Annotated in this window: 45 protein-coding genes (1 of these 45 running past the window's edge); 25 read left to right on the top strand and 20 right to left on the bottom strand. The window is 70.7% G+C overall.

Translation table 11 applies throughout. The features are described 5' to 3' along the window. Together CAP_RS22320 and CAP_RS22315 are read left to right on the top strand one after the other, a co-directional pair. On the top strand, positions 1 to 330 hold the end of the coding sequence (locus CAP_RS22320) for an MDR/zinc-dependent alcohol dehydrogenase-like family protein (protein WP_044244399.1). The gene continues 618 nt to the left of window position 1, outside the view; only the last 330 of its 948 coding nucleotides appear in the window; its start codon lies off the left edge, out of view; its stop codon occupies positions 328 to 330. Positions 331 to 410: 80 nt separating this feature from the next. Then, on the top strand, positions 411 to 1991 hold the full coding sequence (locus CAP_RS22315) for a carotenoid oxygenase family protein (protein WP_052375654.1): 1581 nt from the start codon (positions 411 to 413) through the stop codon (positions 1989 to 1991). Positions 1992 to 2034: 43 nt separating this feature from the next. Here the strand turns inward: CAP_RS22315 and CAP_RS22310 are convergent, their stop codons facing one another. Continuing rightward, the gene (locus CAP_RS22310) at positions 2035 to 3063 is read right to left on the bottom strand and encodes a hypothetical protein (RefSeq protein WP_156041042.1); all 1029 of its coding nucleotides are present in this window, start codon (positions 3061 to 3063) and stop codon (positions 2035 to 2037) included. Between the two features lie 181 nt (positions 3064 to 3244). Here CAP_RS22310 and CAP_RS22305 point away from each other — a divergent pair, with 181 nt between their 5' ends. Both CAP_RS22305 and thpR read left to right on the top strand, forming a co-directional pair. After that, positions 3245 to 5140, top strand: coding sequence for a M2 family metallopeptidase (locus tag CAP_RS22305; protein WP_044244446.1), 1896 nt, complete (start codon positions 3245 to 3247; stop codon positions 5138 to 5140). A gap of 18 nt (positions 5141 to 5158) precedes the next feature. Then, positions 5159 to 5734: an RNA 2',3'-cyclic phosphodiesterase gene (gene thpR, locus CAP_RS22300; RefSeq protein WP_044244393.1), complete on the top strand. Its 576-nt coding sequence runs from the start codon at positions 5159 to 5161 to the stop codon at positions 5732 to 5734. A gap of 90 nt (positions 5735 to 5824) precedes the next feature. On the opposite strand, the gene CAP_RS22295 is transcribed toward thpR, so the two are convergent. Both CAP_RS22295 and CAP_RS55815 read right to left on the bottom strand, forming a co-directional pair. Then, the gene (locus CAP_RS22295; protein ID WP_044244392.1) at positions 5825 to 7771 is read right to left on the bottom strand and encodes a TolB-like translocation protein; all 1947 of its coding nucleotides are present in this window, start codon (positions 7769 to 7771) and stop codon (positions 5825 to 5827) included. Between the two features lie 72 nt (positions 7772 to 7843). Continuing rightward, positions 7844 to 8410: an endonuclease dU gene (locus CAP_RS55815; RefSeq protein WP_044244391.1), complete on the bottom strand. Its 567-nt coding sequence runs from the start codon at positions 8408 to 8410 to the stop codon at positions 7844 to 7846. A gap of 448 nt (positions 8411 to 8858) precedes the next feature. On the opposite strand from CAP_RS55815, the gene CAP_RS22285 reads away from it, so the two are divergent. Continuing rightward, a complete protein-coding gene (locus tag CAP_RS22285; protein WP_156041041.1) occupies positions 8859 to 9254 on the top strand; it encodes a hypothetical protein in 396 nt (131 codons plus the stop codon). A 42-nt stretch (positions 9255 to 9296) separates the two neighbouring features. Here CAP_RS22285 and CAP_RS22280 read toward each other — a convergent pair whose 3' ends face one another. Further along, entirely contained in the window at positions 9297 to 10262 is a 966-nt protein-coding gene (locus CAP_RS22280; protein ID WP_044244386.1) for a COX15/CtaA family protein, read from the bottom strand. A 64-nt stretch (positions 10263 to 10326) separates the two neighbouring features. On the opposite strand from CAP_RS22280, the gene CAP_RS22275 reads away from it, so the two are divergent. From CAP_RS22275 to CAP_RS22265, 3 genes are all read left to right on the top strand, one after another. Beyond that, on the top strand, positions 10327 to 11496 hold the full coding sequence (locus CAP_RS22275; protein ID WP_231511620.1) for a GGDEF domain-containing protein: 1170 nt from the start codon (positions 10327 to 10329) through the stop codon (positions 11494 to 11496). Between the two features lie 7 nt (positions 11497 to 11503). Next, positions 11504 to 13111 carry a sigma-54-dependent transcriptional regulator gene (locus tag CAP_RS22270; protein ID WP_044244382.1) on the top strand — a complete coding sequence of 536 codons (1608 nt, stop codon included), beginning with the start codon at positions 11504 to 11506 and terminating at the stop codon, positions 13109 to 13111. Between the two features lie 137 nt (positions 13112 to 13248). Continuing rightward, a complete protein-coding gene (locus CAP_RS22265; protein WP_044244381.1) occupies positions 13249 to 14706 on the top strand; it encodes a TolC family protein in 1458 nt (485 codons plus the stop codon). A 51-nt stretch (positions 14707 to 14757) separates the two neighbouring features. Here the strand turns inward: CAP_RS22265 and CAP_RS45250 are convergent, their stop codons facing one another. Next, a complete protein-coding gene (locus CAP_RS45250; RefSeq protein ID WP_052375653.1) occupies positions 14758 to 16467 on the bottom strand; it encodes a serine/threonine-protein kinase in 1710 nt (569 codons plus the stop codon). A 179-nt stretch (positions 16468 to 16646) separates the two neighbouring features. Between CAP_RS45250 and ccsA the strand changes: the two genes are divergently transcribed. From ccsA to CAP_RS22245, 4 genes are read left to right on the top strand one after another with little or no spacing between them, the layout of a single operon-like run. Beyond that, positions 16647 to 17348 carry a cytochrome c biogenesis protein gene (gene ccsA, locus CAP_RS22255; RefSeq protein WP_044244379.1) on the top strand — a complete coding sequence of 234 codons (702 nt, stop codon included), beginning with the start codon at positions 16647 to 16649 and terminating at the stop codon, positions 17346 to 17348. A 4-nt stretch (positions 17349 to 17352) separates the two neighbouring features. Continuing rightward, positions 17353 to 17643 carry a CcmD family protein gene (locus tag CAP_RS22250; RefSeq protein ID WP_231511619.1) on the top strand — a complete coding sequence of 97 codons (291 nt, stop codon included), beginning with the start codon at positions 17353 to 17355 and terminating at the stop codon, positions 17641 to 17643. Beyond that, a complete protein-coding gene (locus CAP_RS52485) occupies positions 17643 to 17786 on the top strand; it encodes a hypothetical protein (protein WP_197041305.1) in 144 nt (47 codons plus the stop codon). Before CAP_RS22250 ends, CAP_RS52485 begins: the two co-directional genes overlap by 1 nt. Before the next feature lie 47 nt (positions 17787 to 17833). Continuing rightward, positions 17834 to 18973, top strand: a complete 1140-nt coding sequence (locus tag CAP_RS22245; RefSeq protein ID WP_044244378.1) for an acyl-CoA dehydrogenase family protein — start codon at positions 17834 to 17836, stop codon at positions 18971 to 18973. Positions 18974 to 19063: 90 nt separating this feature from the next. On the opposite strand, the gene CAP_RS22240 is transcribed toward CAP_RS22245, so the two are convergent. Together CAP_RS22240 and CAP_RS50785 are read right to left on the bottom strand one after the other, a co-directional pair. Then, positions 19064 to 20050 (bottom strand): FHA domain-containing protein, encoded by a 987-nt coding sequence (locus tag CAP_RS22240; protein WP_044244375.1) that lies wholly within the window; start codon positions 20048 to 20050, stop codon positions 19064 to 19066. A gap of 509 nt (positions 20051 to 20559) precedes the next feature. Beyond that, the gene (locus CAP_RS50785) at positions 20560 to 20709 is read right to left on the bottom strand and encodes a hypothetical protein (protein ID WP_156041040.1); all 150 of its coding nucleotides are present in this window, start codon (positions 20707 to 20709) and stop codon (positions 20560 to 20562) included. Between the two features lie 164 nt (positions 20710 to 20873). On the opposite strand from CAP_RS50785, the gene CAP_RS22235 reads away from it, so the two are divergent. Continuing rightward, a complete protein-coding gene (locus CAP_RS22235) occupies positions 20874 to 22076 on the top strand; it encodes a protein phosphatase 2C domain-containing protein (protein WP_044244438.1) in 1203 nt (400 codons plus the stop codon). A gap of 45 nt (positions 22077 to 22121) precedes the next feature. Here the strand turns inward: CAP_RS22235 and CAP_RS22230 are convergent, their stop codons facing one another. Both CAP_RS22230 and CAP_RS22225 read right to left on the bottom strand, forming a co-directional pair. Continuing rightward, on the bottom strand, positions 22122 to 23207 hold the full coding sequence (locus CAP_RS22230; RefSeq protein ID WP_044244371.1) for a dipeptide epimerase: 1086 nt from the start codon (positions 23205 to 23207) through the stop codon (positions 22122 to 22124). A 110-nt stretch (positions 23208 to 23317) separates the two neighbouring features. Then, the gene (locus CAP_RS22225) at positions 23318 to 23893 is read right to left on the bottom strand and encodes a TlpA family protein disulfide reductase (protein ID WP_044244368.1); all 576 of its coding nucleotides are present in this window, start codon (positions 23891 to 23893) and stop codon (positions 23318 to 23320) included. Between the two features lie 213 nt (positions 23894 to 24106). On the opposite strand from CAP_RS22225, the gene CAP_RS22220 reads away from it, so the two are divergent. From CAP_RS22220 to CAP_RS22205, 4 genes are all read left to right on the top strand, one after another. Further along, positions 24107 to 24820 carry a hypothetical protein gene (locus tag CAP_RS22220; RefSeq protein ID WP_156041039.1) on the top strand — a complete coding sequence of 238 codons (714 nt, stop codon included), beginning with the start codon at positions 24107 to 24109 and terminating at the stop codon, positions 24818 to 24820. Positions 24821 to 24888: 68 nt separating this feature from the next. Then, positions 24889 to 27078, top strand: a complete 2190-nt coding sequence (locus CAP_RS22215; RefSeq protein ID WP_044244362.1) for a DUF3570 domain-containing protein — start codon at positions 24889 to 24891, stop codon at positions 27076 to 27078. 5 nt (positions 27079 to 27083) lie between these two features. Beyond that, on the top strand, positions 27084 to 27716 hold the full coding sequence (locus CAP_RS22210) for a hypothetical protein (protein ID WP_156041038.1): 633 nt from the start codon (positions 27084 to 27086) through the stop codon (positions 27714 to 27716). A 44-nt stretch (positions 27717 to 27760) separates the two neighbouring features. Continuing rightward, entirely contained in the window at positions 27761 to 28327 is a 567-nt protein-coding gene (locus CAP_RS22205) for a hypothetical protein (RefSeq protein WP_044244358.1), read from the top strand. Positions 28328 to 28380: 53 nt separating this feature from the next. Here CAP_RS22205 and fabZ read toward each other — a convergent pair whose 3' ends face one another. The 4 genes from fabZ to CAP_RS22185 form a co-directional block, all read right to left on the bottom strand. Continuing rightward, positions 28381 to 28848, bottom strand: a complete 468-nt coding sequence (gene fabZ / locus CAP_RS22200; RefSeq protein WP_081865147.1) for a 3-hydroxyacyl-ACP dehydratase FabZ — start codon at positions 28846 to 28848, stop codon at positions 28381 to 28383. A 41-nt stretch (positions 28849 to 28889) separates the two neighbouring features. After that, positions 28890 to 29519, bottom strand: coding sequence for an OmpH/Skp family outer membrane protein (locus CAP_RS22195; RefSeq protein ID WP_052375651.1), 630 nt, complete (start codon positions 29517 to 29519; stop codon positions 28890 to 28892). 44 nt (positions 29520 to 29563) lie between these two features. Further along, entirely contained in the window at positions 29564 to 30445 is an 882-nt protein-coding gene (locus CAP_RS50780) for a hypothetical protein (RefSeq protein ID WP_231511618.1), read from the bottom strand. Positions 30446 to 30814: 369 nt separating this feature from the next. Next, positions 30815 to 32551: an aminotransferase class I/II-fold pyridoxal phosphate-dependent enzyme gene (locus CAP_RS22185; protein WP_231511617.1), complete on the bottom strand. Its 1737-nt coding sequence runs from the start codon at positions 32549 to 32551 to the stop codon at positions 30815 to 30817. 323 nt (positions 32552 to 32874) lie between these two features. On the opposite strand from CAP_RS22185, the gene CAP_RS22180 reads away from it, so the two are divergent. The 7 genes from CAP_RS22180 to CAP_RS22150 all read left to right on the top strand — a co-directional run bounded on the left by CAP_RS22180 (position 32875) and on the right by CAP_RS22150 (position 40824). Next, positions 32875 to 34236, top strand: a complete 1362-nt coding sequence (locus CAP_RS22180) for a sigma-54-dependent transcriptional regulator (protein WP_044244356.1) — start codon at positions 32875 to 32877, stop codon at positions 34234 to 34236. Further along, positions 34226 to 34732: a GNAT family N-acetyltransferase gene (locus CAP_RS22175; RefSeq protein WP_044244355.1), complete on the top strand. Its 507-nt coding sequence runs from the start codon at positions 34226 to 34228 to the stop codon at positions 34730 to 34732. Before CAP_RS22180 ends, CAP_RS22175 begins: the two co-directional genes overlap by 11 nt. A 148-nt stretch (positions 34733 to 34880) precedes the next feature. After that, positions 34881 to 36188: a M29 family metallopeptidase gene (locus CAP_RS22170; RefSeq protein WP_156041036.1), complete on the top strand. Its 1308-nt coding sequence runs from the start codon at positions 34881 to 34883 to the stop codon at positions 36186 to 36188. A gap of 70 nt (positions 36189 to 36258) precedes the next feature. Then, positions 36259 to 37584, top strand: coding sequence for a PhoH family protein (locus CAP_RS22165; RefSeq protein ID WP_044244352.1), 1326 nt, complete (start codon positions 36259 to 36261; stop codon positions 37582 to 37584). Beyond that, complete coding sequence (locus CAP_RS52480) at positions 37581 to 38762, top strand: tyrosine/phenylalanine carboxypeptidase domain-containing protein (protein WP_044244350.1); 1182 nt, start codon at positions 37581 to 37583, stop codon at positions 38760 to 38762. The genes CAP_RS22165 and CAP_RS52480 overlap by 4 nt, the downstream gene beginning before the upstream one ends. Positions 38763 to 39123: 361 nt before the next feature. Further along, complete coding sequence (locus tag CAP_RS22155; RefSeq protein WP_044244348.1) at positions 39124 to 39351, top strand: hypothetical protein; 228 nt, start codon at positions 39124 to 39126, stop codon at positions 39349 to 39351. Between the two features lie 237 nt (positions 39352 to 39588). Continuing rightward, a complete protein-coding gene (locus tag CAP_RS22150) occupies positions 39589 to 40824 on the top strand; it encodes a PAS domain-containing sensor histidine kinase (RefSeq protein WP_052375650.1) in 1236 nt (411 codons plus the stop codon). Between the two features lie 4 nt (positions 40825 to 40828). Here CAP_RS22150 and CAP_RS22145 read toward each other — a convergent pair whose 3' ends face one another. After that, positions 40829 to 43240 (bottom strand): RecQ family ATP-dependent DNA helicase, encoded by a 2412-nt coding sequence (locus CAP_RS22145; protein WP_231511616.1) that lies wholly within the window; start codon positions 43238 to 43240, stop codon positions 40829 to 40831. Between the two features lie 262 nt (positions 43241 to 43502). On the opposite strand from CAP_RS22145, the gene ligA reads away from it, so the two are divergent. Continuing rightward, positions 43503 to 45620 (top strand): NAD-dependent DNA ligase LigA, encoded by a 2118-nt coding sequence (gene ligA / locus CAP_RS22140; protein WP_044244347.1) that lies wholly within the window; start codon positions 43503 to 43505, stop codon positions 45618 to 45620. Between the two features lie 274 nt (positions 45621 to 45894). Here the strand turns inward: ligA and CAP_RS22135 are convergent, their stop codons facing one another. The 6 genes from CAP_RS22135 to CAP_RS22110 form a co-directional block, all read right to left on the bottom strand. Then, the gene (locus tag CAP_RS22135; RefSeq protein WP_197041304.1) at positions 45895 to 47064 is read right to left on the bottom strand and encodes a hypothetical protein; all 1170 of its coding nucleotides are present in this window, start codon (positions 47062 to 47064) and stop codon (positions 45895 to 45897) included. 2 nt (positions 47065 to 47066) lie between these two features. Next, complete coding sequence (locus tag CAP_RS22130) at positions 47067 to 49853, bottom strand: TonB-dependent receptor domain-containing protein (RefSeq protein WP_231511615.1); 2787 nt, start codon at positions 49851 to 49853, stop codon at positions 47067 to 47069. 5 nt (positions 49854 to 49858) lie between these two features. Next, the gene (locus tag CAP_RS22125; protein ID WP_044244345.1) at positions 49859 to 52903 is read right to left on the bottom strand and encodes an FHA domain-containing protein; all 3045 of its coding nucleotides are present in this window, start codon (positions 52901 to 52903) and stop codon (positions 49859 to 49861) included. 141 nt (positions 52904 to 53044) lie between these two features. Continuing rightward, positions 53045 to 54478 carry a protein phosphatase 2C domain-containing protein gene (locus CAP_RS45245; protein WP_052375649.1) on the bottom strand — a complete coding sequence of 478 codons (1434 nt, stop codon included), beginning with the start codon at positions 54476 to 54478 and terminating at the stop codon, positions 53045 to 53047. Between the two features lie 45 nt (positions 54479 to 54523). After that, entirely contained in the window at positions 54524 to 56701 is a 2178-nt protein-coding gene (locus CAP_RS22115) for an FHA domain-containing protein (protein ID WP_081865143.1), read from the bottom strand. 102 nt (positions 56702 to 56803) lie between these two features. After that, the coding region (locus tag CAP_RS22110; RefSeq protein WP_044244418.1) for an FHA domain-containing protein at positions 56804 to 57671 on the bottom strand (868 nt) is incomplete at its 5' end.

Below are 57671 nucleotides of genomic sequence, written 5' to 3'. Positions count from 1 at the left end.
TCCGGCGAGCCCGCCGAGGTGGTGGTCGAGGCGACGGGCTCCCCGCAGGGGTTCCTCGCCGCGGTGCGCGCCACGCTCCCGCGCGGGACCCTGGTCCTCAAGAGCACCTTCGCGGCGCGCCCCGAGGTCGATCTCGCCCCGCTCGTGGTGAACGAGATCACCCTGGTCGGCTCGCGCTGTGGCTCCTTCCCTCCCGCACTCCGCGCCCTCGCCGCGGGCAGCGTCGACGTGCTCCCCTTGATTTCGGCGCGGGTCCCCCTCGCCAGGGCCGACGAGGCGCTCCGCCTCGCGCAGCAACCCGGAGTGCTCAAGGTGCTCGTGACGCAGTAGCGTGCGCAGTCCTCGTCACGCGGTCACGCGCGATCTCGAAGTTTCACGAGCGATCTCGAAGCGGTCACGGAAGGAAAAACATGCTCCTCGATCGTCTGCTCTCGGCCGCACCCCCGGCCCTCCGCGGTCTCCTCGGCCGTCCTCCGCCCACGGCGCCGCATCCCCCGCCGCCGAACCCCTACCTGCAGGGAAACTACGCTCCCTACCGGGCCGAGACCGAGACCTCCGCGCTCGAGCTCGCGTCCGGCGAGGTGCCGCGTGCGCTCTCCGGCGCGCTCTACCGCATGGGACCTGCGCCGCGCTACGAGCCGCTGGATCCGGTGCGCTACCACTGGTTCGACGGCGACGGGATGGTCGACGCCTTCCACTTCGAGGACGGCCGGGTGTCCCACCGGCGGCGCTGGGTCCGCACCGACAAGTTTCAGCAAGAGGAGCGCGCCGGGCGCGCCCTGTTCGGGGGCATCCGCGACCTCGCCAGCGCGACACTCCCCGAAGGCTGGCTCGCGCTCGGGTTCACCCCGCTGGAGCTTCTGGAACTGCGGGCACGCTCGGTGCTCGGTCTGCCCCTGAAGGAGGACCAGATCCGCCGCATCGTGCGCTCCCAGGACCGGAGCAACACCAACGTGCTCCCCATGGCAGGGCGCCTCCTCACCCTGGAAGAGAGCGCAGCCGCACACGAGCTGGACCCGCGCACGCTGGAGACGCGCGGGAGGTACACCTTCGGCGGTCTCCTCGACTTCGCGCCGATGGTCGCCCACCCGAAGATCGATCCAGCCACGGGCGTGATCTACACCTTCGGCTACGGCAGCAAGGCGCCCTACATCACCTACTACGTCTTCGGCGCCGACGGATCACTGCGGCTGCGCAGGGAGATCGATGCGCCCTACGCGTCGATGATGCACGATTTCAGCGTCACCGAGACGCGCGCCATCTTCTACCACCTGCCCGCGACGCTCTGGATGGGCGCCAAGATGCAGGGCCGCGACGCCGTGCGGTGGGAGCCCTCGCTCGGCGCGCGCCTCGGGGTGACCTCCCGCGACGACGCAGCCGCGCCCGTGCAGTGGATCGACATCCCACCCTGCTACCTCTTCCACCCCATGAACGCGTACGACGACGGCGACGCCGTGGTCCTCGACATCGCGCGCTACCCCCGTCTCCCCTTCTTCGACATGGGCGGCGAGTCGCCAAACCCGCGCTTCACCGACAACCCCGACGCCCGTCTCACCCGTCTGCGCGTGGACCTCCGGAGCGGCACCGTCACCGAGACCCTGGTGGACGACGCGCCCATGGAATTCCCCGTGGTCGATCCGCGCTACGCGATGCGCCCCTACCGCTACGGCTGGGGCGCGAGCCGGCGCGGTCCAGCAGGCGCCGAGGGCCAGCTCAACGCCCTCGCACTCTACGATCACACCCAAGGTCACTCCCGGCGCCGCGAGCTGGGCCCGAAGAGCTTCACCTCGGAGCCCGTCATCGTGCCCCGACACCCCGACGCCCCTGAGGGCGACGCCTGGCTCCTCGCCGTCGTCTACCACGCCGACGAAGACCGCAGCGAACTGCTCATCCTCGACGCCTTGGAGCTGGATCGCACCCCCATCGCCGTGCTGCGCTGCCCCCACCGCATCCCCTACGGCTTCCACGGCAACTGGTACTGCGTACCCTAAATCAGGGGGTACTGCGTACCCTGGCTCAGGGGGTACGCAGTAATCAGGAGTCGGAGACGCAGACGCGGGGGGTGGGGGGGGGGATGCAGATGTCCATTTCGCAGCGGAGGTCGCCGAGGCAGTAGGGGCCGTTGCCGGTGCAGGCTTCGGTTTCTTTGGGGCGGGCGAGGCAGGTGCCCTCGGCGCAGTAGGCGTGACCGATGCAGCGGCCGTTCGGGGTGCAGGCCTGACCTGGGCTGGGCAGCTTCACGCAGGTGTTCGCGGCGGGGTCGCACCAGTTGTCGGAGGCGAGACAGGCGACGTCGAGGGTCGCGTTGCACTGCTCTCCCTCGGGGGAGAGGATGTAGCAACGGCCCTGGCCGGTGCTCAGATCGCAGCGCTGCCCGTCCTTGCAGGCGTTGGAGGCGGAGCAGTTCTCGCCGTTGTCGCGGCGCGCCTCGCAGGTTCCCACGGGAGGGACGCCCTCCTCGACTTCCCCGGTGATCTCGCAGTAGGCCTCGTCGACGCACGGCAGCTCCCCGCAGGCGCCGCCGATCGCCACGGCTGCAGGGGCCGCTGCGCACTTCCCGAGGCAGCAGGGATCGCCGTTGCCCTCGCACCCGCTGCGATCGCAGACGCTGTCGCCTGCGCACTCGCCTGCGACCAGACAGGGCTCGTCCACGGCGGCGGCGCCTGTGAGCACGCCCGCGCACGCGGACTCCACCGAGCGCTGCGCTGCCAGCAGCGTGTCGCAGCTCTGGTTGCGCAGCGCGTCCACGCAGGCGCGTGCGGCGTCGGCGTCGTAGGTCACGTCACCGAAGACTGCCGAGGCCATGAGCTGGAGCAGCTCTCCGCTCGCGTGATCGAGGCGCAGGCACGTGTCCAGGTCGGGCATCTGACCGCAGCGTGCGGCGAGCTCGCACGAAGCGCTCGTGTACTCCGCCGCGAACGCTTCGAGCGGAATTGCCGCGGGGCCGGCGGGCGCTGGATCGTCTCCGCCGCAGGACGGGGTGGCGACCAACGTCGTGAACGCGAGCGCCAGGGCGGCGCTGCCGAAGAAAGGTGCCTTGGGCAAAGCGGGGGCTCTGTTCATGCTGAGCACGGAGTGTACCCGGTTCCCTTGGCCGGGTCCGGCGTGTATGAAGGGCGCACCACTGCTCCGGGAGATCCTCGTGCCCCGAAACGTGAAGCAACCAACGACCTCTGGTCGCCGCGGGTTTTGCGGCTCCATCGTGCGCTCAGGCCTCGTGGCGCTGGCGCTCTCCGCCGTGGGCATGACGACCGCGTGTGGGGGTAGCGCCCAGCCGGGGCCGGAGGGGCCCGCTGCGGCAGCCGCCGCGCCGCCCCCTGCGGCAGCCGCTGGAGCGAACGCCGCAGCCGCCCCCGGAGCGCCTACCGTCGAAGAAGCGCGCCAGTTTTTCGCGGACATCGACCGCGAGCTGCGCCGGCTCTGGACGGCGTCGAGCCGCGCTTCCTGGATCAACCAGACCTACATCATCGAGGACACTGACGCGCTCTCGGCGGCCACCGAGGAGGCGTCCATGGAGTACCTGAACCGGGTGACCAAGGCGGCCACCCGCTTCGACGGCATGAAGCTCCCGCCGGAGCTGGAGCGCCAGCGCGTGCTCCTCAAGGTGGCGACCACCCAGCCCGCGCCGAGTGACCCGAAGAAGCGCGCCGAGCTTGCCGAGCTGCTGGTGAGCATGGGCAGCGACTACGGCAAGGGAAAGTACTGCCCGCCCGAGGGCAAGACGGTGCTCGGCAAGTACCTGACCGCGCCGAAGGGCGGCGAGAAGAAGAAGTGCCTGACCGTCGCCGAGCTGAGCGAGGTGCTGCGCGACAGCCGCGACTGGAACGAGCAGCTCGAAGCCTGGACGGGCTGGCACGCGATCGCGCCGCCGCTGAAGAAGAAGTACGAGCGTTACGTCGAGCTGGGCAACGAGGGGGCGAAAGAGGTCGGCTTCCCGGATGTCGGCGCGCTCTGGCGGGCGGGCTACGACATGACCCCAGAGCAGTTCGAGGCGGAGACCGACCGGCTCTGGGGGCAGGTGAAGCCGCTCTACGACGACCTCCACTGCTACGTGCGTTCGCAGCTCCGCAAGCGCCACGGCAAGGACAAGATCGGCGACAAGGCGGCGCTGCCGGCCCACCTGCTCGGCAACATGTGGGCGCAGGACTGGCAGGGCGTCTACGACCTGATGGTGCCCTTCCCGGGGCAGCCCTCGCTCGACGTCACGAAGACGATCAAGGCGAAGAAGATCGAGGCGAAGGAGATGGTGCGGATGGGGGAGAAGTTCTTCACCTCCCTCGGCATCGATCCGCTCCCCGCGAGCTTCTGGGAGCGGTCGCTCTTCAAGAAGCCCACCGATCGCGAGGTGGTGTGCCACGCGAGCGCGTGGGACGTGGGCTACCGCGACGACCTGCGCATCAAGATGTGCATCGAGCCGACCGAGGAGGATCTCATCACGATCCACCACGAACTCGGGCACAACTACTACTACCACTACTATTACAAGCTCCCGATGCTGTTCCAGTCGGGGGCCAACGACGGGTTCCACGAGGGCATCGGCGACACGCTGGCCCTGTCGGTGACGCCCGATTACCTGAAGGCGCTGGGGCTCCTCGACAAGGTGCCCACGGACGACAAGGGGCAGGTGAACTTCCTCTTCAAGCAGGCGCTGAGCAAGGTGGCGTTCCTGCCCTTCGGCAAGCTCATCGACCAGTGGCGCTGGGACGTGTTCGCCGGCAAGACGAAGCCCGCCGACTACAACAAGGCGTGGTGGGCGCTGCGGCAGAAGTTCCAGGGGGTCGCGGCGCCGGTCGCGCGCAGCGAGGCCGACTTCGATGCCGGCGCGAAGTACCACGTGCCCGCGGGCGTGCCGTACACGCGCTACTTCCTCGCGCACATCTACCAGTTCCAGTTCCACCGCGCGCTCTGCGCGGCGGCTGGGCACAAGGGGCCCCTGCACACCTGCTCCATCTCCGGGAGCAAGGCGGCGGGCGACAAGCTGAAGGCAATGCTGGCGATGGGGGCGAGCCGCCCGTGGCAGGAGGCCATGCAGGCCATCACCGGGCAACCGGCGGCCGACCCTGGCGCGCTGCTCGCGTACTTCGAGCCGCTCCAGAAGTGGCTGCGCGAGCAGAACAAAGGCGAGACGTGTGGCTGGTAGCTCTTCGTAGGTGATTCCGTGCGGGTGTTCGTCGCCGTCGAGCCGGGAGCCGAGCAGCTCCAAGAGATCCTGCCCCTCATGCAGAGGCTGAACGCGAAGGCGCCTTCAGCGAAGTGGGTGGACCCTGCGGGTCTGCACATCTCGCTGGCGTTCCTCGGCGACATCGCCGAGGAGCGGGTGCCGCTCGTGATCGCCGCTGCCGAGAGCGCGTCGGCGCTCCACCGCCCGGTGACGCTGCGCCTCGGCAAGGGCGGGGTGTTCGGCGCCGGGCGACGGCCGCGGGTCCTGTGGCTCAAGGTCACCGGCGACGTGGAGGAGCTCGGCGCCGTGCGGCGGGATCTGGAGCAGGCGCTGGCGATGTCGACGGGCTACGTGCCCGAGATGGAGCGCTTCGAGCCGCACCTGACCCTGGCGCGCTCGCGCGATCCGCGCGGCGATCCGGGGCTGGAGGCCTGCGCGCAGGAGCTTGCCGACGCAGACTTCGGCGAGGTGCGGGTGACGGAGATCGTGGTGTACCGGAGCGAGCTGACCCCGAAGGGGGCCGTGTACACGGTGATGGCCCGGGCGCCGCTCACGTCGCTCCTGCAGATGTAGCGGCGAGGCGCGACGCGAGAGGCGAGCGGCGAAGCGTCGCGAGCTGCGAGCTGCGAGGCGTCGCGAGCAGCCGCCTCGCCGAGCTGCGTGTCACTGGGGCGCCGGCAGCACCGCCTTGGTCCACTGGGGGCTGACGTACTGGGCCGACAGGGTCTGGCCGGGGATCCAGAAGGGGGCGGCGCTGGGGTCGATGTCGCCGGTCGCGAGCTTGTCGCGATCGATGGCGGTGATCCAGAGCTGCTTGCACTGCTGCTGCCCTTGCACCCTGGCGCAGAGGCTGTTCTCGTAGCTGGCGGGGGTGAGCCGGTGGCCGTAGGGGCGCTCCGAGGCGTAGGCGAGCCAGGCGTACCGCTGCCCGAGCGAGGGGGCCCACTGGGGCCAGGTGCTGCTCCAGACCTGGCCAGGGCCGCTGCTGCCGCCGGAGAGCTCGAAGGCGCGGCCGTCGCTGCGCCGGACCACCATGACCTGGCCGCTCAGGTTGAGCAGGGACTGCTGCGTCTTCAGCGACCAGTAGCCGGCGGAGCGGGTGAAGGCAACGGCGCTCCCGTCGGGGGAGATGGTGGGGAGGAAGTGGTTGTGGCCCGCGTCCGCGCCCGCGGCAGGATCGGCGGCGACGAGCACCTTGGGCGCGCCGAACTGGAAGGTGTCGGTCGAGGCGTTGTAGGCGACGGAAGCCTCGACGATGGAGCCGAGCGCCACGTCGTCGCCCACCTCGCGCACGTAGGTCGCGTCGCTGTTGTAGGCGACGAACACCACGAAGTCGCCCTTGGGGGACCAGTCGGGCATCAGCGTCCCGTGGCCGATGGCGGGATCGATCTGCAGGGTGGTCTCGGCGATGTTGCTGGCGATCGGGGCGTTGGTGTCGGGATCCACCATCATCAGGCGCACGGTGCCTGCCGAGTTCTGTGCGACATCGTCGGGCACGCTGAGCAGCATGGCGGGCCGGGTGCTCTCCTCCAGGGGGTTGAAGCTGGCGTAGGTGCCGCGCACCCCGGGGGTCGGCGCGATCTTGGCGGCGAAGATCTGGGTGGCCTCGTCGTAGGCGAGGGTGCCGATCTGGAAGTTCGCGCCGTCGTAGCTGTAGGCGAAGCGCTTGCCGTCGCGGGAGATGCGGTGGCACCCGGAGCAGGGCTGACCGGCGCCGAGCTGGGGGCTGTTGCTGGGCAGGGCGATGTCGGTCCCCTGGATGACGTCGAGCACGCGGAAGGTGCCGGTGGAGGACTGCCAGACGTAGATGGCGCTCTCGTCGATGGTGTCCGCGGTGATGGTGAGGGTGTGCGGGCCGCTCGAACGCAGGAGATGTGTCGCGCCGAGGCCCTCGACCGTGAGGGTGAGCGGGGCGTCGGGCACGCTTTGGCGGATGACGGACCAGGCCTCGGGCGGGAAGAGCAGCTCGCGGCTGGTGGTGAAGAAGGCGACGTCGAGCAGCTCGGGGCTCTCGAGATGGACCCGGTAGACGTTGCTGTCGGAGGCCTGGGACCACTGGGCCTCGATGGGCGGCAGGTTGCCAGGGAGCACCACGCCGTCCTGCGGGTACTCGAGCAGGGGCGCGTTCGCGGCGTCGGGATCCTGGCCGGCAACGTCGAAGGCGTCGCTGATCTCGGGGCCGAGGCCGCCCAGGAAGACCTCGCCGGTGAGCTGCACGGTGAGGTTTCCGCTGCCGCTCGTGCCCTGGAAGCTGGCGACGATCTGGGTCTTGCCGCCGATCCCGAGGGGCTGCGCCGAGCCAGCCGTGACGGAGGCGATCGTGGAGGTCTGCGCGCCCCATGTGGCCTGATCGGTGACGTCGATCTCCTCCTCGCCTTCGGCGCGGTAGTAGGCGCGGAACGTGACGGGGGGGGCAGCGGCCCCGCCGATGTCGACGGTGGCGGTGGCGCCTGCGGGCTCGACGCGGATCTCGGCGCCCGCGGGCTCGGCGTCGGTGCCCGCGTCCTGGCCCGGGCCTCCCGGGCCCGAGGCGGAGGTGTCGTCGCCGGAGCAGGCAGCGAGCGGGACGGCGAGGAGGGCGAGGGCAAAGAAGACAAGGGAGCGGCGCATTCCCTCAGTGTAGGGGAGCGCCCACGCGGCTGGAACGACGGCTTGATGACGGGGTGATGACGGCGCGAGGTGTCAGGCTCTCCCGCGGCTCTCGCCGCGCGTCACGCCGCCCGCGATGAGGTGCGCCACGCGCAGGGGCTCGGGAAGCTTGCCGCTCAGCGCGAACCGCCGCAGGAGCGCCTCGGCGTCGGGGAGGCTCACGCCGGCCCGCTGCACGAACACCCCTGCCAGGGGCTCCATGGGGCCTGCCTGTTCGATGAGCGCCCACTTCCGGCGACCCCCGCGCACGCGGGTGAGCAGCGCCTCGCGGATGGCGTCGAGGTTCGGTGCGCGCCGCGCCACCACCACCACCGGCAGGCCCAGCGCGGCGTGCAGCCCGTGCAGGTCGACGACGTTGAAGCCGGCGAGGGCGATGCCCTGCAGCATCACCGCCTGGGCGTGCGTGGCGAAGCGCGAGCGGGCGATCATCGCCGCGATCGCGGTCGTCGCGTTTCGCCCGTCGCGCCGTACCCGCGCGCTCAGCACGCCCTCCAGCCGTGAGCCGGCGAAGACCGCGCCGACGATGGCCACGTCCCCCCGGTGCTCGCGAAGGAACGGCGCGTCATCGACCCCGATCACGTGGGAGAGCCCTGCGCCCATGTCCTGACCCCAGAGTACGCGAGGCGCTGGCTTTTCCGATCCCGCGCCGGCGTGCTGTACTTCGAGCATGTGGTCCCACCGGTCGATCCCTGTCGCCCTGGCGCTCTTGCTCACCTCTCCCGCCCTGGCGCAGACGCCGCCGGCTGCGTCCCCGCCAGCCCAGCCAGCCGCGGGAGGCGCGGGAGGCTCGCCACCGGCAGCGGCGCCCGCGACGCCGGAGACGCCCGCACCTGCGGCAGCAGGGGGGGCTTCCACGCCAGCCGGAGCGCCAGCCACCGGGATGGCGCAGGCGGGAGGCTCGACGGCGGCGGGGGCGGCGGCGTCCCTCCGTCCCGTGGCCGCCGCGCAGCCCCCGTCGCCGACACGGCCCACGGGGAAGCGCAAGAAAGCGACGAAGGCGGCGCCGCTCGTGGCTGGTGGGCCCATCGCCACGTACCCCGGGTTCCGCATGATCCCCGGAGGTGGCTCGCGCGTCTTCGTGCAGGTCAGCCGCAAGGTGGAGGTGACCGAGTCGCGCGCGGCAGGGCGGCTCACGTACCGGATGAAGGGCACGCAGGCGATCCAGACCAACCAGTATCCCCTGGTCACTGGCTTCTTTCCGACGCCGGTCGGCCGCGTTTTGCTGCAGCAGCAAGGGTCTGACCTGGATCTGGTCATCGAGCTGCGGGTCCCCAGCGAGGGGCAGCACCGGGTCATGGACACGGATCAGGGGATCGTCGTCCAGGTCGACTTCCCTGCCGTCGCGCCGGGAGCGCTCCCGGCGCCTCCACCGACGCCGCGGCCGCCCTCTGCCTCACGGAGCAAGAAGGGCGCACAGGTCGAGGTGGAGGACGAGTCGTACTGATCGACGTCAGCGCGCCGTCAGCGCGCCGTCGTCAGCGCGCCGTCAGCCCGTCCTGCCCACAGCCGCGAGCGGGTCACCCGCGGGGGTGTGTCCTGCCGCCTCGGGAGCACCGAGCGCGGCTGCCGCGAGGAGGATCAGGCTGATCCACAGGGCGTCGGCGAGGAGCAGGTGCACGAGCTGCAACCACACCGGCGCGAGCAGGAGCAGGTTCAGGAGGCCGGCGCCGATCTGCATCACCACCACAGCGCCCGTGGCATTCGCGAGGCGCCGGACGGTGGGGGTCGGGCGACGCGCCGGGATCGCCGTCCTCAGGAACAGGAGGTAGGCGGCCGTGAGCGCGGCGTTGATGGGGTGGAACACCCGTAGCTGTACCAGGAAGTGCGCCGTGGGAGACAGGTCCTGCGCAAGGCCCTCGGACAGGGTGCGCGCGGTGAAGAGGGTATCCCCGAGCGCGGCGATGGCTCCGGTCACGCCGACGAGCAGGGTCGCGGCGAGGGCCGCCGCGAGCAGGGCCGCCGTCGCTCCCTGACCACGGAGGCGCACCGGCGCGCCTCCGCGCGCCCACCAGAGGGTGCAGGCCATCGCGCCGACCAGCAGGAACGTATTGACCAGGTGGACGGCCATCCACACCGCCCGCCCCACGGAGGCGTTGTCGGCGACGTACTCGAAGAGCACGAGGAGGGCGCCGACGCCCGCCTCGGTGACCATGAAGAACATCGAGGCGGCGGCGCCCGCGCGTGCAGGGTGGCCGGAAGGGAATGCCTTGCGGGCCCAGAAGAACTGCAGGGCCACGAGGAGGAAGGCGATCCCGGAGGTGATGCGGTGCGTGAACTCGATGAGCGTGGCGGTCGCCGCGGCGCGGGGGATGATCTCGCCGTTGCAGGTCGGCCAGTGGCTGCCGCAACCGGCTCCCGAGCCGGTCGCCCGCACGAACGCCCCCCAGAGGATGACGGCCAGCGTGGCCGCGAGGGTGGCCATCGCCAGCTTCCGGAACCGCTCTTGGGTCATGCCAGCGTCTTACCACCCCTCAAGGCCGTTGCGCCCTGTGGCTGCAGAAGGGAGGATGCACACCGTGACGCCCAGCGACAGCAACCGTGGACCGCTCGGCGCCTCGGAGTCGACCCGGGGGGCGCCCGCGTCTGGTTGGGCGGTGCAGGAGAGCCCGCGTCCACACCGGATCGTGGTGGCCGACGACGACAAGGTGACGCGCGACATGCTGGCGGACATCCTCCGCCGCGCGGGGCACCTGGTCGAGCTGGTCGAGGACGGGCAAGAGGCCGTCGAGCGGGTGGCGCGGGGCGGGATCGACCTGGTGCTGCTCGACGTGGGAATGCCGCGGCTCTCGGGGCTTGAAGCGTGCCGGCTGCTCAAGGGGATGAGCCCCGACAGCTTCATCCCCGTGGTGCTGATCACGGTCAAGACCGACACGCACAGCCGCGTCGAGGGGCTGAAGATCGGCGCTGACGAGTACGTGTGCAAGCCGCTCGAGGAGCAAGAGCTGCTCGCCCGGGTGAACGCGATGCTGCGCATCAAGGCGCTGCACGATCAGGTCGCGGCGCAGCGGGCACACCTCGATCGGCTGAGCTCTCACGACGAGCGGACTGGCCTCTACAACTACCGTTACCTGCACACCCGGCTCACCGACGAGTTCAAGCGCGCGGAGCGCTACCACGAGCCGTTCGCGTGCATCCTCGCGGACATCGATCAGCTCCAGGCGCTCAACGAGGCCGGCGGGCGCGGGCTCGGGGACGCGGCCATCCAGCGGGTGGCGGAGGGGCTCCGGCGCTCGGTGCGCGAGGTGGACGTGGTGGCGCGCTACGGCGGGGACGAGTTCCTGGTGGTGCTGCCGAGCACGCACTTCGCGGGCGCGGTGATCGTGGCGGAGCGCATCTGGCGCGAGGTCAGCGAGCGCACGGTGGAGCACGAGGGGCAGTACCACCGGTTCTCGGTGTCGATCGGCGTGGCGCTGTATCCGTCGCGCGAGGTGCGCACCAAGGACGCGCTGCTCAGGGCCGTGGAGACCGCACTGAACGAGGCGAAGCGCGACGGGGGCAACCGGCTCTGCGTGTACCAGCAGTCCGGCGCCTGGGCGACGCCGTCACTCCCGCCGCCCTCCAGCACCGGCACGCTGCGCCGCGCCTACGATGCGCGCCTGGTGGTGACCGACGAGGAGCCCGGGCCTCCGCCGTCGACGCGCCGGGGCGATCCCTGGCCGGCGTTCACGGGTCGCAAGGCGACGTGAGCGGGAGGTGAGCGCTGCCCCTCGCGCGCGCGTGCTCGTCGTCGACGATGAGCCTGCCTTGCGCCGCAGCCTGGCCCGGGCGCTCCTGCGCAGCTTCGATGTCCTCACCGCGGAGGATGGAAGCTCGGCGCTGGGGCTCCTGGCGACGACGCGGATCGACGCGGTCCTGCTCGATCTCGGGATGACCGTCGTCACGCCTGCCGCGGGCGCCGCGCCAGCACCCGCCGCTCCGCCGCTGCGCCGGAGCGAGCCGCCCGCGACGGGGGCCCCGGCGATGGCAGGCCCGTCACTGCGCCGGAGCGAGCCGCCGCCCGCGCTCGGTGGCGTCGAGGTGCTCTCCCGCATCCGCGCCGAGCACCCGGAGGTGGAGGTGGTGGTGATGGCGGAGCCGGAGCACGCCGAGCCAGCCCTCGCTGCGTCGCGGGGCGGTGCCTTCGGGCTGGTCGTCAAGCAGGCGGACCTCGACGCTGCGGCGATGCTCGCGGTGGAGCGGGCGGTGGAGCGACGGCGGTTGCTCACCCGGGTGCGCGCGCTCGAACGGCGCGAGGGGGATCTGTCCCCCGATCCCGATCTCCTCGGCGCTTCACCGCGGGTGCAGGAGGTCGTCCGCAAGGCGTTCGGCATCGCTGGTTCGAGCGTGCCGGTGCTGATCACGGGAGAGAGGGGAGTCGGGAAGGAGCTTCTGGCGCGGGCCATCCACCGCCGCTCGCCGCGCGCGGATCGGCCCCTCGTGGCGCTGAGCGTGGGCGCGCTGCCGGCGTCCGAGGTCGAGGACGCGCTGTTCGGTACGGGCGAGGTGTCTGGCGCGCCTGGTGTGTCTGGCGCGCTCGCCGCGGCAGGGGAGGGGACGCTGCTCCTTGCGGAGATCGAAGCCCTGCCGCTGCCCGCTCAGGTCAGGTTGCTCCAGGCGCTGGAGCGCGGCGAGGTGGGCGGCCATGACGGCGCGGGGGCCGCGGTCGCAGCGGCGCACCGGCGCCTCGCGGCGCGGCTCATCGTGACCAGCGCCGCCGATCTGCGGGAGCGCGTCGCGCAGGGCGCACTGCGCCAGGATCTCGCCTACCGGCTCGGGGTGGTGTCGCTGCACGTTCCCTCGCTCCGCAAGCGCCGCGAGGACATCCCGCTGCTCGCGCACCACTTCCTCCGCCGCTACGGGCGCCGCGAGGGGAGGGAGGTGAGGCGGATCAGCGCCGAGGCGATGCGCTACCTGCGGGAGCACCCCTGGCCCGGCAACGTGCAGGAGCTGGAGCACGCCATCGAGTACGCGACGCTGATGGCGCGGGGCGAGGTGGTGACGCCGGGGGACCTACCGCCGACCATCGCCGGACCCGATCGGAAGCACGGGGCGGTGACGGCGGCCGATCTCTGGGAGCTTTCCTACGTGGAGGCGCGGGAGCGCTCCATCGACGCGTTCGAGCAGGAGTACGTGGCGACGCTGCTCGAGCGCTGCGGCGGCAACGTGAGCGAGGCGGCACGTCAGGCAGGGATGGACCGGGCGAACTTCCGCCGGCTGAAGAAGCGGGTGGAGCGGCGGGTCGACGGGCAGGCGGCCGGGGAGGGGCTCAGCCAGGATGCTGGGGCCGAGGCGGGCGTGCGGGGGGCCGGCAAGGACGGGTAAGCGTGCTGAACCCGACCGGACCGAGCTGGTCAGAGAGGCGTGAGCGCGCCGCGGGACGAGGGCGAACGGGTGCGCGCAGGGCCGGGCGGTCCGCCGGGTGCTCCACAGGGGTAGCTTGTGCTAGCGTCGGCCGCCTCATGGGCCGACGCATTGCGGGCATTCGCCTCCTCGCTGCGGCCGTCGTCGCTGCCCTCGGCCTGGTGGTCCCCCTGGCCGGTGCGGACGAGGGCCCGGACGAGCCCGGGCCTTCCGAGGATGAACGAGGCCCCCGCGCAGAGCTTGCAGGGTCCCGCGGGGCTGCAGCGATCTCGCGCGGGGCGGTGAGAACGTACGATCTGCCCCGCTGCCTCGCGCTGGCGGATCAGCACCATCCCAACGTCCTCGTGTCGCGCGCGAAGCTGAACCAGGTGCGGGCGCAGCTCGACGAGGCGCACTACGCGCCGTACTCGCAGTGGCGCCTCGCGGGTGGGGTCGCCCTCGCCCCGACGGTGCGCGGCAACAACGTCTTCAGCCCCAACACCGACGTCGCGCTCACCAGCAGCCTGGGCGTGGCCTGGCGGTTCGGGATCGACGGCGTGGTGCCCCTCTGGACCTTCGGCAAGATCACCAACCTCTGGAACGCCGCCGAGGCCAACGTGCGCGTCAACGAGGCGAGCGTGGAGAAGGAGCGGGACGTCGTGCGCCTCGACGTGCGCAAGGCGTACTTCGGCCTGCAGCTCGCGCGCGACGGCCGCCTGCTCCTCGCGGACGTGCGGGTGGCGCTGAAGAGCGCGCTGGCCAAGCTCCAGGAGCAGGTGGACAACGAGGAGGGCGATCCCATCGATCTCCTCAAGCTGCAGACCTTCGCGGCCGAGATCGATGTGCGCGAGGCCGAGGCCGACAAGTACATCGCCATGGCCCTGGCTGGCCTGCGCTTCTACACGGGGGTCGCCGATCTCGACATCCCCGACGCACCCATCGCTCCTCCGAAGCACAAGCTCGGGCACGTCTCGCGCTACCTCACCGCGGCGCGCCTCCACCGGCCCGAGCTGATGCAGGCGCGCGCGGGCATCGCGGCGCGCACGGCGCAGGTGCACCTCGCCCGGTCCCAGCTCTTCCCGGACATCGGCCTCGGGCTGCAGTTCGGCATGAGCACGGCGCCCGAGGTGGCCAACCAGATCAACCCCTTCGTGAGCGATCCGGGGAACTACTTCTCGTACGGCGCGGCGATCGGGCTGCAGTGGAGGCTCGACTTCCTGTCCCAGTCGGCGCGCATCCGTTACGCGGAGGCGCAGCTCGAAGAGGTCACCGCGCAGCAGCGCTACGCGCTCGGGGGCGTGGCGAGCGAAGTCGAGATCGCCTACGCAGAGGTGGTGGAGGCGCAGAAGCGGCTCGACGCCTACAGCAAAGCGGCGCGGTATGCGCGGCGCTGGCTGCTGATGGTGCAGCAGGGCATCGACGTGGGGACCTCGCCGGACAAGGACCTCATCGATCCGGCCCGGTCCTACGCGCAGAACCGCTACAACCAGCTCAACGCCACGATGGAACTCGACCTCGCCATGTCGCGGCTCGCCAGGGCCACGGGCTGGGACGCGATCGCGCCCGACGGGACCTGAGGAGGGGGCGCCGCGCGGGGTGGCGTCGGCCCGCCGGCCCCGTCCCCGTCCTCAGCTGAAGATGAGGTAGAGGAAGAGGATGAAGAGGGCGGCGAAGAGGCTCGCGCCACCCACGGCGAGCGCGAGCTGCTCGCCGGGGCTCGCCTCGTGGAAGCGGGCCATCGCGGGGCGGAGCACTGGGGCCGCCCATTGCGCGAGGCGCGCCACCCCACGGTCCAGGGCGCGCTTCCACGCGGGCTTGAAGCTCAGATCGTCCATGTCCGGAAGGCTCGGCATCAGGGGCTGATGGAGCCGGGCCGTCTGCAGCTCGTCGGAGCTGGAGGCGCTGGGGGACGCGGTGGAGAACGGTGCCACAGGGGAGAGGTGCGGGATCAGCGGAGGCGCGGGGACCTGGGGCTTGGGAGGCGAGGGCGCGAGGTAGGAGAGCCCGTCGGGTTCGAGGGGAGCGAGGCGCATCGTTTCGCCTTCCGGCCCCATGGGCATCTGGGCGAGCGGGCGCGGGGCCGGAGCGGCCGGGGGGCTCACCGTGCCGTCGTGGTACACGAGCGTCTGCGTCTCGTCGCCGCCGCGGTGTGCGAAGCCCGTCAGCGCGCGTGTCGGGGTGTCCGGGTCTCGTGTCCCGCCGTGATCGGTGAGCATGAGCTCGATGGAGTCGCCGCCCCGCACCGGCATCTTGGCGCGCGGATCGGCCTTCATGTGCGTGGTCGTGGTGTCCCAGTCACCGGGCTCGCGTGGCTCGCGTGGAGGCATCACCAGCAGCGGGAGGGCCTGGGTGCCAGCAGCGGCGGGGAGGGGCGGAGGGACGCGCCGCTCGGCGGCGGGCGCTTGTCCTGACCGGGTGGGCTCGGGTTTGTCGGCGTGGAGCCACAGCCCGAAGGCCGGGTTGCCGAGGGGGAGCAGGGCCCTTGCGATCTCCACCATGCTCGTCTGGCGGTCCTCGCGCTGCACCGAGAGGGCGCGCATGATCACCTCGCCGAGGGCTTGCGGCGTGTCTGGCCTGATCTCCACGACGTGCGTCGGCGGCCCCGAGCAGAGCGCGTAGATCAGATCGCCGAAGGTCTCGGCTTGCTCGAACGGCGTGCGTCCGGTGAGGCACTCGTAGAGCACCACGCCGAGCGAGTAGATGTCGGCGCGGGCGTCGACGGCGGAGGAGTTCCGGAGCTGCTCCAGGCTCATGTAGTAGGGCGTGCCCACCGTCGATCCGGTGCGGGTCAGCGCGGCCTGGGGCAGGGCGCCTTCGCCGGAGATCTTCACCACGCCGAAGTCGAGCACCTTCACGTCGTGCTGGCCTGGCAGCGGGCTCGGGGTGAGGAAGATGTTGTCCGGCTTGAGGTCGCGGTGAATGATCCCGAGCGTGTGCGCCTCGGCCAGGCACTCGCACACCTGCAGGGCCATGTTGATGGTCAGATCGATGGGCAGGCGCTTCTGGTAGTCGAGCCTCTGGCGCAGGCTCTGACCGTCGAGCAGGTCCATCACCAGGTAGGCCCCGGCGCCGTTCTTCCCGCTCCCCATGTCGGTGATCTTCACCGCGTGGGAGTTCTTCATGGCGCTCGTCGCCTTCGCCTCCTGCTCGAGGCGGCCGTAGCCGGCTTCCTCGTGCAGGGTCTTCATCGCCAGCCTCCGGCCGGTGAGCAGGTGCTCCACCTCGTGCACGAGACCGGCGCCTCCCTGACCGATGTACCGGATCACGCGGTAACGGCCGTCGATCACGGTGCCGGGCGGGGGCCCCGGGGGCGCGGTCTCCTGGGTGGACTTCTGCATGGGCGAAGGGGCCGCGTCCGATGCTCGGCCGCGGAGGCGGGGTCGGCCTGGGCCCGATCCTCGCAGGCCGGCGCTGGCCGCCCCGCCGGGAGTCTACCGGCAGCCGCGCCCAGGCCGGAAGAGGCAACAGGCCTTGCTTGCTTGAACGCGGCATGGCTTGGCACTACCGTCGTTCGGGTATGGGTCGCGGATCTGCAGGCTTCCTGGCGCTCCTCGGGGCGGCGGCCCTCGCGCTTCTGGGTACGCTCCACTTCGTCGCGTACGTGGTCCCCACAGAAGCGTCGATGGGCATCGTCCAGAAGATCTTCTACTTTCATGTCCCCTCGGCGTACGCGATGTACCTCGGGGCCACGGCCTGCTTCATCGGCTCGGCGGGCTACCTCGTGCGCGGCACCCTCCGCTGGGATGCGCTGGCGCGGGCCGGGGCCGAGGTGGCGGTGGCGATGGGCTTGATGGTGCTCATCTCCGGACCGCTCTGGGCAGCGAAGGCCTGGGGCGTCTACTGGACGTGGGATCCGCGCCTCACCACCTCGATGCTGAGCGTGCTCGTCTACGTCGCTTACGTGGTGCTGCGCGCCTTCGCCGGTGACGGCGAGGCGGAGCGCAAGTTCGCGGCGGCGCTCGGGGTGCTCGGCGCGGCGAACCTGCCGATCATCCACTACTCGGTCCAGAAGTGGGGCGGCAATCACCCGAAGGTGATCACCTCGGGGGGCGGCGGCCTGCAGCACCCCGACATGAAGCTCGGCCTTGTCCTGGGCTTCCTGTCCTTCACGCTGCTCGCGGCGCTGCTGATCTGGCAGCGGATGCGGCTGGCGATGACCTCGTCGCGCCTCGGCGAGCTCACGGAAGAAGCCCTGGAACTCGGCATCGATGAGGATTAGCCCGGTGAGATCTCTCCCCCCGTTCGCGGCTCAAGCGGCCGCCGCTCCGGCGGCGACGTCGACCCCCACGACCCCCACCGTGGAGGAGCGTGGTCAGGCCTTCCGCCCCGTGCAGGGCGGCGACATGCAGAGCGGCGAGATGCTGCTCGTGGAGGCCTACGCGGCGATCTGGCTCATCGCCTTCGCGCTGATCCTCCTGTCGTGGCGCCGCCAGCAGAAGCTCGACGGCCGGCTGCAGGCCCTGGAGGCTGCGCTCGAACGCGCCCGGCGGGCCAAGGGCTCCGGAGACGGTTGATGCCGAACTTCGGCGAGATGACCTCGCAGCACGTGCTGTACATCCCGGCCGTGCTGATGATCGGGATGATCGTCGGTTACATTCTCGGCAGCCGCGCCGTGCGCGCGGAGCTCGAACGGCAACGACGGCGGATGAAGCAGTAACGAGGCGCGGGCGACGGCGGAGGCCTGAAGCCCGCCGGAGGTCCGAGGTGATCGATTTTTCTCTGACAGAAGAGCAGCAAGCCCTCATCGAGACCGCGCGGCGGTTCACGAAGGAGCGGATCATCCCCATCGCGGCTGCGTGCGATCATGAGTCACGCTTCCCGATGGACGTGTTCAAGCAGGCCTGGGAGATCGGCCTGGTCAACCCGACCTGCCCGGTCGAGTACGGCGGCGCCGGGATGGGGGAGCTTGACAACACCCTCATCATCGAGGAACTCGCCTACGGGTGTAGCGGCATCACCACCAGCATGCTGGCGAACACCCTGGCGCTCACGCCGGTGAAGCTCGCGGGCAGCGAGGAGCAGAAGAAGAAGTACCTCGGGATGCTCACCTCGGAGCCGGTGATGGCGAGCTACGCGACGAGCGAGCCGGACGCCGGCAGCGACGTGGCGGGCCTCAAGACGCGGTTCACGCAGCACGGCGACGACTACGTGCTCAACGGCCAGAAGTGCTGGATCACCAACGCGAGCTACGCGCAGTTCTACGTGGTGTTCGCGACGGAGAACCCCGAGCTGCGGCACAAGGGCATCGCCGCGTTCATCGTGGACCGGGACACGCCGGGGCTGCGGGTGGGCAAGAAGGAGGACAAGCTCGGGCAGCGCGCGAGCGACACGGCCCAGATCTTCCTGGAGGACGTGAAGGTGCCGAAGGAGAACGTGCTCGCCAGGCCGGGCGCGGGCTTCAAGCTGGCGATGGAGACCTTCAACCAGACCCGCCCCGACATCGGCGCGGTGGCCACGGGCCTGCAGCGGCGCTGCCTCGAAGAGTCGGTGGCCTATGCGAAGGAGCGCAAGACGTTCGGGCAGCCGATTGCCAGCCACCAGCTCGTGCAGTGGATGCTCGCGGAGATGGCGATCCGGGTCGAGGCGACGCGGCTCCTCACCCACAAGGGTGCGTGGAGCCTCGATCGGGGGGCGCGGGAGCCCGTGGTCTCGAGCATCTCCAAGGCCTACGGTGCCGACAGCGCGATGCTGACCGCGGTCGACGCGGTGCAGGTCTTCGGCGGCAACGGGTACGTGAAGGAGTATCCGGTCGAGAAGCTGATGCGCGATGCGAAGGTGCTCCAGATCTACGAGGGCACCAGCCAGATCCAGCGCATCGTGATCGCGCGACAGATCCTGGCCTGAGGCGCACGCCTCTTTAGCTCGGCCCTCTTCGGGGGAGCGACCATCGGGAGCGTGGGGGCCGCAAGGCCCCCGATCCAGGGGACGCAGTACTCAAAGGCGGGGGTGCCAGATCATCGTCAGCTCTGGGCCGAGGGTGATGGCTGCGCCCTCGGCGGGGATGTTGACGCGGCGGATGCGGTGGCCGCCCTGGCGGGTACCGTTGGTGGAGCAGAGATCGAGCGCGAAGATGTCGCGGCCCTCGCGCAGGAGGAGCAGGTGGGTCCGCGAGATGTGGGTGCTCAGCACTGCGCGCAGACCGCGGTCGAGGCAGTTGTCGGCGCGGCCGAGCAGAACGCCCTGCTCCAGCACGTGCTCGGCGAGCTCGACGGCTGCGCTGCGATCGTAGGACTGGAGGGTGATGCGCACGTAGCCGTCGCGTGCGCGGGGGGCGAGATCCTCGATGTGGGCCACGGGGCGCACCGAGGTGATGTGCGAGATCTCGCGGCCGAAGCGGTGGCTGGTGGTGGCGCCGGAGGTGATGGGGAGGGCGATGACCGAGTGTGCCTTGCCCTCGGGGTGCTCGGCGCCGGGGTCGAGTGACTCGCTGCCGAGGGCGCGCGGGCCCTCGTCGTCGGTCATGCCGCAGGAGCTGACGCGTACCGGCTTCGACGAGGTGCGTGGACCGACCGGGAGCCCGCCGATCACGTGCTTCCCGACGCGCACCAGCAACGGACCGCTCACCACGATGGAGCGCCGGGGGATGTCGTCGTCGACGAAGAATGGGATCCCGGTCTGCAGGTCCATCAGGCGCAGGCCCACGTTCCCTTCGGGCAAGGTGCAGCAGGTCGCGACGAGGTGACGCACGCTCACGTCGTCTCCCGCGGTGAACCTCACGTCGCAGCGCGGATGCGACCCGATCACCGCGTAGGCGTTGCCGTCGGAGGGCATGTCGAACCACGTCACGTCGCCCCCGGAGACGCGGAAGAGCCGGTAGCCCTCGAGATCGGGGTTCGGTGGCGGGTTGAGTGACAGCACCGCCTCCGCGGTGGACATGGCCCGCTGCATGGTCGCGACGTCGATTCGCGGCCGGTCGATCATACGATGGTCGTCTCCCGCCAGCCGTGGTCGCGCCCGAGGTCGCGATGGCCACCGTGGGGCCGTCCGCCGTGGACACGCTCGGCGGAGAAGCCCCAGCGCGCGCACGAGGACGGTGCTCCCCTCCGGGAGCGTTCAGGCAAGGATCGCACGCGGTCACGCCTCATGGCTGCCGTCGCATCCTACCGGAGTTTTTCGCGGGTGGGTCCTCCGGCGGGCATGGTCGAGGACGTCCCCCGCGGGGCGGGGTGAGTGTTCGCCCTGGCGGGAGCTGCCCTGGCTGCGCGTGCGGCGCGAGGCCGGCGCCTACCAGCGCTCTGCCGGAGCTCCCGAGCTACCCTGCGTCCTCTGGCGACCTCCAGTGCCGGGGGGTGGTATCCAGGGCTTCAGGCCCGGTTCGGCTTCAGGCCGGGTTCGTCGCGGTTCGGGTCGGGCCGCAGGACCGCAGACCCGGCCCTGATGGCCCCACCGGGACCGCGACGACCTCTCCGCCTCGATGCCTGCCACCATCCTCAGCTCTCGCCCACCGCGACCTCGGCGACGAGCTCGCCGCCCACACGCCAGAAGGCGACGGAGCGGCTGAAGAGCATGATCAGCTCGAGCCCGATGCCACCACCAAGCTCAAGACGCCAGCGCCCGGTATCCACCTCGATGAATTGCATGGCGAGGGTGAACGCGAGAGATGGGCCAACGCTCGGATCCGTACGAGCCGGAACGAAGTGTGCCTGTAGGGACCACCTCCGGACGGGCGCAGCAGGTGGGCATGGCCCTGGGCGCAGCCCTGACACGCCTGTCGGGAGAGAGCGTCGCTGTTATGCTCGCTCTGGTGTCGCGGATCCTTCCCCACTTCGACTTCCGCATCGAGGTTGGGACGGCATCCGACATCGGCCTGGTCCGGGGCACGAACGAGGACCGGCTCCTCCACTGTCCGGAGCACGCCCTCTTCGGGGTCGCTGATGGGATGGGTGGGCATCCCGGGGGAGAGGTGGCCGCGGAGGTGGCGCTGGCGACGGTACGCGCGGAGATCTCGCGCCCGCGGGCCGTTGCCACCGTGAACGACTACGTCCAGGGACCCAGCCTCGATGCGCGCCGTGAGGTCCTCGCCCTGATGCGGCGCGTGGGCGTTGCGGCCAACGAGGCGGTGCTCGGGGCGCGCCACGGAGGGCCGGCTCGGGACAACATGGGCACCACGCTCGACGTCGTGCTCTTCGCCCACAGCCGGGCGTTCTTCGCGCACATCGGCGACAGCCGGGCGTACCTCATCCGGCCCACGGTGACCGTGCAGCTCACCCAGGACCACGTGCTGCACGACACGCGGCGCGCGCCTGCCAGCGCGACCTCGCCGCGGCGTCCGGCGCACAACCCCCTGGTGAACGCGATCGGGCTCGGAGCTGCCGTCACCGTGGACACGGTGTTCGTGGATCTGTCGCGCGGCGATCGCATCCTCCTGTGCTCCGACGGCGTGCACGGAGCCATCGAGAGCGAGGCCATGCTGAGCCGCCTCTGTGCGAAGGGGACGGCCGACGAGGTGGCAGAGGGGCTCATCAAGCATGCGCGAGAGCGTGGGGGGCACGACAACGCCACGGCGATCGTCGTCGAGATCTGCGAGCGATTCGTGAAGCGAGGCGGCGATGCGGGGCCTTCGGCGTCGGATCTGACCGCCCTCTCCGCGAGCCCCCTTCTCGCGGGCCTGCCTCCTCCCGCGGTGCTCGGCGCGCTCGCGGCGGGGGTCGAGGTGGAGCTGGGGCCCGGCGAGCGGCTTCCGCGCGAGGTCGCGAGCGACCTGGTGGCTTACGTGATCCTCGAAGGGCAGGTCGAGCTGCGCGACGGCCGGCGGGTGGGCGCCTCGGGGCTCGTCTTCCCGGAGTCCCTGGTGGGGGTGAGGCGCAAGGGGGAGCTGCCGGTGGTGCGGACCGCGACGCGGATGATCCGGATCCGGAAGGACGACTTCGCCGAGGTTTGCGACCACGACCGTGTCCTGGCCTCGGCGCTCTACCGCCGGCTCGCGACCTTCCTGGCATCCGACTGAGCGCGGCGACGGAGTGGCGACGGAGCGAACCCGCGCGCTTCGCGTTCAGGTGAGCCGGTCCGAGCGGACGCCGTGGCCTGCGTCGATGCCGCTCAGATCGAGGTGTGGACCGCGCTGCGCGAAGCCGCCGGTGAACGGGTTCTCTGCGAGGAAGAGGGGGGTGTCGAGATCCACGAAGCGGAACCCTCCGAGCCCTGCGGCGAGGCACGCCGATGTCGTCATGGCCAGCACGGACTCGACGAGCCCTCCGATCATCAGGCCGAGCCCCGCAGCGCGCCCGACCGCGGCGATGTCGAGGGCCTCGACGAGCCCGTGCTTCATGGGCTTCAGGTTGAGCACCGTGGCCGCGCCTGCCGCGGCGAGGCGCACGGCTTCAGCCGCGCTGGTCAGCGACTCGTCGGCGGCCACGTCGACTCCGGCGCGGCGCACCACCTCGCGCATGCCCTCCAGGTCCTCGCGGGGGACGGGCTGTTCGAGCAGCGCGACGCGGGCCCCGAGGTCACGCGCCCTGGCGAGCAGGTCGAGCGTCGCCTCCGCGGTGAGGCCGCCGTTCGCGTCGAGGATCAGCGCGCACTCCGGCGCGGCGGCGGTGACGGCGGCGATGCGCGCGAGGTCTGCCTCCTGGGTCGATCCACCGATCTTGATCTTGAGCATGTCGAAGCCGGTCGCCGCGTGGCGGGAGGCCGCCTGCCGCGCGTGCTCCTCGGTGCCGGTGGTGATGGTGATGTCCGTGCGGAGCGCCGTCTCGACGCCCCCGAAGAAGGCCCAGAGGGGCACCTTGGCGCGGCGGGTGAGGGCGTCGAGCACCGCGGTCTCGATGGCGCAGCGCGCGGCGCCGGCCTCCGGGATCGCGGCCTTGAGCGTGGCGGCGAGGCGCCGGTAGGCGTGCACGTCCGCGCCCTCGACCTGTGCGCGCACCGCTTCGAGTGCGGCGCGGGTGCTGGCCTGGGTCTCCCCGTTGAATGCAGGGAATGGCGCGGCTTCGCCGATCCCCACGGTGCCATCGGCGAGGTGCACGCCGACCAGGAGGTTCGCGGCGATCTCCTGCGCGCCCCCGGAGATGCCGAACGGCTCGCGCAGGGGGATGTCGAGCGTCTCGATGGAGAGGCGTCGGATGGAGCTGGGTAGCATGGGTCCGGGAGGGAGAGGCAGCCTCCCTCGGGCGAGGGAGGCGGGGGGGACGGGGCGCTTGCGGCGCTTGCGGCGCTTGCGACGCTTCTGGCGCGCTCCTGCTCAGCCTTTCACTTGCCGAGCAGCGCCTTGACCTCGTCGGCGATCTTGGCTTCCTCGCCGCTCTCGTAGCCGGCGTGGACGTGCTTCACGTTGCCGTCCTTGTCGATGATGAAGGACGTCGGCATCTTGGGCGGGCTGTACTTGCCGGCCGTGGCCTTGTCCTTGTCCCAGACGATGGAGAACTTCACGCCCGTCTCCTCGGCGAACTTCTTGAGCTTGTCCTCCGTGGCGTCTTCGGGGTCGTCGACCGAGACTGCGATCACGGCGACGTCGCTGCCCAGCTCTTCGACCATCTCCTGGTACTTGGGGAACGACTTCTTGCAGGGCGCGCAGTAGGTGGCCCAGAAGTCGAGGATCACGACCTTGCCGCTGGCTTCCGCCAGGGTCTTCGGGCCTTCGCCGGTCACCGCGGCGGCGGCGATTTCGGGGGCCTTCTGTCCAACGAGGCCACCCTGGTTGGCCCCGGTCTCGGTAGCGCCACCGCCGGCTTCTGCGGTGGAGCCGCCGCAGCCGAGGGAAGCGACGGAGAGCGCCACGGAGGCGCAGAGAGCGGCAGTGCGGAAGATCGTCGAGCGCGAGATCATGAGAGGTATCTCCCTCTTGAAACGTGGGTGATGGCCGGTCCTCCGGGGTGCCCCGGGCCCGGGCCGGCGCTCTTATACAGGATCAGGGTAGCCGGCGACCACAGACGCTCATCCTGGAAGATGGTGGTCACCCTGGGGGAGCGGGCTGACCGGACAATGTACCTCGGCGTGGCGGCTTTCTACGCGCCGAGCAGCGCGGTAGCATGGCCTGCCATGAGTCAGCCGCCGCGCGTGCCGCACGCCTCGCGACCCCCGACGCTTTCCCGATCTGCCCGGCTATCGAGGGCGCTTCGCCTCAGCCTCGCCGGGCTCGCCCTCTCCGCGGCCGGCGCCATCCTGGCCGTGGTGCAGGTGTCGGGTTGCAGTGTCGGTGACCAGTTCTGCCGTGAGGGTTTCAGTGCCCAGCCCGGCTCGAAGGCCGCCGACTGCCCGTACGGCGAGAAGGGCGGACCCACGCGCGAGAACATCTCCTGTCCGGTTCCTCCGAAGCCCGCCGTGTGCCGCTACGTGTGGTCGCAGGTGTACGCAGTGCTCGACGACCCGTCCAAAGGGGCATGCACCACCCAGGGCTGCCACGGTGAAGGTGGTACGCTGGGTGACGGGCTCGCGATCCCCTCCGGGAATGCGGTGAGCGCGTGGTCTGTGCTGACGACCTACGAGAGCGACGTCAAAGGGAAGTACATCAACCCGGGATCCCCCACAGAGTCCTGGATCGTGTGCAACGTGCAGGGGAGCGAAGAGGGGGGCTCACCGATGCCGAAGCCGAATGGGCTCCTGGAGGAAGCGGATGTGCAGATGGTCAGGGACTGGTTCGCGTGCTGGCGCGACAGTCCCGCCGAGTACGGACAAAACGCCGCTCCGATCGAGGGGGTTGGCGGCGCAGGGGGCGGCGCGGGTGGTGCGGGTGGTGCGGGTGGCGGGCCCTAGCGGCGGCGAGATCGTGCCCAGCACGAGCTGGTCATCTGCGGGTGCGATGAGGATATAGTGAGCGCCGCGTGAGCTCCCGATTCTTCCCCTGGCTTTGCTCCTTCCTTGCACTCCTCGTCGTGTCGTTTGCGTACCCGAGCGGCGCGCTCGCTGCGTCCAACGACGAGGACGTCGAGCTTCTCGTCCAGAGCGTCCTCGAAGGCGAGTACAAGAACGGCAAGCACATCGAGGCGCTCGAGCAGCTCGAGCTCGCGCGCTCCGCGTGCGAGGGGAAGGGCTGTAGCCCGAAGACCCGGGCCAAGCTCTACGTCGCCATCGGGACGGTGCTGGCTGGCGGAATGCAGCAGGTGGCAGAGGCCAAGGAGGCCTTCGTCAACGCGCTCCGTGAGGACCCGACGGCCTCCCTGTACAGCGACTTCATCACGCCGGAGGTCCAGCGCGCCTACAACGAAGCGCGCGGCGTCGCCACGGGCAGCGGCGGTACCCTCGAGCAGGCCGCGAAGGGCGAGCGCAAGCCCAAGAAAGAGTACACGGGCGGCGGGCGCCCCCCGCGCGGCTGGAAGTCGGCCGAGGCGCACTTCTACTACCGCGAGGCGGTCGCCTCGGAGAAGGCGCAGGACTGGCAGGACTGCGCGGACTACGCGCAGGCCTCCCTCGCCGCGGAGAACCGCATCGGCACCCGCTACCTCGCGGCGGGGTGCGCGGAGCGGGCGGGGCTGTGGATCGAGGCGCTCGCGGACTACCAGGTGGTCGCGGAGACCGGCGGCAAGGCAGGGCTCCACGACACTGCGGAGAGGGCGCAGGGGAGGACGCAGGAACTGCGCGAGAAGATCCCCAAGATCATCCTCCGCAAGCCCGCGAACGCGACCGACCTCGTGGTGAAGATGAACGGCGATCCCGTCCCCGACAAGCGGCTCGGGGGCGAGATCTGGGTCAACCCGGGCCAGCGGCTCGTGGAGGCCACTGGCAAGGTCAACGGGGCAACGCTGCTCTTCGAGCAGGTGGTCGACGTCGCCGAGTTCGAGACGGTGACCATCGACATCAAGCTCGTCCCCAAGGGCGAGCGCCCCGACCCCGCCATCATGAAGTGCATGTCCAAGGCGCAGACCCGCGAGGAGCTCGCCCAGTGCATCGCCGGCGGAGGCGAGGGCTCCGGCCTGAACTACCGCGCCGGCCTCGAGGTGAGCGGTTACCACGACTCGGATCACGTGGACGTCTCCACGCCCGCGGTGACGTTCAGCGTGGAGAGCCCCACCGGCGGCTGGGGCGTGAACGGGTCCTTCCTCGTCGACGTGGTCACCACCGCGTCGAGCGACATTATCGCGACCGCGTCGCCCCGGTGGACCGAGACCCGCTACGGCCCGGCCATCGGCGGCCACAAGAAGATCGACTCCTGGGACATCTCCGGCGGCGGCAACATGTCCGTCGAGCCGGACTACACCTCCATCGGCGTGGGCGTCGGCGCCTCGGTGGAGCTCGCCCAGAAGATGATCACCCCGAGCCTCAGCTACGGCTTCAGCTACGACCTCTCGGGCCGCTCGGGCACGCCCTTCTCGGTGTTCAGCTACAAGATCCACCGCCACTCCCTCGACGGCGGCGTCGGCTTCGTGCTCGACAAGGCGACCTTCCTCGCGGTGGGCGCCACGGTGGTGCTGGAGTTCGGCGACCTCTCCAAGCCCTACCGCGCCATCCCGCTGTTCAGCCCGGAGGTCGCGGAGAACGTCCCGCCGGGCCTGTCGGTCGCGGCGACGCAGCGGGTGCGGTTGCCCGAGCGCGCCATGGAGCAGGTCCCCGAGGCGGGTCGACAGCGGTACGCGATCGCCGGCCGCCTCGCCCACCGCTTCGCGTCGAGCACCATCCGCGCCGAGGAGCGGCTCTACACCGATAGCTGGGGCGTCATCGGCTCGACCACCGACGTGCGTTACCTCGTCGACCTCAACGAGAGCATCCGCATCTGGCCGCATGGCAGGTTCCACGCGCAGAAGGGCGTCAGCTTCTGGCAGCTCGCGTACGCGGCCGAGCGAAACACCGAGACGGACGTCCTCCAGGTGCCCGCGTACCGCACGGGGGATCGCGAACTCGGGCCCTACCTGCAAGCGACCGTGGGCGGCGGTGTGCGGTTCGGCTTCGGATCCAGCGACAACATGGGTCTCACCATCAACGCCGACTTCATTTACAGTCGCTACCTGAACACCCTCTATCTCCCTCAGAAGTTCGGTTATTTCGGCGCGACGGCGTTCGAAGTGGAGTTCGAATGAAGGCGATGGCGCGACGCTGTTGCATCCTCCTCACCGCCCTCACCAGCGCCGCCCTCGCTGCGTGCGGCAACCCCTCCATCGACGAGCGGGTCGAAGAGCTCGGGGACGAGGTCGAGGGAGTCCCTCTGGCGTTCCACCGCGCCGGTCAACCCTGCGTGATGTGTCACAGCATCTATGGCGGTGCCGAACCTCGGATGAGCGTCGCGGGGACCATCTACTCCGTGAAGGGCATGGTCGCGAACCCCGATGGGACGGGGACGGCAGTGCCCTCGCCTCCCGTCGATCAGGTCACCGTGCTGATGTTCGATTCATTCGGCGACAAGAGGGAGGTGAAGACCGACTGCGTGGGCAACTTTCATCTCACCCCGGAAGAGTGGGACCCGTTCTTCCCGCTCTATGCCGAGATCAAGTTCCCCCTCCCTCAAGAGGCGCCTGCTCCCGGGGCCCCTGCTCCCGCGGGGGAGCCAGTGATCCGGCGCGCCGCCATGGGGACCTGGATCCAGCGAGAGGGATCCTGCAACGCTTGCCACGCCGGAGAGCCGAACCAGGGATCGGCGGGCAAGGTCTACTGCATGGAGACGATGCCGAATCCCCCGTTCCCCTTTCCGACCAGCGACACTTGCGAGGGAGTTCCTTGAACTCACGACACCTATCGAGATGCCTGCTCCCCGTTGCCGGAGCCTTGCTCGCCTCCTCTCTCCTCGCATGCGAGGTGGATCTGGACACCGTGTCCGTGGATTGCCCGCCAGCCGATCCGGTGAATTTCAGGCGCGTCTCCGAGATGCTGGAGTTCCGCTGCGGCACACTGGACTGCCACGGGAACACCTTCCGACCCCTCCGGATCTACGGCAGGAACGGGCTACGCAGGCCTGAGAACCTGACCATCGATGGGAGCCTCCCGGAAGACTCGGGCCTGGATGCGGCCACGCAATACCCGAACTACCACACGGGCGGCAGCGTCGAGACGACGACAACGGAGATGATGGAGAATGCTCGCTCTCTCTGCGGCCTCGAACCGGAGAGGATCGCGGAGTTCCGCGAGCGGGTCGTCAAGGAGCCCGACAATGCTGCGAATCTCGCTGGCGAACTCCTCACCATCGTCCGCAAGCCGCGTCTCCAGGAGCGTCACAAGGGGGGGCTCATCTGGACCATCAACGACAGCTCCGACAAGTGCCTCATCTCGTGGCTCATACCCGTCGAGGAAGGCGCCACGGTGCCTCAAGGGGAGTGCAAGTCGGGCAACTTCTGAAGCGCTGACCGAGTCGCCCCCGAGCGTGGGCGGCCCGGTACCGGCGGCCGCGTTCAGGGCTGCCGGTCGACCACCGAGGCGAGCAGCTCGCCTTCCGCGCACAGCGTGCCGTCGACCCGCGCTTCCCCGCGCAGCTTCCACACGTTCGAGCGGTGGTGCAGCACCTCGGCGAACAGGTCGAGCCGATCCCCCGGCGTGACCGTGTGCCTGAACCTCGCCTTGTCGATCGCGAGCACGAACATCAGGTTCGACGTCGCATCGAACGGATCGGACGCGTACGCAAGGATCCCCCCGATCTGCGCCATCGCCTCCAGGATGAGCACCCCGGGCATGATCGGCCGCTGCGGGAAGTGCCCCGGGAACCAGGGCTCGTTGTAGGACACGCACTTGTGCCCCCGGATGGTCTTGCCGGGCAGTAGCTCCGTCACCCGGTCCACCATCACGAAGGGGAACCGATGGGGGAGGATCGACAGCACCTGATGGATGTCGAGGCTCACCGGGTCCTGGCTGCGTTCGGTCACGCCCGTGCTCCTTTCCGTGAATGCCGTAGAGAGAGGGCCGCTCAGGGCTTCGGCTCGGGTTTGTCGCCCTTGGCGTCGCCACCCTTGGCATCGCCACCCTTGGCGTCACCGCCCTCGGCGTCCGCCTCACCGCCCGAGTTGTAGAGCTGGACGACCTGCTCGGTGAGATCCAGATCCGGCCGCGCGTAGGGGGCAGCTTGCTTGTCGATGATCAGCTCGAAGCCCTGCTTCTTCGCCACCCGGTTGATGATCATCATCATCTTCTTGATGATCGGGGCCGTCAGCTCGCCCTGCCGCTTCTGCAGCTCTTTGTTGTAGTCGACGAAGACCGTCTGCAGCTCGACCATCTGCCGCTGCCAGTCCTCCATGCGCTTCTGCAGGGCCTCGCGGGAGAGCACCCGCGCCTGCCGCTCGATGTCTTCCCGGGCCCGCTGCAGGTCGTTCTGCTTGGCGTCGAGGTCCTGCTGCCGCTTGTCGAACACCTTCTTCAAGGTGGCCTGCGCGCGGATCCCGTCTTCCGTCTGCATCACCGAGTGCTGGAGATCCACGACGCCGATGCGGTTCTGCGCCGCTGCTTCGCCCGCCGAGGCGAGGACGAACAGGGCGGGCAGGAGAGGGGAGAGGAGGGCGGCGAGGCGGGCGCGGGGCCGGACGGAGAGGCTGCGGATCACCCCAGGCGATTACCCAGGGGACAGAGGAGCGTCAAGTTGCCGCATCACAGGCAATGATTGTTGATGCAGTCCTGTCCGGAGGGGCAGGGCTCCTGGCTCGTGCACTCCGGATTGACCTCTTCCTCGGTCTTGCAGATGCCCTGGTCGCACGCGAAGAAGCGGGAATCGATCTGCTTGCAGGCCAGGGTATCGGAGCACGGGTAGTGGCAGTAGCCATCGGCCATGCACACCTGGCCGAGCCCACCGCACTCGGAGCCGACCGTATTGCAGCCGGGCACCGGGTCGGGGTCGAGGATGCAGGCGCCCGTCGCGCCATTGCAGACCTCACCATCCGGGCAGTCGGTATTGGTGACGCAGGACGTCACGCACTGCCCTTCGACGCAGATCTGGCCCGCATCTGGGCAGGGGCTCTGCTCCCCGCAGGCGGGGTTCTCCGGATCCGGCACGCAGATGCCGTTCTCGCACGTCGCGCCCGCATTGCAGTCGTCCGGAGACCCGCACCCCTCCACGCACTGCCCGTTCGCGCACACCTCGCCCTGGCTGCACTCGTAGCTGTAGTCGCACCCGCCCACGCAGATGCCATCCGAGCAGAGCAGGTCCCCGGGGCAGGACCCCGTGTCGTCGCAGGGGCAGACGACGGTCGCCGGGTCGCAGGTCGCGGGCCCGCCACCTTCCCCGGAGCCACCGGAGCCGCCCGAGCCGCCCACCCCACCACCGGAGCCGCCCGCCCCCGTGTTGCCTGGCTCGATGGGCTGACACCCGTAGGCATCGCAGTAGACGCAGTTGTCTCCGTTGCTGTCGCAGGTGATGGCCGGCTCATCACAGCCGCTGCACCCCCCTGCGGAGATCGCGGCGAGCGCCGACAGCGCCAGCGTGGTCAGGAGCGAGAGCGCCGGGAAGCTAGGACGAGGCGAACGCTGACGCATGAAGATCCTCCAGCAACGAGCCGCACCGCGGCTCCCAGGACGGGTACCACGCGGGCGCACTACACGCATCGTGCCAGCAACGGCAGAGCCTGTCGAACGCCCAGCATCCCCGCTCCGGTGGGGCTGTGAACGGCGGTTCACCGCGAGGGCTCTCGGTGGGTTCACGTCCACACCCGGAGTGAGCGTGGCGGACGGACCTTCTGGAAGGGTGGGCACGAATCCCCTGGTGGGGACTCCAAGGAAACCCACGGCGAGACGTTTTGCCCAGGGGCACTGCGTTGCGGCTGGCGCGAGCGGTTCGAGGGGAGTGGGGCCCCGTCGGGATTCACTCCCGACGGGGCGAGGGGACGCGAGTCCCCTCGTGGAGACTTAAATGACGCCGAACTTCTTGCCGACCTTCTCGAAGGCGGAGAGGGCCTGGTCGAGGTGGTGGCGCTCGTGGGTCGCCATGTAGCTCGTCCGCAGCACCTGCTGTTTGGGGGGAACCCCGGGCGTGATGAACGGGTTCACGTAGATGGAGTGCTCATCGAGCAGCGACTTCCACATCATCACCGTCTTCAGGTCGTCGCGGATGTAGATGGGGATCACGGCCGTCTCGGTCTTGCCCAGCTCGAACCCCAGCCGGCGCAGCTCGTTGCGCATGTAGGTGAAGTTCTCCCGCAGCTTCTCCTGCCGCCAGGGCTCCTCCTGCATCACCTCCAGCGCGGCCATGGCTGCTGCCACGCAGGGCGGCGCCGCGCTCGCCGCGAACAGGAAGCTCGACGCGAAGTGCTGGATGTAGTCGAGCACCTTCCGCTCGCCCACCAGCCAGCCCCCGATCGAGGCCAGCGACTTCGAGAACGTCCCGCCCATCAGGTCCACCTGATCGCTGATCCCGAAGTGCGCCGCCGTCCCCCGGCCCCCGGGCCCGATCACCCCGAGCGCGTGCGCGTCGTCCACGAGGATGCGCGCCTTGTGCTTCTTCACCACCTCCACGATCCCGGGCAGGTTCGCGATCTCCCCCTGGGCGCTGAACACCCCGTCGGTGATCACCAGCGCCCCCTCGGTCTCCGGCAGCTCGCTCAGCGCCGCGTCGAGCGACGCCGGATCGTTGTGCTTGTAGCGCACCATCCGCGCCCCGGTGGCCAGCGAGAGCCGCACCCCGTCGTAGATCGAGGCGTGGTCGTCCTTGTCGATCACCGCCACGCACCGCTTGTTGCTGAGCAGCGCGGAGATCGTGGCGATGTTCACCTGGTAGCCCGTGGTGAACACCAGGCCTGCCTCCTTGCCGTGGTACGCGGCGAGCTTCTCCTCCAGCTCGTTGTGCAGCCGCATCGACCCGTTCACCAGACGCGAGCCCGTCATGCTCGTCCCGTACTTGTCGATCGCCTGCCGCGCCGCCTCGCGCACCTTCGGGTGGGTGGTCAGCCCCAGGTAGTTGTTGGACCCGAACATCGTCACCCGGCGCCCTTCGAGCTGCGCCTCGGGCCCCTGGTTGAAGTCGAGGGGCCGGAAGAACGGGTACACGCCCATGGCCCGCGCGTTGTCGGCGGTCATGAACTTGAAGCACTTCTCGAACACGTCCCGCCCGCCCAGCCGGGACAGCGACGTCCGCGAGGCCATCTGCGTCGCGAGCTTGGCCTCGGCGCTCCCCGCGTCGGGCTTGTACCCCGAGGTCGCCGCGCGCCCGTCCCCGCCAGCGCTCTCCGCCTCGTCCCCCTCGACGCTCTGCTTCGCGGCGCTGTTCGTCGAGCCGTGGGCGGCGCCGTTCGTCGCGCCCGCCGCCCTCCCATGCGCGCCCGAGGTGCTTCCCTCACCGCCCGCGTGCGCCGCGTGCGCCCCGTTCGTCCCTGCCGACCCGCCAGCAGGCCGCTGGGGTCTTTCCCTCGGCGCGCCCGCGTCGTGCACGGGCATCGAGTCGTCGAGCGCCGGATCGATGGTGGGCAGCTCGTAGCCGTTCCAGAGGATGTCGAGCGCCTCCGACGCCCGCACGCCAGCGGCTTGCAACCGCCCCCGCGCGTCCATGAGGCCCGTGGCCAGCTTCATCACCCGGTCATTGCTCACGAGGCGCACGAAGGGTCCGGAGGACGCGAGCTTCTTCGCCTGATCGACGAGACGATCTTTCATCATCATCACTGCTCCGACGCGGGCCATCGTCGACCTGCCGACGCGCGTCAACCGCCGTGCATGGCGCCCATCGCTGCGCACCACACTGCGTCGACACCTACGCAGACCGCACCATGCGCGCTCTTCGCGCTCTCTCTTCGCACGATCTCCTCGCGCATCCTCTCCGCGCGCCCTCGTCTCGCCCCGACCCGCCCCGGCCCGACCCACCGATCACGACCGGATCCCCGACGCGTCGATCCCGGCAAACCCTGCATGGCTGTGGCGCGTCGTTCGCAACTCGTTGCATGGCCAGCGCGCACGGTGTAGAAAAGTTTTCAGAGTCCATGCGCCGTGTCCTGGTCGTCGACGATGAAGAAAACCTCCGCGTGGTGGCGCGCAGCTTCCTCAAGCGCGAGGGCTACGAGGTCGAGGTCGCGCAGAGCGGCGAGGAGGCGCTGAAGCTCGTCGAGACGTTCGGCCCGGACGTCATCCTCACCGACGTCCGCATGCCTCGCATGGGCGGGCTCGATCTCCTGGCCACCCTCAAGGCCAAGAGCAACGAGGCGACGGTCATCGTGATGAGCGCCTTCGGCAACCTCGACCTCGCGATCGAGGCCATGAAATCCGGCGCCTACGACTACATCCAGAAGCCCTTCAAGGCCGAGGAGGTCATCCTCGCCCTGCGCAAGGCCGAGGAGCGCGAGGCCCTCCGCCGCGAGAACCGCGCCCTCAAGCAGGAGATCCTCCGCGAGAGCACCTTCGAGGACATCCTCGCCAGGAGCCCGCAGATGCAGGGCATCTTCAAGACCATCGCCAAGATCGCCGACTTCAAGACCACCGTCCTCATCACCGGCGAGAGCGGCGTCGGCAAGGAACTCGTGGCGCGCGCCGTCCACCGCCGCTCCGGGCGGCGCGGCGGCCCCTTCATCGGCGTCAACTGCGGCGCCATCCCCGAGAACCTCCTGGAGAGCGAGCTGTTCGGCTACAAGCGGGGCGCCTTCACCGACGCCACCAGCGACCGCGTCGGCCTCTTCGAGCAGGCGAACCACGGCACCCTCCTCCTCGACGAGATCGGCGAGCTGCCGCTACCCCTGCAGGTGAAGCTCCTTCGCGTGCTGCAGGAGGAGACCGTACGCCGCCTCGGCGACTCCCGCGACATCAAGGTCGACGTGCGGATCATCGCCGCGACCCACCGCGATCTCTCCGCCGAGACCCAGGCCGGCCGCTTCCGCGAGGACCTCTTCTACCGCATCAACGTCCTGCCCCTGCACATCCCGCCGCTCCGCGAGCGCCGCGAGGATATCCCCATCCTCCTCGACCACTTCGTCAACCGCAACAACGCCCGCTTCGGCATGAACCTCCGCGGCTTCGAGCCCGAGGCCAGGCGCCTCCTCGCCGAGTACCGCTGGCCCGGCAACGTGCGCGAGCTGGAGAACACCCTGGAGCGCGCCATGGTCCTCTGCGAGAGCGACCGCATCGCCGAGGGCGATCTCCCCGACCGCATCCGCGAGGCCCACGACCCGGTCCAGATGCACCTCGCGAGCGGCGAGCTGTCCATCAAGAAGACCTCGCGCATCATCGAGGAGATCCTCATCCGCCGGGCCCTCCAGAAGACCAAGGGCAACCGCACCAAGGCCGCCGAGGTCCTGGAGATCAGCCACCGCGCCCTCCTCTACAAGATCAAGGACTACCGGATTGATCTTTAGCCTCGCCACGCGCGACGCCGTCGACGCCGATGGCGATCAGCTCATCCAGCTCATCGGCGACGTCTTCGCCGAGTACCCCGGCTGCGTGATGGATGTCGACGGTGAGATGCCCGAACTGCGGGCCATCGCCTCGAGCTTCCTCCGCAAGAACGGCCGCTTCTGGGTGGTCGAGGACGGCGATCGCGTGGTCGCCTGCGTCGGCTGCAGACCCGCCGGGGACCCCGCGGGCGTCGAACTTTGCAAGCTCTACGTGAGCGCGGCGGCGCGCCGGCGCGGGCTCGGCGGGGCGCTCTGCGCGCGCGTGGAAGACGAGGCCCGTGTGCGGGGAGCCACCTTCGTCGAGCTGTGGAGCGACACCCGCTTCACCGACGCGCACCGCCTCTACGAGCGGCGCGGCTACGCCCGCGGTGAGACCACGCGCGCGCTCCACGACCGGAGCAACACCGTCGAGTTTTTCTTCCGCCTCCCGCTCGTCCCCGGCAACCCCACCGCCTGACCACCGCGTCGCACCGGTCCCGCGCTGCGCGGCTCGGGGTGCGCAGACGCGTTCGCAGTTTGCGACCATCATCGTCGTGTCATGACGCACGAACAGGCGTGGGTGGTTGCCCCGACGGCCCGGATTTACGATAGCTTCGTGGCCCACGATGGGCTTCACGAAGCGGCCGGGGGAGGGGCGGTGGACCGAGGAGCGCACGCCCCCGCTCGGGACGCCGACGCCGCTGCCTTCGCGCTCTGGTCAGCCGCAGCGGCCCACGCCACCGTCCGGGTCGCGCCCGAACCCCCTCAGCGTCCCGCCGCCGCCGAGCGGGCCGCCCTCCAGCGTGCCGGTGAAGTCCTCGCCGCCCGTCTCCGGCCGCTCCAAGACCATCCCCCCGAGCACCCCGCGGACGCCTCCCCCGGGCGCCTTCCCCTCGTCCTACCCGCCCCCCGCCCCCGCGCCCGCCACTCCCAGGCTCGACTTCGGGCTGATGACCCCTGCGACGCGGGTCATGGACGAGCTGCTCGCGGTGGGCCCCACCGATCAGGTGGTGATCGTCAGCGACGACGCCAACGCCGACGTCGCTGACGCCTTCGAGCACGCCGCCGCCGAGCGCGGCGTCCTCGTCGAGCGCGTCCCCTGGGCCAAGCTCTCCCCGCGCCCGCTCCCGGCCTGCCCCCCGCCCGTGCTGCGCGCCATCCAGCACGCCACCGCGACGGTGATGGCCATCTCCTGGGAGGAGGGCGAGTACGACGCGCGCTACGCCCTCGTCAACGCGGTCATCGCCGCCCGCACCCGCCACGTGCACATGATCGGCACCGGCCGGCGCGCCTTCATCGGCAGCATGATGGCCAGCACCGGCCGCGTCTTCGAGCTGCTCCAGTCCGTGCGCGCCGCCATGCGCCCGAGTTCCCGCATCGCCGTGCGCAGCCCCGCCGGCACCCACCTCGACGTGGAGATGGCCCCCCACCTCCGCTGGTTCGCCAACGGCCACGCCGTGGTCCCTGGCCAGTGGATCAACGTCCCCTTCGGCGCCCTGCTCAGCTCCCCGGCCGTCGTGAGCGGCGTCTACGTGGTCGACGCCTCGATCGGCGGCGGCATCGGCGCACGCGCGGGCCTCCTCGACACCCGGCCCATCCGCCTCACCATCGAGGGCAGCCGCGTGCGCCGCGTCGACTGCGGCGACATCACCCTGCGCCGCTACGTCGAGACCTTCATGGCCGAGGGCAAGGACCGCGATCGCGTCGGTCTCCTGAGCCTCGGTGCGAACCTCGGCATCCGCGAGGCGCTCGGCGAGATCGTGCACGACGAGAACATGCCGGGCCTGCACCTCTCCCTCGGAGACACCGTGCCCACCCGCACCGGCGCGACCTGGACCGCCTACGGGCAGCTCGCGTTCGCCAGCGCCGGCGCCGACGTCGACCTCGACGGAGAGCCGCTCATCCGCCGCGCCAGGTACGTCCGCTTCGTGTGATGGCGCGCTCCTCCACCCACCGCTCCGTTGAGCGCCACCGCCCCGCTGAGCCCCACCGCCCCGCTGAGCCATGAAGAAGAACTACGTCCTCGACGCGAACGTCCTGCTCCACGACCCGCACGCCATCTTCAAGTTCGAGGACAACGACGTCATCATCCCGATCTTCGCCATCGAGGAGATCGACAAGTTCAAGCACGAGGGCTCCGAGCGCGGCCGGAACGCGCGCACCATCGCCCGCCTCCTCGACAGCGTCCGGCGGAGCGGCGACTCCCTCGCCGGCGGCGTCCCCTTCGAGAGCGGAGGCTCGCTCCGCATCGCCATCCCCGAGCGGCGCCCCGCCCTCCTCGTCGGCCTCGACACGAGTTCGCAGGACCACGCCATCCTCCAGACGGCCATCGACATCCGCGACCGTGACAAGGAGAAGCCCACGATCTTCGTCACCATGGACACCAACCTGCGCATCCGCGCCGACGCGCTGGGCGTGGTGGCCGAGACCTACGAGAACCAGCGCGTCGAGGACCCCGAGACCACCCACACCGTGGTGGAGATCGAGGTCCCGGGCCCCGAAGTCGACGCCTTCTTCCAGCACGGTTACCTGAGCGGCCCCACCCTCGTCGAGCTGCTCCCGAACGCCGCGGTCCTCCTCCGCGACGCCAGCGCCGCGAGCCACACCGCCCTCGGCCGCTACGACGCCGCCCGCGGCCACGTGACCGCGCTGCGCGTCCCCCGCGAGGGCGTGATGGGCGTGCGCCCCCGCAACAAGGAGCAGGCCTTCGCCCTCGATCTCCTGCTCGACGACTCCGTGCGCCTCGTGACCCTGATGGGCAAGGCCGGCACCGGCAAGACCCTCCTCGCCATCGCCGCGGGCCTCAAGCGCACCACCGAGGACGGCGTCTACACGAAGCTCCTCGTGAGCCGCCCCATCATGCCCCTCGGCCGCGACATCGGCTTCCTCCCCGGCGACGTCGAGGAGAAGCTCAACCCCTGGATGCAGCCCGTCTTCGACAACCTGGAGTTTCTGCTCTCCCACGGCGACGGCAAGCCCGGGCGCGAGCAGTCGACCACCATGGTCGAGCTGCTGGAGAGCGGCGTCATCCAGGTCGAGCCGCTCACCTACATCCGCGGCCGCAGCCTGCCCCACCAGTACCTGATCATCGACGAGGCGCAGAACCTCACCCCGCACGAGGTGAAGACCATCGTCACCCGCTGCGGCGAGGGCACGAAGATCATCCTCACCGGCGATCCCCACCAGATCGACAACCCCTACGTCGACCATGCCACCAACGGCCTGAGCGTCGCCGCCGAGCGCTTCAAGCGCGAGCGCATCGCCGGTCACGTGGTCCTCTCGAAGGGCGAGCGCAGCGAGCTGGCCGAGCTCGCCGCCAACCTCCTTTGAGTCGGACGGCGCCCCTGCCGGACTGGCTCCCCGTCGCCGATCGCGCCCTCGCCGAAGCCGCCCTCCGCGTCCGCGTCGTGGGCGCCACGACGCCCGTGAACCTCGGCGACGAGCTCGCGCGCCTCACCGACCTCTGGACGCGCTCCGGCCCGACCATGCCCCACTTCGTGTACGCGCCGCCGCCCTCCCTCGGCAACCTGCGCGCGGTCCTTGCCCGCGTGGTCACCTTGCTCGACGGCGAGGCCGCGCTCGGCAAGCTCTACGCCGCGCGTGCCCTGGAGCTCGACGCCGAGGCCACTGTCTGCGAGGCCGCAGGCTCCCCGGAGTGCTGGGCCTCCGCGCGGCGCCGCTACGCTCCCCGCGACACCTTCGACGACGCCGCCGACGACCTCGCCGCCGGCTGGATCGCCGAAGCCGCGCCACCCGGCGACACGCCTCAGGACAGCCATCCGGGCCCCCATCGCGCGGTCAGCCCCGCTCACCCTGACCCCCCTGACCACCCTGGTCTCGCCGCGAGCCCCGCTGCTCCCGCGCGCTCCACTGACGGGTCTACCTGGAGCGACGACGAAGGAGACCCACGCTCCCTCGTCTCGCGCATGCGCCAGGAGGTCGGCATCCGGCGCTTGCCGGTCCGGGTCATGGTCCTGTCCATCGCTCCCCTCGCGGCCACGGGCGACGGCGTGATCCAGGTGGCTGCCCGGAGGCGCCTCCTTTGCGACGACGTGGAGCGCACGGTGCTCCACGAGATCGAAGGCCATGCCGTGCCCTGGGTCCGGTCCCGGGAGAGGCCCCTCGGCATCTTCACCTTCGGGACACGCTGGGGCTCCGACGACCAGGAAGGCCGCGCCCTCCGGATCGAGCAGGACGCAGGCTTCCTGCGCGGCGCGCGCCGCCGCGAGCTCGCGCTCCGCCACCTCGCTGCCCGCAGCGTCGCGTGCAGCGCCGACTTCGTGGAGACGGCGCGGCTCCTCCTCGCCACCGGCAAGGCCCACCTGCAGGACGCGCTGCGCATCACCGCCCGGGTGCACCGCGGCGGAGGCCTCGGCCGGGAGGTGGTCTACCTGCCCGCCCTGCTCCGCGTGGAGCACGCGCTCACCGCGCAGCCTGACCTCGACGTCCTCCTCGGCGCTGGCCGCGTCGCCGTCGACGCTGCGCCCGTCCTCGCACCGTGGGTGTGATCCTGCTTCCTGCAGCTCTTTGAGTCTCCACGAGGGGACTCGCGTCCCCTCGCCCCGCCGGGAGTGAATCCCGACGGGGCCCCACTCCCCTCGAACCGCTCTCGCCAGCCGCGATGCAGTGCCTCTTGGCAAAGCGTCGCGCCCTGGGTTTCCCTGGAGCCCTGTCGTCCCGGACCTACCTGCAGCGTCGCGATGCTCCGCCGGAGTGGCCGTGACGCACCGCGTGTCTCCAGCGTGCAGGGGAGAGCCAGGAAGCGCGTCCGGGGCGCGCAGCGCCGGTGAGCCAGCCTTCGGTCGTGGCATCGGTGCTCAGCCTGCGCGCGGCACGAAACCCGCCTTAGGAGCCGGAGGAGAGGGACCTATGCCGCGACATATCTCGAAGCGCACCACCACCACCACCACCCGGAGGACGGGCCACCTCGTTGCGGCGCCAGAACATCCCGCGGTGTTTGATCAGGAACTTCACGTCCTCGATCTCGGCCGCGGGGTGATGCTGGACGTATTCATCAACATCGAGGGCCGGCTCACCACCTTCCTGAGCATCGACGGCCGGCTCCTCATGGAGCTCCAGGTGCTCGGTCACGCCTGATCCGGACGACGCGCCACCCGGTCGTCGGCGCTGCCCGCACCCACCGCTGCGCCTCCCCACCGCTGCGCCTCCCCACCGCCCCACTACCCCACACCCCACATCCCTGCCGCCTCAGATCGTGGGCCCGCCCGGAGAGGCATCCGTGATATATGAACGGTTATGGGGGGAACGGTTCGCGCGAGGCGTGGCAGGAGCCGTCTGTTCCGAAGGATCACGGCTCCCCGATCAGGCGTCGACGTGCGGTCTCGGGGACCGCGGCACCTGCTCGCACTGGAGCGCGTAGCGCGCGCGGAGTCCGACGCGCGGCGCCGCGCGCTCCACGATCTCCTCATGCAGATCCCGGCGGCGCTGAGCATCCAGCGCGGCCCCGAGCACGTCTACGAGCTCTGCAACCCCCTTTTCCAGAAGCTCGTCGGCGACGATCTGGTCGGCAAGACCTTCCGTGAAGCCGCGCCCACCGTGATCACCCCGGGCCTCGCGGAGGTGCTCGATCGCGTCTACGTGACCGGCAAGCCCTTCATCGGACGCGCCGTGCCGCTCCTCCATCAGCGTGACGCCGAGGACACCGCCGAGGAGCATTTCCTCGACGGTGTCATCCAGCCCATCCGCGACAGGGCCGGCACCGTGCAGGGGGTGATGACCTTCGCCTTCGACGTCTCCGAAGAGGTCCGCGCCCGCCGCCACGCCGAGCACCTCGCCGCCGAGAACGCGCGCCTCCTCGAGATCGCCGAGCAGGAGTGCGTCCGCGCCGAGGAGGCGAACCGCTCGAAGGACGTCTTCCTCGCCACCATCTCCCACGAGCTGCGCACCCCGCTCACCGCCATCGTCGGCTGGACCAGGCTGCTCCGCGACGGGATGATCCCCGCCGACAAGACGGCTCGCGCCCTGGAGATCGTCGACCGCAACGCCCAGGCCCTGGCGCGCCTCGTCGAGGATCTCGTCGACTCGAGCCGCATCGCCTCCGGCAAGCTCCGCATCGACCGCCGCCCCGCGCTGCTCGCCCCCATCGTCGAGGCGGCCATCGAAGCCGTGCGCCCGCTCGCCGATGCCAAGGGCGTCCGGCTCGAACAGTCGCTCGACCCCGCCGCCGAGGCCGACATCGACGCCGCGCGGCTCCTGCAGGTCGTCTGGAACCTGACCACCAACGCCGTCAAGTTCACCCCGAGCGGTGGCGTGGTGCGCCTCGTCCTCGCCGTCGTCGACGCCAGCCTGGAGATCGGCGTCGAAGACAACGGCCAGGGCATCACCCCCGACCTGCTCCCCCACGTGTTCGAGCCCTTCCGCCAGGGCCCCGAGGCCCCGACCCCCCGCGGCGGCCTCGGCCTCGGCCTCGCCATCGCCAGGCACCTCGTCGAGCTGCACGGAGGCCGGATCTCCGTGGAGAGCGCCGGTCAGGGCTGCGGCACCCGCTTCACGGTGCTCCTCCCCGCCCTCACCAGGTCCGTCGAGGTCCCCACCACCACGGCGGCTTGACGGCTCAGCGCCCCGCGAAGCTGCGCACGATCCGCAGGATCTCCGCGCCATACTGGCTGATCCGCGCCGGCCCCATTCCCCGCGCGAGCCCGAGGTCGTCGTCGGAGATGGGGCGGATGCGCGCGATGTCCTGCAACGTGCGGTCTGGCGCCACCACGTAAGGCGGCACCTTGCGCGCCCGCGAAAGCTCCGCGCGGTGCGCCCGCAGCGCCTCGTAGAGAGCCCTGTCGCGCGCTTCGAGCGCCGGCGCTCCCTCGTCGTCGACCCGCTCCACGAAGCGCACCCCAGCCGGCGCCTCCGCGGTCCCCTCCGTGTCGTGCCCCGCCCCCCGCTTGCCCTTCCGTGCCTCGCCCCGCGCTTTGCCCTGCGTCCTGTCGCGCAAGCGCCGTCCCTTCTTCGGTGCGTCCGCCGCCGCCCCCGCAGCGGTCACCGTCGAGGTCTCCGGTTCCTCTTGCGCGGCCGCGGAGGTCACCGGCGTCGAGAGCGTCGCCGCCGGTGTCACCGCCCGCGTCGCGGCTGTTGCTGCCGTCACCGTCGCCGCCGCCGTCGCTGCCGCCGCCGCCGCCGCTGTCGCCGCCGTCGTCATCACCGCCCGCGCCGCGCGCACCCTGCGCTTCGGCAGATCGCGCGGGAGCTGCACCCGCGGCGGCACCTCCCCGCGCATCACCCGCCACCCGGCCGGCGTGATCAGCGGCACCGGGAACTCGCTGTCGGTGAGGTCGATCCACCCATTGGCCATGAGCACCCGCAGCACCGTCATCGCCTCGGCGTGGTTCTGGCCCGCGAGCACCCCGTGCGTCGACAGCCTGTCGAGCCCCAGCCGGCGCAGCCGCTCGTTCGACTCGCCCACCAGCATCGACGCCACGAGCTGCATCCCCGCGGCCCCCTTGGCCCGCGCCACCCCCGCGAGCGCGCGCCGCACCGTGTCGCTGTCCCGCTCCACCGTGTCCGGATCGCTCACCGAGCGCGCCGCGAGCGCCCCGCACACGTCGCAGTGCCCGCAGCCCCCCAGCGACTCGGCCTCGTCTCCGAAGTAGCGCAGGATGAAGTCGTGCCGGCAGCTCCGCGCGTCCACGTAGCGGAGCAGCTCCCGGAAGAGTTGCCACGCCCGGGCCGCGTCCTCCGGCGCCGCGTCGCCCCCGTCGGACCCGAGCTGGCACATCCGCCGCCGGAGCGCGATGTCCGCCGGCGAGAAGAGCAGCACACCGGACGCCGGCGCCCCGTCCCGCCCCGCGCGCCCCACCTCCTGGTAGTACGCCTCGATCGACGACGGCGGCTGCGCGTGCACCACCACCCGCACGTCGGCCCTGTCGATCCCCATCCCGAACGCATTGGTCGCCACCACCACGTGCAGCGCCCGCTCCGCGAACGCCCCCGAGATCCGCGCCCTCACCTCCGGCGCGAGCCCCGCGTGGTACGCCTCCGCCCGCCACCCTTCGCCCCGCAGCGCGTCCGCGAGCTTCTCCGTTCCCTTGCGGGTCGCCGCGTACACGATGCCTGCCCCCTCGGGCGCGCGCGCCCTCCCCAGCGCCTCGACGAGCGCCCTCCCTGTGAAGCGCGCCGCGTCCTTCGGCCCCCCCACCTCGCGCACCTCCAGGTGCAGGTTCGGCCGGGCGAACCCCCGCAAGATCACCCGCGGCGCGGGCAGCGGCGCGCCTCGCTCCTGCGCCTCGCCCCCGCCACCCTCCGCCGGCCTCCACCCGAGCCGCCGGATGATCTCCTCCCGCGCCTCCAGCGTCGCCGTCGCCGTGCAGGCCAGCACCCGCGGCGGCGCGAGCCGCTGCAGCGCCTCGCCGATGCGCAGGTATTCCGGCCGGAAATCGTGGCCCCACTGCACGATGCAGTGCGCCTCGTCCACCGCCACCAGGGACAGCCGGCTCTCGGCGATCGCCGCGAGGAACCCCTCGTAAGCCAGCCTCTCCGGCGCCGCGTACACGATCTTGTACGCCCCGCGCCGCAGCGCCGACATCCGCCGGCTCCCCTCCTCGCGCGGCAGCGTGGACGCGAAGAACGTCGCCGGGATCCCGCGCGCCTCCAGCGCCCGCACCTGGTCCTCCATCAGCGAGATCAGCGGCGACAGCACCAGCGCCGTCCCCGGGAGCGCGACGGCGGGCACCTGGTAGCAGAGCGATTTCCCGCCCCCCGTCGGCGCCACCACCAGCACCCGCCGCGCGTCCCCGAGCAGCGCCTCGATCGCTTCCCGCTGCCAGGGCCGGAACGACGAGATCCCGAACCGCTCCTGGAGGAGCGCATCGAGCGCGACGGGCTGCCCGTCCGCGCGGGGCGAGGGCGCGTTCGGGCGGGTAGGCGGCGGGGCGTGCGGCTCCGTGGTCACGGCAGGCTTCGTGGGGATGGACGTCGTGGGGATGGGCGTCGTGGGGATGGGCGTCGTGGGGATGGGCGTCTCTTGGTGCACGCGGGCGGGCCAAGCGCGCTCTGTGCCAGGGCCTCGCGGTAGCACTTTCGCGGGCTTGCGTCGCCCGTCGCAGTGGCGGCGCCATGGCGGCCGCCAGGCGCTTGCCAGGGACTTGGCCAGGGACTTGCCGGGCGGTCGGCAACCTGGCTGCTGCGGCGTCCTTCCTCCCAACCGGCCCCGTGTGCCTCCCCGCCACACCGCCCACAATGCGTTGAGCACCTCAGCCGGTTCCTGCCGTCCTCCTCGGGCATCCAAGGACCTCGTGGCCCAGAAGAACGGCGACCATGCTGAAGCCAGAGAACGCCTCGACGCCCTCCGCAAGGAGATCGCGCACCACGACCACCGCTACCACGTGCTCGAGCGCCCCGAGATCTCGGATGCCGCGTACGACGCGCTCTTCCGGGAGCTGACCGACCTTGAACGCCGCTTCCCCGATCTCGTCACCCCCGACTCCCCGACCCAGCGCGTCGGCGCGACCCCCTCGGCCCTCTTCGTCCCCGTCCAGCACTCCGAGCGGCTCCTCTCGCTCGACAACGTCTTCGACGACGACGAGCTCACCGCCTGGTACGACCGCGCCGCGCGCGGCCTTGGCCGCTCCCCGCCGCTCGTGTGCGAGCCCAAGATCGACGGCGTCTCCGTGGCCATCGTCTACGAGCGCGGCCGCTTCGTCCGCGGCGCGACCCGCGGCGACGGCACCGTGGGCGAGGACGTCACCGCGAACCTCCGCACCGTCCGCGGCCTCCCCATGCGCCTCCACGTGGAGGGCCGCGAAGACACCCTTCCGGAGTGGCTGGAGGTGCGCGGCGAGATCTACCTCCCCATCGCCGACTTCGAGCGCCTCAACGCCGAGCTGGGCGACGCCGGCCGCCAGCTCTTCGCCAACCCCCGCAACGCCGCGGCCGGCTCCCTCCGCCAGAAGGACCCGGCCATCACCGCCGCGCGCCCCCTGCGCATCTTCTTCCACGGCCTGGTGCACGCCGTGGGCCTCACCTTCCGCACCCACCACGAGATGCTCGCGCACCTGCGCACCTTGGGCCTCCGCGTCCACCCGCGCTCCGAGCCGCAGCCCGATCTCGCCTCCGCCCGCGCCTACGTCGCGCGCCTGCTCGCGGATCGCCACGCGCTGGAGCACGAGATCGACGGCGCCGTGATCAAGATCGATCCGCTCGACGCCCACACCGAGCTGGGCACCACCTCGAAGGCTCCTCGCTGGGCCGTCGCCTACAAGTTCCCCGCCGAGGAGCAGACCACGCGCCTCAACGACATCATGGTCAGCGTCGGCCGCACCGGCGCCCTCACCCCCTTCGCCATGCTCGAACCGGTGCGCGTCGGCGGCGTGACCCTGCAGATGGCCACCCTGCACAACCCCGACGAGATCGCGAGGAAGGGCATCCTCATCGGCGACATGGTGGTGGTCCGCCGCGCCGGTGACGTGATCCCCGAGGTCGTCGCCCCTGTCCCCAGCCTGCGCACCGGGAGCGAGCGCCCCTTCGTGATGCCCGACCGCTGCCCCGTCTGCGGTGGACCCATCGAGCGCCCCGAGGGCGAGGCCGTCACCCGCTGCACGAGCCTCGACTGCCCGGCCCAGTCCCTGGAGCGCATCGTCCACTTCGCCTCCCGCGGCGCCATGGACATCGAGCACCTCGGCTATTCCACCGCCCAGGCCTTGCTCGACAAGAAGCTCGTCGCCGACGTGGGCGACCTCTTCTCCCTCACCGCTGCGCAGATCGGCACCTTGCCCGGCTACAAGGCCCGCTCCACCCAGAACCTCCTCAAGGCCATCGAGGCTGCGCGGAGCCGCCCCATCGAGCGTCTCCTCATCGGCTTCGGCATCCGCCACGTGGGCGGCACTGCCGCGCGCAAGCTCGCCGACGCCTTCCACGCCATCCCGGCCCTCGCCCGCGCCTCCGCCGCCGACATCGCCAAGGTGGAGGGCATCGGCCCGGTGATCGCCGAGGCCGTGCGCGCCCACTTCGACCGCCCCGGCACCCTGGAGGTGATCGAGAAGCTCCGCCAGGGCGGCGTGCGCCTCGAAGAAGACCGCACCCGCGCCGCGGGTCCCCTCACCGGCAAGACCTTCGTCATCACCGGGACCCTCACCTCCATGTCGCGCGAGGCCGCGATGAAGCGCATCGACGCCCTCGGCGGCAAGGTGACCTCCAGCGTTTCCGGCCGCACCAGCTACCTGGTGGTCGGCGCCGACCCCAGCTCCAAGCTCGACAAGGCCCAGAAGCTCAAGCTGCCCCTCCTCGACGAAGCAGCCTTCCTGGCGATGCTCGGCGACGCTGACGGCGCACCTGCCGCCGATGCTGGCAGCGCGGAAGCTGCCGGTGAGGTGGGCGAGGGTGTCAGGCCAGAGCCGGAGACCGCGGGCGCGTAGGGAGACTCACCGGCGGTGGGTCGGAGTCACCGTTTGCATGCCGGCGGTGGGTCGGAGTCACCGTTTGCATGTCGGCGGTGGGTCGGAGTCACCGTCCACCCATTGCGGTCGGGCAGGTGTGTTCTAGCTAACGAATTTTGGGGCGGCGCGCCACCGGGCGAGAGCGGCGCGGAAGAGCGGAGGGGGAGTCAGGAGGCCACCCGCGGTGCTGAGGCTGGAGGAGCTGCACCAGCGCGCAGGGAACCGCGCGAAGCTTCCGCAGGGCGGGGGAGGCTCACTCGACGCGGATGCGGCGCTGGATCACGGAGGAGCCGCCGCGCGCATCGCGGAGCACGGCCCAGATGGTGGTCACGCCAGGGTCGGGAGGGGGGACCCAGGTGGTCTCGCTCTCGGGGTTGTAGCCCTTCACGGCGTCGTTCACGAGCTGGGTGTCGCCCTGCAGCTCGCCCTGGTCGGTGTAGTAACTGACCCAGACCACCTCGGTGAGGTTGTCGCTGTCGACGGGGAGATCTTCGCCGGAAGAGCCCTCGGTGGCGGTGGGCTCCTCGGGGTCGGCCACGGTGTCGGCGTCGACGATGACCTTCAGGGTGTGGGTCTCGCACTCGGAGGCGATGTCGGGGGCGCTGCAGCCCACCTGGCGGCGCTCCTCGGAGGAGATGGGGCAGGCTTTGACGCTGGGGATGGAGCCGAAGTCTTCGGGGATCTCCTTGTCGTCGAGGTTGAGCTTGTCGATCGCGGGGTTGTTGTTGCGGCGGCCGTCCTCGAAGGTGAAGACCTGGGTGTAGCCGGGGATGAAGCTGTCGGCGCCGAGCCTGCGGCCTTCGCTGTCGAAGCAGCCGATGGGGAAGGAGCCTGCGCGCCCGCCCGGGTCCTCGACGGGGCCGAGCTGACCGGCGCAGACCGCGAAGAAGACGTAGGCGCTGCCAGCCCGCGAACCCACGGCCGGCGCCGCGACGCCGTCGAGGATGTCCTCGGGCATGGTGAACGTGAAGGTGGGCCCGAACCCGATGAGGTCCGAGGAGGTCGGGTCGCCGGCGAGGGAGGCGAAGGTCTCGGCGAGGGACTCGTAGCAGCCGTAGTACTGGCTGCCGGGGGGGTTGTAGCAGCCGCCGAGCCACACGATCTGGATGGGGCGCGCGGCGTCGTCGGGGCCGATGAGGCCGTCGTGGTAGCTCAGGGTGAGGGTGACCTCCTCGCCGGGAGCGGCGTAGGAGGCGCTCGGGGTGACGGCGAAGACGCGCAGGGTCTCGATCTCGCTCGCGGGGGTGAAGCCGGGGGCGCAGCCCGAGGAGATGGCGGGGGAGGCGAGCGCGGCGAGGGCGAGGGCGCCGAGGAGGGGGCGTCGGTAGCGGCGCCTCGGGGCAGAGACCTCGGGGCAGCGAGGCGCGCGAGGTGTGTCGGAGGCGGCGCTGTCAGGGGTGCTGGTGCGCAGGCGAGGGGGCATCGCTAGAACTCTCCTCTCACGCCGATGCTGGGCAGGATGGGCAGGCCCGAGATGTATTGCCGCGTGGTGTAGTTGAAGTTGTAGGAGACGCCCTCGGTGTTCTGGTTGTTGTAGACGTTCTGCACGTCGAGGTAGGCCGAGAGCTGCCAGTGCTTGAACTTCCAGCGCTTGTCGATGCGCAGGTCGAGCTGGTGGAAGAGCGGGAGGCGCTCGGTCCCGGGTCCGCTCAGGGGGATGGGCGTGTAGACGCCGCTCGGCGCGTGGTAGATGGCGTTGGTGCGCGCCGGGTCGCAGGTGACGTCCTCGACGTTGCACACGTTGGGCGCGATCAGGTTGCCGGAGACGAGGCGGAAGCGGGCGCCGAACTCCCAGCCGTGGCCGAGCTGGTAGCTGCCGAGCACGGTCAGGATGTGGGTCTGATCGAAGCTCAGGAGGCGCTCGGGTTCGTCGGGGCGATCTTTGCGCGTGGCGCGGGAGAGGGTGTAGGCGGCCCAGCCGAAGAAGCGGTCGTCGGGCTTGTACTTGACCAGGAACTCGCCGCCGACGACCTGGCCGCGGGCGGTGTTCTCGTAGGCGGTGTTCACGCCGTCGGGGGCGACGGAGGCGATGACCAGGGAGTCGAGCTGCTTGTAGAAGCCCTCGGCGGAGACCTCGAGCTGGCGGGTGAGGTCCTGCTCCAGGCCCACGGAGTAGTGGATGGCCTGGTTCGACCTGAGGCCGGGGTTGCCGAGCGGAGGGATGGCCTCCTGGGGCTGCGGGGGCTGGCTGTACAGGCCGACGCCGCCCTTGACGGTGGTGCGGGGGAAGCCGTGGAGGATGTCGTAGCGGCCGCTGAAGCGGGGGCTCACCGTCCACTGCTGGGTGTCCTTCGCGTAGTCGACGCGGACGCCGGGGACGAGGCGCGCGCGGGGGCTCGGGACCAGCTCCAGCTCGGCGTAGGCGGCGGGGCGGTAGAGGGTGCTGGTGACCGACAGCTCCTGCACGGGGCGGGTGGAGAAGGGCTGGTTCGGGGGCTCGCCGGGGCGCCCGACGACGGGGGCGCGGAGGTTCACGGTGGCGGCGTTGACCAGCATGTCGATGCCGGTGTTGAAGACGACGCCGGTGGAGACGCGGCGGGAGTACTCGAGGCGGCCGGTGAGCGAGAGGTTGTCGAGCTGGAAGTAGAAGGGACCGAGGCTGAAATCGAGGTCTTCCTTGCCGAGGGCGACGACGCCGGCGAGGCGGTCCCTGTCGGTGAGTTCGTGGTCGTAGCGGAGCTGCAGGCGCTGGAAGGCGGTGTGCAGGCCGATGTCGCCGGTGAGGGCGGGCTCGCCGGGGGTCGGCTCGTCGACGAGGAGGGCGAGGGCGTCGTCGGAGCCGAAGAACGAGAGGCGGAGCCGCGCGGAGGGGGTGACGTCGGCTTCGACCATGAACTGGTAGTCGTAGTAGACGGGGGCCTGGGTGACGCCCGCGCCGGCGGCGGTGAGGGCGGGGCCGAGCCAGGAGTCGACGTAGCTCCTGCGGCCTGCAGCCGCGAAGCGGACGCCCTTGAGGAAAGGGACGGGTCCCTCGACGAGGACGCGGGCGTCGATGAGGTCGACCTGGGCGAGGCCGTGGATGCCGTCATCCTTGGGAGAGCGGAGCGCGACGTCGACGATGCCGCCCATGCCGCGGCCGAACTGGGCGCCGAAGTTGCCGGGGTAGAAGTCGATCTTCTCCAGCATCTCGGTGGGGACGACCGAGGAGAGCCCACCGAAGTGGTAGATGAGCGGGACGGGCGTGCCGTCGATGAAGGTCTGGGTGTCCTGCGGGGAAGAGCCGCGCACGATGAGCAGGCCGGCGATGGCCGGGGGGCGCGCGACGCCAGGGAGGTTCTGGAGGGAGCGGAGGGCGTCGCCGTTGGTGCCGGGGATGCGGTTGATCTCGCGGGCCTGGAGGGTGCGCTTGGTGACCTCGCGGGGAGGGCGCTCGCCGCGGACGACGACCTCGAGGCCATCGCCGACAGGCAGGAGGCGGTACTTGATCTCGACCTGCTCGCCGGCCGCGACGTCCTCGGTGACGTCGAGCGACTCGAAGCCGGGCATGGTGATGCTGACCCGGTAGCGGCCCGGGGCGATGTCAGCGAAGGAGAAGACGCCCGTCTCGTCGGTGGTCAGCGCGCGCGGACCGCCGTCCTGGGTTGCGGCCCCTGCGGCCCCTGTGGCGCCTGCCGTGCCTGCCGTGCCTGCGGCGGGGGTGAGCGTGACCTGGGCGCCCGCGAGCGGGATCTCACCCTCGGCGAGGATGACGCCGCTGAGGCGCTGGGTCTTCGTGGCCTCGGCGCCAGCGCCGGTGCGCGCGCCAGCGCCGGTCGGCGCGGTGGGCTCGGCGGGGGCGAGGGTGAAGGAGTAGCGGTAGAGGATGCGGGCGGCGGTGGCGACGCCGTCGGCCCTGCGCGCGGGCTCGAACTGGAGCTTGTCCGCGGCGGCGAGCGCCGACTCGTCGAAGCCGTCGCCGGCGCCCTCGATGACCACCGCCTTCATCACCTTGCCGGTGCGGTCGATGTCGAGCTGGAGGGTGACGGTGGCCTCGCGCCCGGCAGCCTTGGCGGCCGGGGGATACTCGGGCGGGGCGTAGTTCGTGGCGCGCGGCGGGGTGGGCTGGCCAGGGGGGGCCGCCGGGGTCGCGTCGGGGGGCGGCGGGACGGGGACGGCGGCAGGTTGCTGGGCGCGCGCGGGGGAGGCCGTGGCGGCGGTGAGCGCGAGCGCGGCGAGCGCGGCGAGGACAGGCGCGACGGCGCGCTGGATGGAGGGCGTTCGGGAGAGGCTCACTCCGGTCACACCGGGTCGCGCCGCTTGAGGATGATGCTCACGAGGATGAGGATGGCGATGGTCACCGCGGCGAGGACGGCGAACGGGATCCAGGGCTGGTCGTAGGTGGTGAAGCCCCAGGCGCCGGCGTAGGAGTCGGAGGCCATCTGGGCGAGCGCGCACTTGAAGCGGCCTCCCTCGATGAAGTCGGGGGGGCTGGTCTCGGAGCGGTGCAGGTCGATGACCCAGGAGGGGTCGTTGACGAGGGCCTTGCGCTCGACGGCGACCGCGCTCTCGAAGCCCCAGCGCGCGGGGATCACCTGGATGAGGGGCTTGAGGTGCGGGACGGTGGTCATGGGGACCATCAGGCCCCCGAGGACGACCTGCGGGATGAGGGCGATGGGGGTGAGGGCCATCGCCGCCTCGGAGGAAGACACGGCCGTCGAGAGCAGGAGGCCGAGGGCCGCGGCGCCGAGGGAGGTGGCGATGAGCGCGGCGAGCTGGGTGGCGAAGGCCTCGGCGCCGCCGTGGAAACCGAGGGCGAAGAAGACGATGCCGAGGAGCACGGCGCACTGCACGACGCAGACCGCGGCGAGCAGCAGGTACTTGGACATCACGTAGTTGACGAGGCCGAGGTTCACCATGCGCTCGCGCAGGTAGATGGCCCTCTCGCTGACGATCTCGCGCGCGGCGTTGGAGGTGCCGAACCAGACGGCGGCGACGACGAGGAAGAAGATGGCCGCGGTGTTGTCCCCCGTGGCGGTCATGTTCTTGAGGATGTCGTCGGTGGAGGTGGTGCTGCCGCCGGCCTTCTTGCCGAGCTCCTGGAGGGCGCCGAGGCACCAGGCGGGGATGGCCTCCTTCTGGCCGCCGAAGACGATGGCCAGGAGGACGCCGATGATGGGCGCCTGGAGGAGCATGATGGCGGTGCCGCCGGTGTCGCGGACCTTGACCTTGAAGTAGCGGGAGAGGAGGAGCCGGAGCTGGCCGCTGGTCTGGACGCGGCCCGGTGGCAGGCCGCGCTGCCCCTGTCCGGTGCCGATGGCGCGGCGGCCGGAGTACATCTTCACGTACGTGGGGTTGCTGTCGGCGAAGAACTCCTTGCGCCAGTCGAGGGCCGCGAGGCGCCGGGCCTCGCCGCGTGGGGTGTTGGGGTCGCGGGCGCGGAGCTGGTCGAAGATGGGCTTCTCGCGCTGGGCGAGCGCTTCGAACATGTCGCGGGGGTTGTCGATGTCGTTCGGCTGCCCGGAGCGCTGCTTCCAGGTGCCGAAGAAGCGGTAGGCGTCGGGGCTCGTGGGGCCGAAGAACATGGGGATGCCGCCGAAGCCCATGATCAGGGTGTGGGTGAACTTCTCGAACTCGTCCTTGGCCGGCTGATGGATCGTCATGATGATCGTCTTGCCGGTGGCCTTGGTGAGGTCGTGGAGGAGGGTGATCAGCGCGGTCGTGTCGTCCGCGGCGAGGCCGGAGGTGGGCTCGTCGAGGAAGACGATCACCGGGTCGGTGACGAGCTCGAGGGCGATGTTGACGCGCTTGCGCTGGCCGCCGCTCAGGACCTTCTTCTCGGGCTTGCCGATCTGGAGGTTCTTCACGCCGTCGAGGCCGAGGTCCTTGATGGTCTGCTCGACGCGGGCGTTGATCTCCTCCTCGGAGTAGTCGGGCGGGAGGCGGAACTTGGCGCTGTAGCGGACGGCTTCCCACACCGTGAGCTCGGGGTGGACGAGGTCGTCCTGGGGGACGTAGCCGATGGAGCCGCGCAGGGTGTCGTAGATGCTGTAGAGGTCCTCGCCGTTGATGCGGACCACGCCGCTCGTGGGCGGGAGGTAGCCGTTCAGGGTGAGCAGCAAGGTGGTCTTGCCGGCGCCCGAGGGGCCCATGAGGGCGATCATGTCGCCGGGGAGGGCCTTGAAGGAGACGTCGTCGAGGAGGACCTTCTGGGCGGCGGGGTTGTCGCGGTCGGGGACCTCGAGGCGCAGGCTCCAGGCCTCGATCTCGTAGAGGGGGCGGCCCGCCCAGCGATCGGGCGCGTACTCCTCCTGGACCAGCTCGACGGCGCCGGCGCCGCCGACCTCGATCTGGAGGGGCATGGGGCCGATGTAGATCTTCTCGCCATTCTGGACGGGGATCTTCTGGCCGGGGGCGAGGCGGTTGCCGCGGACGTAGGTGCCGTTGGCGCTGCCGCGATCCTCGATGAAGAGCTGGCCGTTCATCGAGTGCAGGAGGGCGTGGGTGCTCGACACCTGCGGGTGGGCGAGGACGATGTCGTTGTCCGGCGTGCGGCCGATGCGCTTGACGTTGTTGCCGCTCGGGGAGAAGTCGAGGTGGCCGAGGACGGTCTTGTTCTTCTTGCCGGTGGGGGCGCCTGCCTGGGGCGCGGAGGGGAGGCTGCTCATGGGCACCATCGCGGTCCCGGCCGTCTCCAGCGGCTGGGCGGGGCTACCGGACATGGCGTGCGGCGCGTGCTGTGGGGGCGCGGCAGGCTGGGGGCCAGGCATGTTGGAGGGCGAGGCGCCGCCGCGGAGGCCCTGCGCGATCTGCATGAGGAGGCTGAGCTGGACGGGGACGGGGCCGAAGGCGACGACGCCCTGCGGATCGACGGGCGTGGGCTGTCCCGGGGGGATGCGCTGGTTGCCGACGTAGGTGCCGCTCGTGGAGCTGTTGTCCACGGCCATCATCCGGTCGAGGAGGATGGTGGCGTGCTGGCTGGAGACGCTGGGGTGCTGCAGGACGAGCGAGGCGCGCGCGGGGTCGCGGCCGATGATCACCTGACCGGCGGGAGCAGCGAGGGTCCCCGGCGTCGCGAGCATCAGGGTGATGGCCGGGTGGCTGAGCGGGATCGGGGTCTGGCCCGCGAAGAACTGGGTGCGGAAGTCGAAGGGGACCTGCTCGCCAGGGACGAGCTGGCGTCCGTTGGCGGTGGCGGGTCCCGCGCCGCAGATGAAGGTCAGCTTGCCGCCGCCCTGGTTGACGATGCGGGCGTGTTCGGGGAGGACGCCGGGACCGGCGAGCACCACGTCCGCGCTCGGGGAACTACCTACGGTGATGCTCTGCTTTCCAGCCCCGGGGATCATACCTGGCGGGTTTCATCACATGCGCTCGGGAGCGGCAAGCCCTGCTTGTCCCAAGTGAGTGTCGGGGTTTTGTGACGAGATGTCGCGAGGGCGCCGGCAGGAGGCGGAAGGCGGCGCGCAGCAGCGTTCCCGGTCCGCGCTTCAGCCGGGGAGGAGGACCCAGAGGAGGAGGATGAGGAGGACGGCGATGACGGCGGAGATGCTGATGATCAGGAAGACCAGGCCGCCGCGTGAAGGCTTCGCGTTGGCGTCACCGTAGCTGATCCGGCTCATGGCCGGGGCATGCGGTGAGGTGGGGTGAGGGTAGGGGGCGATGTGGTTCTGGTGCGGGGCGGGGTAGGGGAGGGGGGCCGCGTCGAGGTGGGCAGGGTGATGGCCCATGGGGGCGCCGGGGGGAGCACCCATGGCGCTCGTGTGGCGCTCGTGCTCGGTGATGGTGGGCTGCGCGGGGAGAAAGGGTGCGGGGGCGCTGGCGTGGGAGGAGGCGCCGAAGTGCGGCGCGGCAGCGTGAGGCGCGGCAGCGTGAGGCGCGGCAGCGTGCGGCGCGGCAGCGTGCGGCGTGCCGGCGTGGAGATGCGCCGCGGCGAGAGAGGCGTCGACGGCCGTGGGGCGCAGCGCGCCAGGCTCGGTGGGGAGGACGGGGCCCCAGGGGGCCGTGGGCTCGGGTGCGGTCATGCCCGGAGGGGCGTGCGAGGTGGCCCCGGTGTGGGTCTTCGCCACGGCGTCGCCCTGCATGGAGGGCGGGGCGGCGACGACGGTGTCGGCGGGCTCGCCGGGGAGGGTCATGGGACGGCTGCCGGTCTCCACGATGCGGGCCATCTGCACGGTGATGTTGTCGTGGCCGCCGCGGTTGTTGGCCATCTGCACGAGCATCTGACAGGCGTGATCGAGGGAGCCGGAGGAGAGGGCCTGCCGCACGCAGCCGAGGATGTCGTTGTTCAGGGCGAGGTCGGTGAGGCCGTCGCTGCTCATGAGCAGGATGTCGCCGGGGTAGAGCTCCATGGGCTCGGGCCTGACCTCGACCTCGACCTCGGGCTTCATGCCGAGGGCGCGGGTGATCTTGTTGGCGTCCGGGTGGCCGATGGCCTGCTGCTCGGTGATCATGCCCGCGTCGAGGAGGCCCTGCACCATGGAGTGGTCGCGGGTGAGCGGGTAGATCTGGCCGGCGCGGATGACGAAGGCGCGGCTGTCGCCGACGTGGGCGACGTCGACGCCGCGGTCGTGAAGGAGCATGGCGACGACGGTGGAGCCGGGCCTGCCGCGGCTCTCGGGGGCGCCGCCGAGCTGGTAGACGCGGCGGCCTGCCTCCTCGATGGCCGCCTTGAGCACCATCGCAGGGCTCGTGCCGGGGGCCGGCTGCTCCACCTGCTCGAAGATGGTGGTGATGGCCGTCCGGCTCGCTTCGCGGCCGCCCTGATGCCCGCCCATCCCGTCACACAGCACCGCCAGGTGGCCGAGCCGGCACACCTGGTAACCGCAGGAGTCTTCGTTGACCTGCTTGTTCGGATCACGACCGGGATCGCTGGCTTGAGCGAACTCGATCTTCAGGTGTGTGGTGTGGGCATGGCCGGGCATCGTGGGGCCCAAAGCTCGTGTCCGAAGGGAGGCGTGGGGGGGTCGTTATTCCAGCCGGGTGCTGAACTCGACGGGGCCGAAGCGGAGGACAGCACCCGCAGACACCGGGGTCCACACGCCGGCAGGCAGTCGCTGGCCGTTCAGGAAGGTGCCGTTGTTCGAGTTCTCGTCACGAACGAGCAGCTGTCCGCCCTCGACCTTCACCACCGCATGAATACCAGAGACCCGCGGTTCGGTGAGGAGAATCTGGCACGCGGAGCCGTCTCGACCGGCGCGCATCTCCATGCCGGGGGTTACCGTGAAGATGCCCGATGCGCCGGAGAGGATGGCGCGCGAGGCACCGCCAGGAGGCGGACCGCCGTAGCCGCCGAAGTCACCGCCGGCAGGCATGGGAGGGCCGAAGGGCGCGGGGCCACCCATGGGAGCCGGGGGGCCGCCCATGCCAGCGACGATGGGCTTGGGGGGAGGTGCCGCGGTTTGCGCGCCGCGTCGCTTCCCGCCACCACCGCCGCCGCGGACGATGGAGACCACGAGCAGCACCAGGACGACGCCGCCGAAGGTGATGCCGCCGATGAGCAGGTAGGGCAGGGGCGTTTCCTGCGCCTTCACCGTGAGGATCTTGTCGGCGGTGATGGCGCTCGTGCGGCGAGCCTGGTTGTCGTAGAGGATGATGCGCCCCGACATGGCCTCGCCCTTGCCGACGAGGAAGTTGTCGGAGCTCGGGAGCTCGAACTCGGCGACGGTGTCGCCGGTGCTGAGCGCCTTGCCGCGCATGCCCTGCTCGATGAGGGAGCGCTGGGCCTTCTTGGCGTCGTCGATGCCGCCGCCCTGCAGGGACTGGGGAGCCGCCTGGTTCTTGGGGACCATGTAGATCTCGGCCCGCTGCGCGTTGCCGCCCCAGCAGAAGTTGCCGAAGATCTTGATGCTCCCCCCGGGGTACGCGGGGCTCTTCTGGGCGGCGCGCTCGGTGGCCTCCCGGTCGATGTCGAGGGGCCAGGTGGTGGGGTCGATGCCGACCGGTACGTTCTGGAAGGTGGCGTCGCCGGCGATGACCGGGTTGGTGTTGACGAAGGCCAGCTTGAAGGTCTGGGTGATGCTGGGGGCGATGCAGGAGACCCGCCAGCGCACGATGTGCATGCGGTTGAAGCGGGTGCGCACCGAGTTGACGATGTTCGCGGCGCGCCGGGTCTGGCCGTCGCGCACGATGGTGAAGAAGCCGCCCATCTCGGGGTTGGCCAGGCCCTCCATGAACTCGCGCGCGGTGAGGTTGAACTCCTCGATGAGCTTGCTGGGGAACCAGATGGAGACGACCGGGACCGGGGTCTTGGGGAGGACGTCGTTGTTCTCCGGGAAGCGCCCCTTGCTCAGGTAGTCGCGGAGGATCATGGCCGCGGGGCCGGTGGAGTTCGGATCGGAGCCGGCGCCGCCGTTCGAGAGCAGGACCATCGCCTGGTGCATCGGGACGGGGACGCCCTGGCCGACGTTGCCGAGATCCCGGAAGGCGTCGGTGGCCGCGGTCTTGATGATGTTCAGCAGCGGCCTGGTGCGGCCCTGGGTGGGGTAGGTGCGCGCGATGCTGCCGATGGACTGCAGGGCTTGCTGCTTCTGGCTCACCCACTTCGAGTCTTCAACGACGCCGCGATCGTTGAAGAACATGACGTCGACGATGTCGTTCGGCGTCATGGTGTTGATGAAGGCGCTGGCGACGGCCTTCGCTTCGTCGAAGCGAGCGCCCATGGTGGAGGCGGCGTCGATGAGGATGAGCCACGCGGTGCCCACGCCAGGCTGGCTCGCGCTGTCGCCCCAGCGCGCCTTGGACTCGAAATTCGAGGGAAGGTCGGTGCCGTCGACGGTGACGGTGAAGAGCGCGTTCTTCTCCGGGAAGTCGAACGACGAGTAGAGTGCCTGGGGTTGCTCCAGGGCGTCGGCCACGCAGTCGTAATGCGCGTCGCCGGTGATCGCCGCGCATTGCTTGGTGATATCGCTGAGGCGCTTGTTCTGGACGAGGTCGACGACCGAGGTCAGGATGGGCGCGCCGTCGACCGTGCTCGCGCGCGGGTCGATCCGGAGGAGCCTCGCTTCAGGCGCCGCGACCGCGTCGCGCGTGAAGAGGGAGACGAGCACGAGGAGCGCCGCCGCGAGGGGGAACAGGCCGAGGCGGGATCTGCCGGTCTGTCTTCGATCGGGCGGCAGCGTGGGGCGAACTGCATCGGGCAAGTGCATAGATGACGGTCTCCAGCGTGCGGAGTCGGCAGAGCGCTCCGGCGCGGGCTGCGCGATCGACGCGCCACGGCGGCGATCGCTGTTTCGGTCAGTTGCCAGGCGTCAGCTTCTCGTCGCGACGTTGATCACGATGACGCTGAACCCGCCGAAGCGGATGCGATCGCCATCGCGGAGCTCGCGCCGTCCCTGGAAGCCGATTGCCTCCTCGTTATGAAACGTCCCATTCGTCGAGCCGAGATCGGAGAGCATCATACGCCCTCCATCGCAGTCGATCGTTGCGTGGTGCGTGGATGTTGTTCCGTGCGCGACCGGGATGTCGACCTTTTGGCCTGTCTCGGCGCGGCCAACCAGGTTCTTTCCCTGGTAGAGCACCCAGTGCTTCCCGAGCGGGTCGTCCTGGAAGCTGATGAGGAACCCCGCGAGCGCGCCGCGTTCCTTGCTGCTCTCCGAGGGGAGCGGTTGCCGGGGAGGGGCGCTGTTCATCCCCGGGAGCGGGGGCGGCGGCGGCGGAGGCGGCGGCTGGGGCGGCGGCGCGTAGGGCTCGGGGGAGAAGCCGCCACCCTGCGGTGGCGGCCCATAGGGGTCGGGAGAGAAGCCGCCACCCTGCGGCGGCGGCGCGTAGGGTTCGGGGGAGAAGCCGCCACCCTGCGGGGAGTAATGGGTGGGGCCGTAGGCGTCGGTGTCGAGCGCGATGGGGTGGCCGCCCTCCATGCAGAAGGAGCCGCCGGGCGCGATGGGGTGGCCCTGCACGCAGCGGGCAGGCTTGGTGGCCGGCGGTGGGGGGCCGAAGTCGGCGCGTGGGACGGGCGGGTAGCCGCCGCTGCCCGCGTCCGCAGGCGGAGGCGGCGGCGGGTAGCCCACGGGGGCTGGAGGCGGCGGAGGAGCGCCGAAACTTCCGGGCTGGGGCGGAAGGGGAGGAATGCCGTAGCCGTCAGGTCCACCAACGGGCGCGGGGGGCGGGGGGGGCGGC

It is taken from the genome of Chondromyces apiculatus DSM 436 (assembly GCF_000601485.1).
In the GTDB taxonomy this organism is placed as follows: Bacteria; Myxococcota_A; Polyangia; order Polyangiales; family Polyangiaceae; genus Chondromyces; species Chondromyces apiculatus.
The sequence above is the reverse complement of the archived record's forward strand: the minus strand, read 5'-3'. Positions and strand labels throughout refer to the sequence as shown.

Coding starts and splice junctions, on each gene's coding strand:
- CAP_RS22285 (WP_156041041.1), top strand. CDS start 8,859: ATGATCCCCGGAGGTGGCTCGCGCGTCTTCGTGCAGGTCAGCCGCAAG.
- CAP_RS22125 (WP_044244345.1), bottom strand. CDS start 52,903: ATGATCCCCGGGGCTGGAAAGCAGAGCATCACCGTAGGTAGTTCCCCG.
- CAP_RS52485 (WP_197041305.1), top strand. CDS start 17,643: ATGCCGAACTTCGGCGAGATGACCTCGCAGCACGTGCTGTACATCCCG.
- CAP_RS22185 (WP_231511617.1), bottom strand. CDS start 32,551: ATGAAAGATCGTCTCGTCGATCAGGCGAAGAAGCTCGCGTCCTCCGGA.
- CAP_RS22180 (WP_044244356.1), top strand. CDS start 32,875: ATGCGCCGTGTCCTGGTCGTCGACGATGAAGAAAACCTCCGCGTGGTG.
- CAP_RS22155 (WP_044244348.1), top strand. CDS start 39,124: ATGCCGCGACATATCTCGAAGCGCACCACCACCACCACCACCCGGAGG.
- CAP_RS22280 (WP_044244386.1), bottom strand. CDS start 10,262: ATGACCCAAGAGCGGTTCCGGAAGCTGGCGATGGCCACCCTCGCGGCC.
- CAP_RS22315 (WP_052375654.1), top strand. CDS start 411: ATGCTCCTCGATCGTCTGCTCTCGGCCGCACCCCCGGCCCTCCGCGGT.
- CAP_RS50780 (WP_231511618.1), bottom strand. CDS start 30,445: ATGCGTCAGCGTTCGCCTCGTCCTAGCTTCCCGGCGCTCTCGCTCCTG.
- CAP_RS22135 (WP_197041304.1), bottom strand. CDS start 47,064: ATGCCCCCTCGCCTGCGCACCAGCACCCCTGACAGCGCCGCCTCCGAC.
- CAP_RS45250 (WP_052375653.1), bottom strand. CDS start 16,467: ATGCAGAAGTCCACCCAGGAGACCGCGCCCCCGGGGCCCCCGCCCGGC.
- ccsA (WP_044244379.1), top strand. CDS start 16,647: ATGGGTCGCGGATCTGCAGGCTTCCTGGCGCTCCTCGGGGCGGCGGCC.
- CAP_RS22115 (WP_081865143.1), bottom strand. CDS start 56,701: ATGCACTTGCCCGATGCAGTTCGCCCCACGCTGCCGCCCGATCGAAGA.
- CAP_RS22295 (WP_044244392.1), bottom strand. CDS start 7,771: ATGCGCCGCTCCCTTGTCTTCTTTGCCCTCGCCCTCCTCGCCGTCCCG.
- CAP_RS22305 (WP_044244446.1), top strand. CDS start 3,245: ATGACGACCGCGTGTGGGGGTAGCGCCCAGCCGGGGCCGGAGGGGCCC.
- CAP_RS22210 (WP_156041038.1), top strand. CDS start 27,084: ATGGCGCGACGCTGTTGCATCCTCCTCACCGCCCTCACCAGCGCCGCC.
- CAP_RS55815 (WP_044244391.1), bottom strand. CDS start 8,410: ATGGGCGCAGGGCTCTCCCACGTGATCGGGGTCGATGACGCGCCGTTC.
- CAP_RS22220 (WP_156041039.1), top strand. CDS start 24,107: ATGAGTCAGCCGCCGCGCGTGCCGCACGCCTCGCGACCCCCGACGCTT.
- CAP_RS22230 (WP_044244371.1), bottom strand. CDS start 23,207: ATGCTACCCAGCTCCATCCGACGCCTCTCCATCGAGACGCTCGACATC.
- CAP_RS45245 (WP_052375649.1), bottom strand. CDS start 54,478: ATGCCCGGCCATGCCCACACCACACACCTGAAGATCGAGTTCGCTCAA.
- CAP_RS22170 (WP_156041036.1), top strand. CDS start 34,881: ATGGGCTTCACGAAGCGGCCGGGGGAGGGGCGGTGGACCGAGGAGCGC.
- CAP_RS50785 (WP_156041040.1), bottom strand. CDS start 20,709: ATGCAATTCATCGAGGTGGATACCGGGCGCTGGCGTCTTGAGCTTGGT.
- CAP_RS22265 (WP_044244381.1), top strand. CDS start 13,249: ATGGGCCGACGCATTGCGGGCATTCGCCTCCTCGCTGCGGCCGTCGTC.
- CAP_RS22310 (WP_156041042.1), bottom strand. CDS start 3,063: ATGAACAGAGCCCCCGCTTTGCCCAAGGCACCTTTCTTCGGCAGCGCC.
- CAP_RS22240 (WP_044244375.1), bottom strand. CDS start 20,050: ATGATCGACCGGCCGCGAATCGACGTCGCGACCATGCAGCGGGCCATG.
- CAP_RS22225 (WP_044244368.1), bottom strand. CDS start 23,893: ATGATCTCGCGCTCGACGATCTTCCGCACTGCCGCTCTCTGCGCCTCC.
- CAP_RS22165 (WP_044244352.1), top strand. CDS start 36,259: ATGAAGAAGAACTACGTCCTCGACGCGAACGTCCTGCTCCACGACCCG.